Below are 57,052 nucleotides of genomic sequence, written 5' to 3'. Positions count from 1 at the left end.
GGGTGCGGACGGCGCCCGCGTCCACCCCCACCGTCTCGACGTCCGCGCTCACACCGCACCGCCCGTCGGCAGGGGCAGCGCCAGCACATCGCTGTGCTGGACCACCACCCGCAACTCGCCCGCGGCGCACGCCTCCAGCCGGGAGCGCAGATACGACTCGGCCCGCGCCGCGAGTTCGGGCCGCTGCTCGACCGCCGCGCCGACCCAGCCGCGCAGCCACTCCTCGGTGAGCGCGGCGTCGTCGGGGCCGAGGCGCCACGGGCTCGGATGCACCCGTACCGTCGCCCCGTACCGGCCGAACGCCTCGCAGGCCGTCGTGATGGCGTCCGGGCCGAGCAGTTCGCCGCGCCGCTGATGGGCGTTGAACGCCTCGCCGAACTCGGCGTCGAGCGGGTCGGCCGGCGCGAGTTCGATCCGTCCGGCGACGGACAGCGTCAGCAGGGCCGGGACCCCGGCGCCCGCGCAGGCCGCCGCGAGCCGGTCGATCTCTTCGCCGGTGAGCACGTCAAGGAGCGCGGAGGCCGTCACCAGCGACGCCCCGGCCAGGGCGTCCGAGGTCAGCCGGCCGATGTCACCACGCTGCGTGGTGACCGTGACCCGGCTGCCGTCGGCCGCCGCGCGCGGCGCCTCCGCGGTGGCGAAGTGCAGCAGATACGGGTCCCGGTCGTGCAGGATCCAGTGCTGGGCGCCGTCGAGGCGGGGCGCGAGCCAGCGCCCCATGGAACCGGTGCCGCAGCCGAGATCGTGAATCACCAGGTCGCCGGCGCGCCCGGGCCGATTCGCCAGCCATACGCGCAACGGGTCGAGCAGCTCGAGCGCCCGCGCGGAGGCGTCGGCGCCCTCACGCAGCTGGAGCCACTGGGGCGCATAGCGCGGCATGTCGTCGGCACCGACTTCCTCTACTCGCTGACCAGGCACACCCGTCCTCACCTTCCTCCCGGGCGCGCCGGATTCCGGCGTGCCCGCGGGAGTCGTCGCCGTACTCACGCCGCCGTCCGAGGTTCCCGGGGCAGCCGGCCGAGCACACCGGCCAGGCTGCGGGCCGTGGTGGCCCAGCCGTCCAGCGCGGCGCGCCGGCCGCGGGCCGCCGCCTTCAGCCGACGGCGTACGTCGGCCTCGCCGAACCAGCCACGCAACTCCGCCGCGAGGGCCACCGGATCCTCCGGTGGTACGAGGATGCCGGGCACCCCGCCGTCGGGCGCGCGCCCGACGGCTTCGGGCAGGCCACCGACGTCGGTCGCCAGCACCGGAATGCCGCGCGCGAGCGCCTCGGTGACGGCCATGCCGTACGTCTCCGCGTACGAGGTCAGAACCATCAGGTCGGCGGCGGCGTAACTCGCGTCCAGTTCGGCGCCTGCCTGAGGGCCGGCCAGGTGCAGCCGGTCGCCGAGGCCGTGCTTCTCGATCAGGGCGCGCAACTGGGCGACGTACGCGGGATCCTGGGCGAGGCCGCCGACGCAGACGCAGCTCCAGGGGAGGTCGGTGACGGTCGCGAGGGCCTCGACCAGCCGGTGCTGTCCCTTGCGCGGGGTGACCGCGGCGACGCACAGCAGGCGTGAGACGCCGTCGGTGCCGGAGGCGAGCGGCGCTATGTCGGCGCCGGGCGCGGCGACATGGACGCGGTCGGGGGCGAGCCCGTGGTGGGCGACGAGCCGGCGCACGGCCCAGTCGCTGGTGGCCACCACGGCGGACACGGCGCGCAGGGTCGTACGTTCCCTGGTGTCCAACTCCGCGGCCGTGGCGGGCGGGAGACCGGTCTCGTCGCCGAGCGGCAGGTGCACCAGCACGACGAGGCGGAGGCGTTCGGCCTCGGGGACGATGATCTCGGGGACGCCACACGCGACGAGTCCGTCGAGGAGGACGACCGTGCCGTCCGGCAGCTCACGCAGCGTACGGCCGAGTTCGGTGCGGGCGGCGGATCCGGGGTGCGGCCACGTACCGGCGACGGCGTGCCGGTGGACTTGCCAGCCGAAGCCGGGCAGGTCCAGGCAGAGCCGTCGGTCGTAGGCGTTGCCGCCGCTCGGGGCGGCCGGGTCGTCGACGCCGCCCGGCATGACGAAGTGCACGGAGCGCAGGGACATGGGGATGATCTCGGCGTTCTTGAGGGCCGTGTGCTGCACGGGCACGTAGTTCAGGGATGCCCGGTCCCTGTTCAGGGACGGCTGGTCGAGGGTCGTGTCGGTCACAGGGCACGCTCGTAACTCGCCCAGGCGATGTGCGATTCGTGCAGGGTGACGGTGATGCCCGCGAGGCCGTGGGCGCCCTCGCCCAGTGCTCCGGCGTGCACCCGGTCGGCGAGCCGGTCGGCGATGACCTTGGCCAGGAACTCCGTCGAGGTGTTGGTGTCCTTGAAGTCCGGTTCGCTGTCGAGGTTGCGGTAGTTCAACTCGCTCACGACGGCGCCGAGTTCCTGCGTGGCCAGTCCGATGTCGACGACGATGTTGTCGTCGTCCAGCTCGGCGCGGCGGAAGGTGGCGTCCACCAGGAACGTCGCCCCGTGCAGGCGCTGCGCGGGGCCGAAGACCTCGCCCCGGAAGCTGTGGGCGATCATCAGGTGATCGCGGACGGTGATGCTGAACAACGGACGACCCTCCAGGTGCGGTGCGTCTGATCCCCTGCCGGGATCACGTCGTGTAGTACGGCTGTCCCGGTCCCCTTGTTCAGCCGCCTGTTGCCCTTTCTTCGAAGTCTTTGGAGGTCAGGCAGGTTGTTCCGGGCTCAAACGTCGTAGACGACGCGGTGGCACAGGCCGGGCATCGATCCGGAGGCGAGCTTCGCCATCACGTGGGGCAGTTCGTCGAATGCGCACTCGCCGGTGATCAGGGCGTCGAAGGCGGGTTCGGCGAGCAGTTCCAGGGCGAGCGCGAGCCGGTCGGCGTACGTCCTGCCGGTCCGGGCGCGCGGGGAAACGGAACCCACCTGGCTGCTGCGTACGGCCAGCCGACGCGAGTGGAAGGCCTCCCCCAGCGACAGGCTGACGCGCCGGTCGCCGTACCAGCTGAGTTCGAGCACGGTCCCCTCCTGGGCGAGGAGTTCCAGCGACCGGGTCAGCCCCGCCTCGGTGGCGCTGGCGTGCACCACGAGGTCGCGCTCACCGTCGGCGTCCTCGGGCAGCGCGAAGTCGACGCCGAGGGCCCGCGCGATGTCGGCGCGTGCCGGGTCCGCGTCGACGAGCTGGACGCGCACGCCGGGGAAGCACGCGAGGAGCGCGGCGACGGAGCAGCCGACCATGCCGCCGCCCACCACGGCGATCCGGTCGCCGATCAGCGGCGCGGCGTCCCACAGGGCGTTCACCGCGGTCTCGACCGTCCCGGCGAGCACGGCACGCGAGGCGGGGACGGCGTCCGGCACGACGGTCACGGCGCTCACCGGGACGACGTACCGCGTCTGATGCGGATACAGGCAGAAGACGGTTCGGCCAAGCAGCGACGCCGGACCTTCCTCCACTCGGCCGACGCTCAGATAGCCGTATTTCACCGGTGCGGGGAAGTCCCCGTCCTGGAACGGTGCACGCATCGAAGCATGCTGACTCTCCGGTACGCCGCCACGGAAGACGAGGGTCTCGGTGCCTCGGCTCACCCCGGAGAAGAGCGTGCGCACCAGCACCTCCCCCTCCGCGGGCGCCGGCAGGGCGACGTCCCGGATCTCGCCGTGGCCCGGCGAGGCGAGCCAGAAGGCGCGAGCTGTGGGTTCCATGAGCGTCCCCCTGAACGATTCAGCAGATCTTCACGTACGGAGCGGTGACAAGCCGCGCACTGTACGCGGCGTTGATCGACTCTGTCATACGGCCGGAGGATGTGCGGTGGCCCTGAACAACACGTACGACGCGAGGCTCCCTCAGCAGGAGACCATCGTGGGAGCCGGTGTGCAGCTCCTGCTGCTGGCCCTGCTGGGCTCGGCGATCGGGATGGGGCCCGCGGGCTGGCTTACCGGTCTGGCCTTCGCGATCGCCACCTGGGCGGTGCTGACCCGTGCGCTGCGCCGCTCGCGGCCCCGCTCCTTCGGCCCGGCCAACCGCGTCACCCTGGGCCGGGCGATCCTGGTCGGCGGGGTCACCGCCCTGGTCGCGGACTCCTTCCAGAGTTCGCCGCCGGTCAGTCTCCTGGTCGGTCTGACGGCGGTCGCGCTGATCCTCGACGGTGTCGACGGCAAGGTCGCCCGGCGCACCGGAACGTCCTCCGCGCTGGGCGCCCGCTTCGACATGGAGGTCGACGCGTTCCTGATCCTGGTGCTGAGCGTGTACGTCGCGATGTCGCTCGGTCCGTGGGTGCTGCTGATCGGCACCATGCGGTATGCGTTCGTGGCGGCGGCCCGGGTGCTGCCGTGGCTGAACGCCGCGCTGCCGCCGAGCATGGCGCGCAAGACGGTGGCGGCCATGCAGGGCATCGTGCTGCTCGTCGCGGGCGCCGGGATTCTGCCGCGCGGGGCGACGGCCGGGGCGGTGCTCCTGGCGCTCGCGCTGCTCGTGTGGTCCTTCGGCCGCGACATCGTGTGGCTGTGGCGCCGGGACGGCGGCAAGCCTGCCCAGCGTCCTGCCGGGCCGGTCAGCCGGTCGCCGCGGCCGGTTCCGGCGCGTTCTGAAGGTTGATCACCTGCCAGAGCAGATCTCCTGGGCTCTCAGTAAGTGATCTCGACGTCGCTGACGGTGTGGTGGTCCGTGACGCACGTCGACGACATGGGCACCGGTCCGCGGGGCAGCCTTGGGAGCGGCCATGTCGCCGTAGCGGACTGGTCGGACAGGACGATGCCGGTGCCGCCGGTGCCCGTCTCGTAGCCGTCGACCTCTGGGCGGCGGTGGTGGCCGACCGGGGCGAAAGCTCCGGCGACTGCACGCCGCACGCCTAGGACAGGAGCGAACGGACCTCGTTCGCGAGCACGCGGCCCGTGTCGACGGAGTCGGAGACCAGGCGGGTGCGGGTGAGCGCGAAGGCGAGGCCGCGCTCGCGGTCGGCGAAGGCGATGCTGCCGCCGCTGCCGTGGTGGCCGAAGGCCGTGCGCTCACCGGCCATCTCGGGCAGGCCGAGGAAGTAGCCGAGTCCCTTGGCGTGTCGGGCGAGCAGCATCTGGTCCTTGCCCTCGACGGCCACGGCGGTGGCGAGTTCCAGGCGTTCCGGACTGATCAGCCGTACGCCCTCGACCTGGCCCAGCAGCGCGGCGTACATGCGCGCGGCGGCTCGAGCGGTCGTCGTGCCGCCCGCGGGCAGGTCCGCGAGGAGGTACTCCCTGCGGTTGGCCAGTTCGGCGGTCGTCCACACGGCGCGGTGAGGTGCCACGAGGCGGACGAAGGGCACGGACGGCGGCAGGCTCGCCAGCCATGCCTCCCAGCCGCCCTCCACGAGCGGTGCCGTACGCGGCAGTTCGCTCTGCGGCAGGCCGAAGTAGAGCTCGTCGGACACGCCGAGCGGCTCCGTGACGTACGTACGCAACGCCTCGCCCGGAGTCAGACCGGTGATCCGGCGGACGGTCTCACCGAGGATCCAGCCGAAAGTCCAGCCGTGGTAGCCGCTCGCCGAGCCGGGTTCCCACAGCGGCTCCTGCGCCGCGACCATCGCGCACATGGTGTCCCAGTCGCACAGGTCGGCCGGTGTGATGCCGGGGGGCAGCTGCGGTACGCCGACCGTGTGGGTAAGCGCGTGGCGTACCGTCGCGCGTTCCTTGCCCTGAGCGGCGAACTCGGGCCAGTAGTGGGCGATCGGGGTGTCGTAGTCGATCAGCCCGCGCTCGGCGAGCACATGGACGAGGGTCGCGGTGAAGCCCTTGCCGAGGGAAAAGCTGTGGATCAGCGTGTCGGGACCCAGCGGGCGCCCGTCGGCCACGCCCGCCCAGGCATCGACGACCAACTCGCCGCCCCGGTGGACCGCCACCTGGAGGCCGCTCTCCACACCCGACGCCACCAGCCGTTCGAGGATCGCGCCGATCCGCCCCCGCGCCCGAGCACCCACGCTGTCCGTCACCTGCGCATCATGACACCGGCCCGCTCCCGAAACCGTAACCTGCGGCGACCGCGCTCGAACATCAACTGGCTAGACTACGCACCCTCGTACACGCGATCGCGCCACCTGCGAGCAAGGCCGTTCCCGAAGGGTTTCGACGCTTGATAGCCATCGAAGATGTCAGCAAGCGATACGCCGACGGCACGGTGGCCGTCGATCGCCTGTCCCTCCAGATACCGAACCACTCCATCACCGTGCTCGTCGGACCTTCGGGCTGCGGCAAGACCACCACACTGCGCATGATCAACCGCATGGTCAAACCGAGCAGCGGCACGATCCGCGTCGACGGCGAGGACATCCTGCGCCGGCCGGTCAACGCCCTGCGCCGTTCCATGGGTTACGTCATCCAGAACGCCGGGCTCTTCCAGCATCGCACGATCCTCGACAACATCGCCACGGTGCCGCGGCTGCTCGGCTGGTCCAAGCAGCGCGCCCGGGCCCGCGCGGCCGAACTCATGGAACGGGTCGGTCTGGACCCGGGCATGGCCCGCCGCTACCCGTACCAGCTCTCCGGCGGCCAGCAGCAACGAGTCGGCGTCGCCCGCGCGCTGGCTTCCGACCCGCCGATCCTGCTCATGGACGAGCCGTTCTCCGCGGTCGACCCGGTCGTCCGCCGGGGCCTGCAGGAGGAGTTGCTCCGTATCCAGGGCGAACTCGGCAAGGCGATCGTGTTCGTCACCCATGACATGGACGAGGCCATCACGATCGGTGACCGCGTCGCCGTGCTGCGCACCGGTGGCAAGCTCGCCCAATTCGCCGCCCCGGACGAACTGTTGTCGTCGCCCGCCGACGAGTTCGTCGAGCAGTTCCTCGGCGCCGACCGGGGCATCCGCGGTCTGTCGTTCCTGTCCACGCGCGAGCTGGAGGTCGACCGCTCCCGGGTCTTCCCCGTCGGCACCGACTGGAAGGAGGTCGCCGGACGCGTCGGCACGCCGTCGCCGGTGCTGGTGACCGACGCCGGTGGCAGGCCGCTGGGCTGGGCCGACCTCGCCACGTGGGATGGTGACGTCAAGGCCCTCGAGCCGTACGGGCAGAGCTTCGAGGTGGGCCGTGACTCGCTGCGCGTCGCGTTGGACCGGGCCGTGCTGTCGCCGACCGGTCAGGCGGTCGCGGTGGACCGCGCCGGGCAGGTGCTGGGGGTCGCCGGGCAGGAGACGGTCGCCGCGGCGATCCGCGCGGCACGACAGCGACGGGCGGCGGACGCCCCGCAGGACGCGTCCGAGCTGAAGGCCGCCCGGTGAACGGCTTCTTCGACATACCGAGCGACCTCCAGCACAGCTATCCCGGCCTGATCGCCCTCCACATGCAGGAGGCACTGGTCCCGGTGCTGGTCGGTCTCCTGCTGGCGCTGCCGATCGGCCTGTTGTGCGTCCACAACGACTGGCTCTACCCGCCGGTTCTCTGGACCTCCACGGTGCTGTACGCCATCCCGTCGATCGCCTTCTTCGTGGTGCTCATCGACTACACCGGGCTGACCCAGCTGACCGTGATGATCCCGCTGTGCCTGTACAGCCTGGTCGTCCTCGTGCCGGCGGTCGTCGACGGCATCCGCTCGGTCCCCGAGGAGACGAACGCCGCCGCCGCGGCGATGGGCATCGGCCCCGTACGCCGTTACTTCCAGGTGCAACTGCCCATCGCCGTACCCGCGATCATGGCCGGACTGCGGGTGGCGACCGCCTCCAGCATCAGCCTGGCGAGCGTCGGCTCACTCATCGGCAACCAAGGGGCGCTCGGCAACCTGCTGACCACCGCGATGCTCTACCATCGCCCCCACCTCGCCGTGACCTCGGTCGTCACCACCGCCGTTCTCGCGATCGCGGTCGACGCCCTGCTCGTCCTGCTGCGGCGGCTGCTCACCCCCTGGCAGCCGCCCTCCGCCCGCAAAGCCCGGCGCCTCGCGTCGACGATCCCGGACGCCGCCCGCACAGTGGAGGGCGTCTCGTGAACGTACTCAACTTCATGCAGTCCTTCTTCAGCGACGGATCCCACTGGCACGGCTACGACGGCATCCCGCAGCGCGTCTGGGAACACATCCAGTACACCGCCGGGGCGCTCGCGATCGCCGCCGCCATCGGCCTGCCCATCGGCCTGGTCACCGGGCACACCGGCCGCGGCGGCAACACGCTGGCGTTCGTGTCCTCCGGGGCCCGGGCGCTGCCGACCTTCGGGCTGCTGGTGCTGATGTTCGTCTGGCTGGGCCTCGGCATCGTGCCCGTGATGATCCCCCTGGTGGTGCTGGCGATCCCCCCGATCCTCATCACCACGTACGAAGCGGTCCGCAACGTGGACCCCTCCCCCGTCGACGCCGCCCGCGGGATGGGCATGTCGGAGGGGAAGATCCTGCTCCAGGTCGAGGTGCCGGCCGCGCTGCCACTGATCCTCAGCGGTGTGCGATCGGCGGCGATCCAGATCGTTTCGACGGCGACGATCGCGGCCTATGTGGCCCTGGGCGGAGTCGGCCGGTACATCCTCGACGGCCTCTACCAGCGCAACTACGAGAAGGTGGCCGGCGGGGCCGCCCTCACGGCCCTCCTGGCGCTGCTCGTCCTCGTCCTCTTCTGGGCCGTGGGCCGAGTGGCGGTGTCCCCGGGCGTGCGCCGCAGGCGCCGGGCGGCGTAAGGCTGTAGGCGCGTTCGCGGCGTACGACAGCGGGGGCGGCCTCCGGGCCGTCCCCGCTTCACCGTTGCGCGGTGGCCAGCGCGTGCTCCAGGACGACGAGCAGCGCGTCCCGTACGGAGCCGCGTTCGCGCGCGTCGAAGACCGTGACGGGCACATGATCGGCGACGTCGAGGGCCCACCGTACGTCGTCCAGATCGTGCTCGACCCTGCCGTCGAAGGCGTTGACGGCCACCGCGAAGGGGATCTCGCGGTGCTCGAAGTAGTCGACGGCCGCGTAGCAGTCGTCGAGCCGGCGGGTGTCGACGATGACGAGCCCGCCGAGCGCTCCCTCGACGAGGTCGTCCCACATGAACCCGAACCGCTCCTGCCCCGGGGTCCCGAACAGGTAGAGCTTCAGGGTCGGGTCGAGGGTGACGCAGCCGAAGTCCATGGCGACGGTCGTCGTCGTCTTCTCCGGCGTGTGGGTGAGATCGTCGACGCCCGCGGCGACCGAGGTGATGGACGCCTCGGTGGTCAGCGGCTCAATTTCGGAGATGGCGCCGACCGTGGTGGTCTTGCCCACGCCGAAGCCACCGGCGATCACCATCTTCACCGGCAGCGGCGGCGCGGGGCGCCCGGTGTCAGCCCTCACGGATCGCTCCCCGGGAGTCGGGGACAGCTCGGAGACCATCGATAACCCTTCGCAATACGGTGACATCGCGGTTGGAGTGGGCCTGCGGTGCGTACAGGGCCAGTTGACCGTCGGCGCGCAGATCGTCGGCGAGCACCCGGATCACATTCAAGTGCATCCGCAGTTTCGCCGCGATCTCCGCCAGCGACTGCGGTTCGCGGCAGACCGTGATGATGTCGCGGTGCTGGTCGAAGACGAAGGCGTCCAGCGCGGCCAGGCCCAGATCGGTCGCGACGACCTGCGTCTCGATCGGGATCGGCGGTACCAGACTGTCGCCGCCGGCGATCCGCCCCGCGGTCAGCAGGAACGGCCGGACGACCGAGGCGGGGGGCTCCGCTCCCCACCCGGCGTCACCGGTCGCCGACGGCTCGCCAGTCGTCATCACGTTCTCGCGATGCCCACGGTGTTCTTCAGCTCCATGACCAGTTGCGGGCTCAGCACCGCACCGGCCCGGTTGGCGAAGAGGGTCATCTCGTAGGCGATGTTGCCGAGCTTTGCCTCCTTGGAGGCGACCACACCGAGCACAGCGCCGGCGCCCAGCGCCGACACCAGGACGTGCCCTTCCGCCAGGTCGATGATGACCTTGTTCAGGCTGCCGAGGCCGTAGTTGCCGGAGGCGCCCATGGCAAGGCTGGTGATACCGGAGACGATCGCCGCGAGGCGCTCCGAGTCGGCCTGTCCACGCAGTTGGGACACCGCGATGAGCAGTCCGTCGGAGGAGACACCGATCACGTCGACGACCCCGGCCGTCTCGGTGGCGAATCGATTGAGCAGCCAATTGAAGTCGGCAGCCGCGGCCTTCACGTCCGTCACCGGTTCCACGGCTTCGGACTCCGGCTCGCCTGTCCACATGGTCACGTGCTCATGCCTTCCGGGGATATGGGTCTGCTGTTTTCTGTGCGGGTCTCGGTCGGGGCGTTTCTGTGCTGGTCTCGGTCGGGGCGCCGGTCCGGCCCCCCGGTCGGGTCGCCCCGCCGGCCCAGCCCTCGGTCGCGCTCTCGCGCTGGGCCCGCAGGACGGCGGCCTCGAACTCGTCGATCTCGGATCGCGCCGCCTCCGCGTCCGTGGGCAGCCAGGCGGGCGGCCGCGGGTTGGTGACGCTCTTCTTGGGCAGTCGGCTCGACGCGGTGGTGGCCGACAGGGTGGCACCGCGCACCCGGCGCCGCAGGGGGCCGGCCTGGCGGGCGCTGGGCGGGGGCGGCGCGCTGGAGCCGACGCCGGCACGGGTGCTCGTGCCGGCGCTGGTGCCGGTGCCCGTGCCCGTGCTCTTGTCGGTCCCGGTGCGGGTGCCCGTGTCGGTGCGGATGCCCGTGTCGGTGCGGATGCCCGTGTCGGTGCGGGTGCCCGTGTCGGTGCGGGTGCCGGTGCCCGTGCCGGCGCTCTTATCGGTGCTCTTGTCGGTGCCGGGCCGTACTCCGAACTCGTGGGCGGTGCCCGGAGGCGCACCGCGCACGGCCGTCCGGCGCGTACCAACGCCCGTGTCCGGCCGGGAGGTTCGGGGAGTGTCGCCCTGCCGGGGCGGTGCCGCGCCGGTCCCGCTCCCCGGGTGGTTGAGGGCGGCCTCGCCAACCGTGTCCGCCCCCGGTTCAGGGCGCCGTGCGTGGCTGGAGGGCTCCGCGGCCCGGGAGCGCGCGGGAACCCTGCGGGGCAGGCCCGAGGGGCCGGGCGGCGACTCCACCCTCGCGGGACGCGGCTCGCTCGCGCCGGAGCGGCGGGCGGGCGGCAGGATGTGCGGAGCGCGGGCCGCGGTCTGTGCTGGGTCGGTGAGCAGCAGGTGAGAGGCGGGGACCGCGACGGTGGCCGTGACGCCGCCGCCCGGGGTACGGGTCAGGACGACTTCGATGCCCCAGCGCCGGGAGAGTCCGCCGACCACGAACAGGCCCAGGACCTCCGTGGGCGCCAGGTCGAGCCGTTCACGGCGGACCAGGCGGGCGTTCTCCTCCGCGAGCCGTTCGGGGCTCATCCCGAGCCCGTGGTCGATGATCTCGACGAGGGCGCCGGCGGATCCGTGCCGGGGGCGAAGGACCACTTCGACGCCGCTGGTCGCCGGGGAGAACATCACCGCGTTCTCCAGCAGTTCGGCGAGCATCAGGGTCAGATCGCCGACGATGTCGGGGACGACGGTGACATCGCCCTCGGCGTGCGGGGTGACACGCTGGAAGCCCTCGATCTGGCCGAGCGCGGCACGCACGATGTTGCTCAGCCGCATGGGTTCCGTGTTGAGGCCCGTCTCGCTGATTCCGGCGAGCAGCATCAGACTGTCGGCGTTGCGCTGCAGACGTACCGCGATGTGGTCGATGCGGTAGAGCCGGTCCAGTACCTCAGGTCGGTTTCGCCGCGCTCCACCGAGTCGATCAGGGCGAGTTGACGTGCCGTCAGATTGCTGACGTGGCGGCCGACGTTGCCGAACATCTCGGCGATGTTGCGGCGGCTGACGACCTGGCGCTCCAGCAGGGCGGTCGCGGTGACCTGAACCTGGTTGAAGGCCTCGGCGAGTTCACCGATCTCGTCACGCACCGGCACGGGTACGGCTTCGAGGCGCGGCGGGCTCGCGTCGCCGGCGTCGTCGTCCGCGACCCGGGCCAGCTCGGTCTCGGCGGCGGTGGCCACGTGCTGGGCCGCCGCGGTCAGGGTCCGCACGGTCCGCACCACGGAGCGGCGCATCAGCACGGAGAACAGGAACCAGGCCCCGAAGGCGAGCAGGGTACCGGCGATGAGCCAAGCCGCCTGCCACCAGGCGCTGTTCGAGGCGGCCTGGGTGTCGGCGGCGATCTCACCGATCAGCTCCTGGGTGATCTTCAGCCGGTTCTGGGCCTGGCGCTCGTAGGTGGGATCGGCTTTCAGCGCGTCGTCGAGAGCGGCCCGCAGCTGGGCCGGGTTCTCGGCGACCAGGGCGCTGGGATCGATCCGCAGCGCGGCCCAGTGCTGGGCGATGACGCTCTGGTACGGGCTGTGTTCGATCTGGGCGAGGTCGGCACCCTGTTCCTGGTCGGCGAACCGGGTGAACCGCTCGGCCTGGTAGGTGTACTGCTCGTAGTCGCCGACGCCGCCGGTGAACTCGATGAGCGCGTTGGGGTCCCGGGTGCGGGCGGCGAAGACGCTGGTCTCGAAGGAGGCGTGAGCGGTGTCGGCACGCAGCAGCGCGTCGAGCAGATTGCCCGCGGACGTCGTGGACGCGCTGGCCGACTGGCCGAGACCGAGGCCGTCGATGAGGCCCTCGATCACCGATCCGTAGGCGGGGTCGATGTTGTCGGCGGGGATGGGGCCCTGTTCGACGGTCTTACGGAGGCTGTCGAGGCCCTCGAGTTCCTTGAGCGCTTGGGCCTCGGCGTCGGGCAGCCGGTCCCCGTACGCGGAGCGGACGGCCTGCGTCTGGGCGCTGACCTTCTGCTGCGCCTGGAGGTAGGCGGAGGTGTCCGGCGGGCTGTCGCCGGAGCGGGCGGCCTCGTAGCGCAGGGAGACGAGAAGTGCCTGCCGGTGCTCGGTCTGGACACCGTCGATGAGTTTGGTCACCTGCGCGCTGTCCCGCACCAGTTGGGCGGTGTCGGCGGCGGACCGGGCGCGGTCGATCTGGCCTACGACGACATAGGAGAGTATCGCGGAGACGACCGCGAGCGGGACGATCACGAGGACGTTGAGTTTCCGGCGGAAAGGCCAACGGTCCAGCAGGGTGGGGGTCCGGCCTATTCGGGGATCCGTCGACGGCTGCCCAGAGGCGGCTTTTCTGTGCGGGGGCACTCAACCTCCTTGACTTCACTCCCCGTGGAAGCCCATGGCCAGGGCTGCGTGGGTCAGCGGTCGCGACAGCGCGCTCAGGCCGTCAAGTGGAATCAGGCCCTCGACGCGGCCCACAGTAGCGGCTGCCGTAAGAGTACGGCCATGATCAACCAAAAAGTGACATGTGGAGACGCGGGGCCGGCTCGCATGGTGATCGCATCGCGGGTACGGCGTGAAGCCGTGCGGTCCCGTCGGTGAACTGGTGGTCCCTGTAGGGGAACTGGTGGTCTCTGCAGGGGAACTGGTGGTCCGCGTCGGTGATCTATTCGTGTCTTGACGGTCCGCGAGGGGGCTCGCTTGGATCGTCTGGACTGTCGCCACCCGCGCCTTCCGGCCACCACCGCCCCACCCATGCCAAGTCTGGATGACCAACGTGACCATAGCCAGAAGTACCCGAATCTCCGCAACGTACGCTGTTTCCCTGCTGGTTGTGGCCACGGCCGCACTGACGGGCTGCGGTTCCTCCGACGGCTCCGACAAGAGCGACCCGTTGACGGGCGGCTCCGCCAAGGGCGGTACGGTCGTTGTCGGTTCCAACAACTTCCCCGAAAGCATCCTGCTCGCCGATATCTACGGTGAAGCTCTCAAGTCCAAGGGTGTCAAGGTCAGTTACAAGCTGAACATCGGCAGCCGTGAGACCACCTACGGTCTGATCAAGAACGGCACGATCTCGGTCCTGCCCGAGTACAACGGGGCCCTGCTCGCCTATCTCAACGCCAAGGCGGCGCCGAAGACCGTCGAGGAGACCAGTAAGGCCATCACGGCCGAACTCGACGCGAAACTCACCCTGTTGAAGCCGTCCGCGGCCCAGGACAAGGACGCTGTCGCCGTCAACGAGGCCACGGCCAAGAAGTACAACCTGACGGCCACATCGACGATCGCCGACCTCGCCGCCGTGGCGAAGGACCTGGTCATCGGCGGCTCGCCCGAATTCCAGACCCGGCAGCAGGGCCTTAAGGGCCTCAAGTCCGTATACGGCCTCGATTTCAAGTCCTTCAAGGCGCTCGACGCGGGTGGTCCGTTGACGGTCGCGGCCCTCAAGGGCAACAACATCCAGGCCGCGGACATTTTCACGACGGACCCCGGAATCAGCAAGAACAAGTTCGTAGTCCTGCAGGACCCCAAGAACCTCTTCGGGTTCGAGAACGTTACTCCGCTGGCATACAAGAGCGCTCTTTCGTCGGCAGGGGTTTCCGTTCTCAATGACGTGTCGGCGAAGCTCGACACCGAAGCCCTGGTCAAGCTCAACAGCCAGGTACAGGACGACAACAAGGACCCGCTGGACGTGGCCAAGGCATGGCTGGCCTCCGCCGGCCTGAGCTGACGGCCGCGTGACGGCCGGGGCGGGCAGCCGCTCCGGCCGACGAGGGCTCTTGAAAGCCCGTACGGCTGAGCGCGGCGGCTCTGCTGGGCGAGTTCGCCGAACTCACCGAGCAGAGCTGATCCGCAGACGTCAGCTCCGCGCGCCCGGCGCGACGGCCTCCGGCTCGCTGCGGGACGTATCACCAAAGGCGCGGGGCCCGGCGGAGATACGCCCGGCACCGCGCGCCGGGACGAGGAGCGCGGCCAGTGCGGCGGCGAGGCAGAGCAGCGCGAGCAGGCTGAAGCCGTGCGTGTAACCGAACGCGTACGGCAGGCCCGAGGGCTGGAGCCGGCCGGTGACCAGGACGCTGGTCACCGCGGCGCCGATGGACCCGCCGATGGTGCGGATGTTGGCGTTCATGCCGGTGGCGGCGCCGGTCTGCTCGGCCGGGACACTGCCGACGATCAGGTTGGCCATGGAGGCGAAGGCCAGCCCGATACCAAGGCCGAAAACGCCCGCCGCGAAGGCGACTTGCCACTGCCGGTCGTGCCACAGGGCGAGGAATCCGCAGGCGACCGCACCGAGCGCGGCACCGGTGGTGAGCAGCTTCTTCGCACCCAGTACCGGCTCCAGACGGCCGCTGAGCACACCGGAGCAGAACATCGCGATCAGCATCGGCAGCATGAGCAGTCCGGCCGCCGTCACGCTCGCGCCGAAGCCGTATCCCGCGGAGCTGGGCGTTTGGACGAAGCCGGGCAGGAAGGACCAGATCGCGTACATGCCCGCGCCGAACAGCAGCGCGGCGGCGTTCGTGGTCCACACGGCGGGCAGCCGCATGATGCGCAGGTCGATCAGCGGACTGCGCGAGCGCGCCTCGGCGAACAGCCACAGCGCGAAGAGCAGCACGGCGGCGGCGAACAGGCCGACGGCCTTGCCCGATCCCCAGCCCCAGCGGCTCGCCTGGCTGAGCGGCAGCAGCAGGGCGACCAGCCAGCCCGACAGCAGGACGGCGCCGAGCCAGTTGACGCGTCCCTCGGCGCGGCGGGGCGACTCGGGGACGTAGCGCAGGGCGATCAGTGTGGCTCCCGATCGTCCCCCGACGCGAGCGGCACTGTCAGACCTGGTCCGCATACTGGTTTCCGGTGGCTGAGATCTGACTCGGGGGGACGATCATGCGCAGGGTGTACAGCGGCGAACTACCGGTGAGTTATCGGCAGTTCTACGTGGAGAGCCGGCCCGGCGAGTTCGGCGCGGACCCGTCGGATGCCTGCGCCGGGCAGAGCAACGGCCTGTGCGGCGCCGCTGTGCCCGGCTACCTCTTCCTCACGACGGGCCTGCACACCGGGACCGTGGGCCTCACCGTCGAGGTGCACGACTCGCCACCACCGCTCGGCGAGAGCTGGGAGGAAGTGGTGGAGGTGTCGTTCCGGCCGGAGTCCCCCTCGACCGTCCTCCTGCCCTGGGGCGACGGCCCGTTGTGCGCCCTCGAACTGCCGGTGGCCGACTACCGGGTGCGCTACTGCGGACGCGGCATGGACCAGGCGGAGGAGGAGGAACTCGCCGTTCTGGCGGGCGAGGGCATCGTCGATCACTACCTGCTGCAGTTCTGGCCCGCCGTCACCGGCGCGGACCAGGTGATCAGGCAGACGTCGCGGAGCGCGGACTACTGGCACCGGCACGCCCGCACCCTTCCGCCGCCTCCGTCGCCGCAGGAGAGGGCCGAGGCCGAGCGTCGCCGAAGGTGAGGAGCAGGAGAGAGCCGACCAGCCCGCACGCGAACGTGCGGAGGCCCAGTACTGGGGTGGTCGCCTGCCCAGTGAGCGGCTCCGCCGGGTCGGCGGCAATGTGATGGGGCTGGTCGAGCTGGACCGCGACCTTCTCGACGCGGTCGACACGGCGGGTCCGGTGACCCAGCGCGCCCTCGCCCGCTGGGCCGCGCGCCGAGCTCTGTCCGAAGCGGGTCTCAGCGACGTCGACTGGATCGTGCCCGCGCTCGATGCCCTGGACCACCAACAGGACCTGCCGGCATCGTTCGACGACGCCCAGCGCACCTGGGACCCCTTCTTCGCCGACGACCGCATCCCCCAGACCCTCGTGGACTCGTTCGACGCGAGCCGCGGCGACTTTCTGCGGCAGGCCATGGCGATACCTGCCCTGTTCGGCGCGGCGGAGACCGACCCACTGCAGGCCGCGGTCGACGCGCTCTTCGCGGCGGCAGCCACGTGCGGCAGCGCGTACCCGAGCCTGTTCGCGGAGGCCGGTCGACAGTTCCCGATGCTGTGACCTCGGCTTGGACAACTTCGCGTCGATGCCCAAGGCCTGGGCCCGGCCGCCCCAGTAGTCGTCGAAGCGGTCGAGGGTGGCCGCGGTGGCGCCACTGGTCCCGGTGAGTACGAAGGGACCTGCGTATGCGACGAGCGCGCGGAGTCGGGCCCGGGCGAGGGGCTACTCGGCTCCCTGTTCGGCGGGCTGGGCCAGTCCCGCCGTCCACTTCTCCTCGATCCGCCCGAACTTCCACACCAGCAGGGCCACGGCCCAGGTGGCGAAGAACAGGCCGACGATGACGTAGCCGATGACATTGAGGTCGAGGCCGGAGATCCAGTCCCAGAAAGCGCCGTGCAGTCCGGCCTTCTCGGCCACCAGGCCCAGCAGTTCGACGGTGCCGATGATCAGGGCGACGGCGACCGACAGGCCGGTGATGGTGAGGTTGTAGTAGACCTTGCGGACGGGCTTGGAGAAGGCCCATCCATAGGCGAAGTTCATGAACGAGCCGTCGATGGTGTCCAGCAGCGACATGCCCGCCCCGAACAGGACGGGCAGGCACAGGATCGCGTACCAGGGAAGGCCGGACGCCGCACCGGAACCAGCCAGCACCAACAGCGCGATCTCCGTCGCCGTGTCGAAGCCGAGGCCGAAGAGCAGACCCAGCGGATACATCTGCCACGGCTTGGTGATCGACTTCATCAGACGGCCGAGGAGACGGTTCATGAACCCGCGGTTGTTCAGCTGCTCCTCCAGCGCGGCCTCGTCGAAGTGCCCGGAGCGCATCTGGCGGAAGACCTTCCAGATGCCCACCATGATCAGCAGATTGATGATCGCGATGACGTAGAGGAACGTCCCCGAGACGGTGGTGCCGATCCAGCCGGTGACGCTGTGCAGCTCCGAGTCACCGTTCTCCACCGGGCCGGCCAGCGCCTTGACGCCCAGCGAGAGCAGGAAGGCGAGCGCGAAGACGATGCTGGAGTGACCGAGCGAGAACCAGAAACCGACGGACAGCGGGCGCTGCCCCTCGTTCATCAGTTTCCGCGTCGTGTTGTCGATGGCGGCGATGTGGTCGGCGTCGAAAGCGTGCCGCATGCCCAGGGTGTAGGCGGTGATGCCGATGCCGATCCCGAAGGTCTTGGAGCCCAGGCTGTAGTGCTCGGGGGCGACGACCGCCACGAGTGTGAACCAGCCGATGACATGCAGCGCCAGAATGAACGCCGCCATCCCGCCGAGGTTCATCCATTCCCGGCGCGTCATCGACGTGCGGAAACGCTGCCAGCGGGTGGCGCTCGGCGGGGCCGTGGTGGGCGGGGCGGCGGGGACGGCGGCCATCGGGGAGGAGGTCTCTCTTTCGGGCTTTCGGGGCGGGACTGCGTCGTCCAGTTTTATGCGAGAGGCTCGTACCTGCAATCAATATGCAGCAAAGGCCCCGCCAGAACTTGACCATCCTCGCGGGGAAAGCGGGTCCGCTGCCCGGCCTCTGTGGCACCAGCACAATCACCGCATACACGCCCCACAGTGAGAAAATGAGCGCACATGTCTTCGTTGGAGAGGTTCGTTGAACGACGCGCCTCCCATCGTTTGGAGAGGTTCGTTGAACGATGCGCCTCTCTTCGTTGGAGAGGTTCCTTGGACAGGGAGGATGCCGGTGGGCCTTGACGCTGTCGCCGACGAGCTGTACGGGCTGCGGCCGGAGCAGTTCACCGCCGCACGCAGCCGGCACGCCGCGGCAGCCCGCACGGCCGGCGACCGGGGACTCGCCGAGCAGATCACCGCTCTGCGCCGCCCCAGCCTCTCCGCCTGGGCAAGCAACCTGCTGGTGCACGAGCAGCCCGACGAGGTCCACCCTCTGCTCGACCTGGGCACGGCCCTGCGACAGGCCCACAGCGAGCTGGACGGTGAGCAGCTGCGCGAGCTCGTCCACCAGCAACGGATGCTGATCCGTGCGCTGTCCCGGCAAGCCGCGCAGCTTGCCGCAGACGCCGGGCACCCCCTCGGGCAGGACGCCCAGCGCGAGGTCCAGGAAACCCTGCAGGCGGTGCTCGCCGACCCCGATGCCGCCGAGCGGTGGGCCGCGGGCCGGCTCGTCAAGCCGCTCACCCCGGCCGTCGGCTTCCCCGCCGGCATCCCGAAGGCGCCGCCGCGCCGCGGCAGCCCGTCAGCCTCTCCCGCGAAGCCGCCGCCTTCCCGGCGACGAGAGGAGTCAGCGGCGCAGGAACGGCGGCGCGAGGAGTCCGCAGCGGACAAACGGCAGCGCGAGCAATCCGCAGCGGAGAAACGGCAGCGCGAGCAGCTTGCCGAAGCTCGCCAGGCCGCCGAGGAGGCCGACCGCGAGCTGCGGACGCACGAAGCGGAGACAGAGGCGGCCGGGCGTCAGGCGCAGGAGGCCAAGGAGCGGCTGGCCACACTGCGGGAGCGTGTCACCGCACTTGCCGACGAGCTCAGTCACGCACAGGACGAGTTCGGGCAGGCCCGAGGCGACGAGCGCGCGGCGCGCGAGCGCATGCGGAAGGCGGACCGCCGGCTGCGCGATGCGCGAAGCCGCGCCGATGCGGCGACCGCGAGCATGGAACGCCTGGCCGCCGACCAGGAATCGTGAACACTCCTGAAGCAACGTCGACTCCTACGAGCGCCAGGGCATCACCCTCGCCGACCTGACGGATGACCAGAAGGCCCTGGGCACTGCCCTGTTGAGGTCGGCTCTCAGCGCGGACGGCCTGGAGACGACCGAGGAGATCCGCAAGATCAACCAGACGGCCGACGAGGCGATCAACAACACCAAGTCGTGCAACGAGGACGCCTACCACTGCACGGCTGATGGGCACCCCGCCGGCCACCGAGCCCTGGGCTTCCAGTTCGACGGCCACCACCTGGTCATGCGCCACCACCGCTGAGGGGTGCGGCCCTGGTACGCGCAACCGCAACGACACGGCGATCCGGAAAGCGTCGACCGAGCGCGCGAGTAAAGAGAAGGTATGGTCTAGTCCAAAGACCAATCTGGTCTAGTCCAAGTCATTGACGTGATCGCGACAGCGCCCGGAAGCTGGGGCCACTCCCCACTCCCCTGGAGGCACGCAGTGAGACGTCTTCGCGCAGCTCTGGGCGCGGCCGCCGCCGTCGGACTGACCGCAGTCGGCACCACCGCGCTGGTCGCGGGCAACGCCTCGGGCGCGACCACCGCGCTCAGCAACCGCTGGTACGCCGCCGCTCCCTATCTGATGCCACTGGACAACGACCCACCGGACCCGGCCGCCATCATGGACGCGACCGGCCTCAAGGCGTTCCAGCTCGCTTTCGTCCTCGCCCCCAACGGCGGTGGATGTTCCCCCACTTGGGGCGGCACGGCCGCGGTCTCCTCGGACACCACCGTGCAGTCGGTCATCAACAACATCCGAGCGAAGGGCGGCGACGTCTCCGTCTCGATCGGCGGCTACGGCGGCACCAAGCTCGGGCAGACGTGTTCGGACGCGGCCGCCACCGCGGCGGCGTACCAGCAGGTCATCACCAAGTACGGCCTGCACGCGATCGACTTCGACCTGGAGGAGCCGGAGTACGAGAACACGGCGGCGATCAAGAACGAGATCGGCGCCGCCAAGATCCTTCAGCAGAACAATCCGGGCCTCTACGTCTCCGTCACCACGGCCGGTACGGCGGACGGCACCGGCTGGTTCGGCAAGCAGATGCTGCTGGAGGCGAAGTCGCAGGGGTTCACGCCGAACAACTTCTCCATCATGCCGTTCGACGGCGGCTTCAACGGTGCTGCCTCGCAGACCAGCGCGCTCACCAACTTCAACACGATCCTCCAGTCCACCTTCGGCTGGGACCAGGCGACCGCCTACGCTCACGAAGGCTTCTCCGGCATGAACGGACGCAGCGACACCGGCGAGATGTTCTCGCAGGCCGACTTCCAGACGGTGCTGGACTACGCCACCAGCCACAACATGGACCGTTTCACCTTCTGGTCCCTCAACCGCGACCGTCAGTGCACTCCCGCCGACAACGGCGGCCGTACGTCGGGGACATGCTCCAGCGTGACGCAGAGCTCCTGGGACTTCGCGAAGTACTCAGTGAAGTTCGCCGGAGCCACGCCGCCCACCAGCACACCCACTCCGACCCCCACGCCCACACCGACCCCGCCGAGCACCGCGTGCAAGACGGCCTGGAGTTCGGCTGCGGTCTACACCGCCGGCAACGAGGTCTCGTACAACAAGCACAACTGGAAGGCCAAGTGGTGGACCCAGAACGAGACGCCCGGCGCCTCCGAGTGGGGGCCGTGGCAGGACGAGGGCGCCTGCTGACGTCGTGTCACGACAACACGGATGGTGCCGCCCGAAGCATGAGCGGCGCCATCCGGGTCAGAAAGTAAGCGCCAACCGGGACGCCTACCTCGGGCATGTCACAGCGATGTCATGACGTGCTTGATGCGGGTGTAGTCCTCGAGGCCGTACGCCGAAAGATCCTTGCCGTAGCCGGACTTCTTGTAGCCGCCGTGCGGCATCTCGGCGACCAGGATCATGTGGGTGTTGATCCATACGCAGCCGAAGTCAAGGCGCTTCGACATGCGCATCGCGCGTGCGTGGTCCTTCGTCCAGACGGAGGAGGCGAGAGCGTAGTCGACGCCGTTGGCCCACTCCACGGCCTGCGCCTCGTCGGTGAAGGACTGGACGGTGATGACGGGGCCGAAGACCTCGTTCTGGATGATCTCGTCGTCCTGCTGGAGCCCGGAGACGACGGTGGGGGCGTAGAAGTAGCCCTGGTCGCCGACGCGGTGACCGCCTGCCTCGACCTTGGCGTGCGAGGGGAGCCGGTCGACGAAACCACTCACCTGGGCGAGCTGATGGACGTTGTTGAGCGGACCGAAGAGCACGCCCTCCTCGTCGATACCACCGGTCTTGATGTCGGCGGCGGCCTTGGCCAGCGCGGCGACGAACTCATCGTGGACGGACTCGTGCACCAGCACCCGGGTGGCGGCCGTACAGTCCTGTCCGGCGTTGAAGAATCCCGCCGTTGTGATGCCCTCGACGGCCTGCGCGATGTCCGCGTCGTCGAAGACGAGCACGGGCGCCTTGCCGCCGAGCTCCAGGTGGACGCGCTTGACATCCTTGGCGGCGCTCTCGGCGACCTGGATGCCGGCACGCACGGAACCGGTGATGGCGGCCATGGCCGGCACCGGGTGCTCGACCATGAGCTGCCCGGTGTCCCGGTCGCCGCACACGACGTTGAGCACACCGGCGGGCAGATCCAGCTCCTTGAGTACGCCACCGACGATCCCGGCGAGCAGCACCGTGGACGCGGGCGTGGTGTCCGAGGGCTTGAGGACCACGGTGTTGCCTGCCGCGATCGCGGGCGCGAACTTCCACACCGCCGTCATCATCGGGTAGTTCCAGGGTGCGACCTGGGCGCACACACCGATCGGCTCCCGCCTGATGATGGAGGTCAGGCCCTCGGCGTACTCCCCCGCTGCCTTGCCCTCCAGCAGGCGCGCGGCACCCGCGAAGAAGCGCAACTGGTCGACCATGGGAACGATCTCTTCGGTCCTGGTCATGGCGCGGGGCTTGCCGGTGTCGCGGCACTCCGCCTCGACCAGCTCCTCAGCGCGGTCCTCGACAGCGTCCGCGATCTTCAGGAGCAGCTTCTGCCGGACACTGGGGATGGAGTCGCACCACACAGGAAAGGCCGCTGCTGCGGCTGCCATCGCCGCGTCGACGTCTGCCGCCCCCGAGAGCGGTGAACTCGCGTACACCTCACCGGTGGTGGGGTCGACGACCGGCAGCGTGCGACCGTCCTTCGCGTCGACGAATTCCCCGTCGATGTAATTGCGCAGCGTGCGGATTTCGCTCACGACGTTCTGTACTCCTCGTGACGTGTGGGAATCGTAGGGATGCGGGAAATCCGCTGTCGGGCCGACTGGACAATGGCGATGACGCAGCGCCCAAGGGGTGAGGGCGGCCGTGAGACTGCGTTCCGGTTGTGCCGGATATGGGGGGGCAGGCCCGGACGGCGCGGAATTGGCGACTTCCGCGTCGGCGGGCCACGCCGGAGGGACAGCAACTGAGGAACGGATGACCTGACCAGGCCTGGTCGTCGTCCCAGGCCAGTGACGCTATCTGCCACCCGACCAGCCCAGAAGTGGTGGATTCATCCACAGCCACGGGGGCCTTATGGATGATCTGCACACTCACCAAGGCCGTGTCGTCGGGCAGGACGACGGGATGTCCGCCTGCGGCACGAGCGGTGCATCCACGAGAAATCAATCATTGACGCGCCGAGGACATGTACTTACTGTTGCGCCACGCGGTCGCCGGGCTGACGCAGACCGCGTGTACCGGATCGTTCCCTTTTCCGCGGATCGCCTGATCGTGATGGCGGATGCGAACGAGTTCCGAATTCATGGCCGTTGGCGACGGCTATGGGCTCCGCGGGTCGCACTCCGGCCTGTCCGCTCATGACACGGATCGCAGTTGACGGACCCCCTCTTTCCCCCTTTGGTGCTGACCCCTGCAGCGCCCCGCATTGATCGCGTACCACACCTGTCATGGGTGTGCGCCGACACGGGGCCGTCGTGTTCCAAGAAAGGCATGGCCACAATGAACGAGCAGTCACACAGAAGCATGAGCCGGCGGTCGATCCTGCGGGCGGCCGGAGGCTCCGCGCTGGCGGCACCCTTCGCGGGGGGTCTGCTCACCGCGTGCAGCACCAAGTCGACCCCGTCGGCCAAGCCGAACACCACGGTGACCGTCACCTCGTACGGCGGCTCGTACAACGACCAGCTGACGAAGACCCTGCTCAAGCCCTTCGAGAAGAAGTCGGGTGTGCGCCCGTCGCTGCTGGCCAACACCAGCCTCGCCGGGCTCAAGACCCAGGTGCAGTCCGGCGATGTCCAGTGGGATCTGGTGGAGTTGACCGCGCCGGAATACCTCCAGGCCGTCGACGAGGGGCTGTTGGAGAAGCTGGACTACGGCGTCATCAACGACAAGGGGCTGCCGTCCTACGCGAAGGCCGACTACGGCATCAAGTATCTGAGCTTCCTTTTCGTGATGGCCTGGGACCAAAAGCACATCTCCGATGCGCAGGCACCGAAGAATTGGGAGCAGTTCCTGGACCAGGGGCGCTACAAGGGCAAGCGTTCCGTCTACTCGCAGTTGTCCGACAGTTCGGTCCTGGAGGCGGCACGACTCGCCGCGGGCGTGCCGTTCGACAAGATCTACCCACTCGACGTGGATGCCGCCCTGACGTACCTGGCCCAGCACCCCGGGCGCGACAGGCTGATCTACCACGCGGCCAATCAGGAGCCGATCCAGCAGCTGACCTCGGGTGAGGTCGCGCTGTCGACCAGCTTCAACAACCGGATCAGCGCCGCCCGCAAGGACGGGGCGAGGCTGAACTTCACCGCCAGGAACAGTGTCGTCGCGGGCGACTACTTCGTGGTCCCCAAGGGCGCCAGGAACAAGGAGGCGGCCTTCCGGCTCCTGGACTTCATGAGCAACGACGCCGCGGCAGGCGCCGACTTCATCCAGACCACCAACCTCACCCTGGCCAACACCCCGGCTCTGGCCGAGCTGCCTTCCTCGGTGGCCGATTCCCTGCCCACCAGCCCCAAGCTGGCGGGCTCCATCCTGGTACGCGACGACGCCTGGTGGGCGAAGAACCTCAAGGCGACCGAGCAGCGCTTCAAGCTGTGGCAGGCGGGCAGCTGATGACGTCCACCGTCACGTCCGCCGCGGCTTCCGCATCCGCTTCGGTCGGTACCGATGCGCCGCGGCGGCGCCGGCGCCCGCGCGGCACATGGTTGCTGCTGCTGGCGCCCGCACTCGCCTTCGACGCCGTACTCTTCCTGACCCCTCTCGGCAAACTCGTCGCGGCGAGCACCGAGGGCGACGCCTACCAGCGCGTGCTGAAGGACCCGTTGGTGTCGCGGTCGCTGCTCAACACCTTCGAGATCAGCGCCCTGTCGACGCTCGCCACGGTCGTGCTCGGCTATCTGCTGGCCCTGGTGATCTGGCGGCGCGGGCCGCTGGCGCGGGTCATCCTCTTCGCTCTGGTGCTCCTGCCCTTCTGGACGGGCGTCCTGGTGAAGAACTTCGCCTGGGCGGTCCTGCTGCAGGACAACGGCCTGGTGAACAGCGCGCTGCAAGGGCTCGGTATCACCGATGCCCCGCTGAGCCTGCTCCACAACCGCTTCGCAGTCGTGCTCGGCATGGTGCACTACCTGCTGCCCTACGCCGTCTTCCCGATCTTCGCGGCCCTGGCAGCGATCGACGACCGGCTCGAACTGGCGGCCCGGTCGCTCGGGGCGGGCGAGGCGTCGGTCTTCCGGCGGATCATCCTGCCCCTGACCGTTCCGGGGGTGTCCGCCGCGGGTCTGCTGGTGTTCATCATCAGTACGGGATTCTTCATCACGCCCGTCGTGCTCGGCGGCCCCGGCGACATGATGATCGCCAATCAGATCGATTTCTACGCAAGGCAGTTGACCGACTTCGCCGGTGCGTCGGCGCTCGCGCTGCTGCTGACCGTCATCGTCAGCGTGCTCGTCGCGATCTACCAGCGGATCCTTCGTGCGGGAGGCGAATATGAGGCCCACTAGACCTCGGCATGTGTCCTCCCTGATCGCCTCGGTGCCGGTCTTCGTCTTCCTGGTGGTGCCGACGCTGATCGTTGTGCCCGTGGCGTTCACCGGCAGCCGCTACATCGCGTTCCCGCCCCGGCAGTTGTCCACCGAGGCGGTCACCGGATTCTTCAGCGACCAGGCGTGGATGTCGGCACTGTCCGCGAGCCTGCAGGCGGCCGGTATGGCGGTGGTGATCGCGGTGCTGCTCGGCGGGACGGCCGCGGTGGCGCTGCACGGGCGTACGTTCCCCGGGAAGGCGGCGGTCACGGGCGTCCTGCTCGCGCCGATGATCGTGCCCGCGGTGGTGCTGGCTCTGGCGTTCTACCAGTTCTTCATCTCCCTCGGCATGGTGGGGACGGTCCTGCCGATCGGCCTGGCCCATGCCGTGATCGCCGTACCGTACGCCTTCCTCACCGTGCGGGCCAGCCTCGCCGGGCTGAACCCGGCGCTGGTCCACTCGGCGAGCAGCCTGGGCGCGGGAGCGTTCTCCGTCATGCGGTTCGTCTATCTCCCGGTCATCCGGCCGGGGCTCATCGCGGGAGCCCTGTTCGCCTTCTCGGTGTCCATCGACGAGACGGTCATAGCGCTGTTCCTGCAGTCCCCGAACGCGACGACGCTGCCGGTGAAGATGTTCACCGACATCCAGTACAACCTCACCCCCAAGATCGCGGTCTCCTCGGCGATGCTCGTCACCGTCGCCACGCTCGGTCTGCTCGTACAGGTCTGCTTCACCATCCGCCGCCGCTCCGTCGCGCGGCTGCTCCCCTTCACCGCCCCCGAACAGACAGGGTGAACCATGACGACCACGAGCACACAGCAGGCATCCGCCTCAACTCCCCACGAGGAGCGGCGTGGTGCCATCGAGCTGCGGGGCGTTCGCAAGATGTACGGGAACGTCGCCGCCGTCGACGATCTCGATCTGTCGGTCGCTCCCGGCGAGTTCGTCACCCTGCTCGGGCCGAGCGGTTCGGGCAAGACCACGACGATGATGATGGTCGCCGGCTTCGAGGAACTCACCTCCGGCACGGTGCTGATCGACGGCGAACCGGTGGACCGGCTGCCTCCCAAGGACCGCAACCTCGGCGTCGTCTTCCAGAGTTACGCCCTGTTCCCCCACATGAGCGCCGCCGAGAACGTCGAGTTCCCGCTCCGTATGCGGGGGGTCCAGCGCGGCGAGCGGCGGGGCCGCGCGGAGGAGGCACTCGCCCGCGTCGGTCTGGCCGGGCTCGGCGACCGTCGTCCGCGTCAGATGTCCGGCGGTCAGCAGCAGCGCGTCGCGCTCGCCCGCGCCCTCGTCTTCAACCCCGCGGCCCTTCTCCTGGACGAGCCGATGGCTGCCCTGGACAAGCGCCTGCGCGAGCAGATGCAGGACGAGGTCAAGACACTGCAGCAGTCGCTCGGCATCTCCGTCCTGTTCGTCACCCATGACCAGGACGAGGCCATGTCCATGTCCGACAGGATCGTGGTCATGCGCGACGGCAGGATCGTGCAGGAGGGTGCCCCCGAGGACGTGTACGCGCATCCGCGGACCGACTGGGTGGCCAACTTCCTCGGCGACACCAACTTGCTGCCCTGCACGGTACTGGAGCGCAAGGACGGCGAGGCCGTCGTCGATCTCGGCGCCTGGGGAGTGGGCCGGGTACGCGACCGCGGGGCCAAGGGCGAGGCGTACGCGGTCTCCATCCGCCCCGAGCATCTGCGGTTCGTCGACGCCGACCGCACCGAGAACCGCGGCTCCGGCCGAGTTCTGTCGTCCACCAGCCTCGGTGCCACGATCCGCCACCGACTGCACGTGGGCGGCCAGGAGGTGGTCATGCGCGAACTCGGCACAGGCTCGCGCCCAACCGGCGCCGTGGACACCGATCTGACGGTCGGTTGGTCCCCGGAGGAGGCTCAGCTGCTCGTCCTGGAGACCTGAGGACTGCTTGGACGGGCCTCCCCTGGAAGCAGGCGCCGGTCCCGCCACGATGGCCGCATGGCGGGGAGGGAACTCTCAGCATGGGCCGCCGGGAGACGCGTCGTGGAGGGCCTGAGTGGCCTGCTGACGCTCCTGTGCCGGACCGAATCCGGAGGCAGGGCGGAGGTCTGTCGCCGGCTCGGGCTGCGCGATACGTACGATCACGAGAACACGGATGGTGCCTGCCGAAACTCGGCCGGCACCATTCGATCACCAAGCATGTCTCCGAGGACCCACACACGCCTTGCCCACGTCCGTGCACCGCAGACGGGCAGGGCGACCGCCTCGGGGTGGTCGGGCGGCTGACGCAGCAGCCGGGCGGTGAGAGCCGGGCTCTGGAGAGAGGTTCAGCCGCAAGCTGGTCGGTAGGTCTTCGCCCGGGAGGTCGCACTGGCCGACGACTCACCGGCCATTGGCCTGTCGGCACCAGGGCAGCCGTGGTCACCCCCGCGAGCCTTTGAGGCCGCCGCACACTGTGCGCATATCGCCCCTCCGGAGCCGCCGGTCCGCCGGTCCGCCGTCAAGCAGAGGGCCGGATGTCGACATGGTCCTCGGCGTGGGCGACGAAGTCGTCGACCAGCCGATGAAAGAGCCCGGCGAGCTGCCGCAGGTCCTCCGACGGCGGGAGCCGCCGGTCCGCCGTCAAGCAGAGGGCCGGATGTCGACATGATCCTCGGCGTGGGCGACGAAGTCGTCGACCAGCCGATGAAAGAGCCCGGCGAGCTGCCGCAGGTCCTCCGACGGCCAGTCGGCCAGAGCCACCTCCATGCCCCGGCGGCTCACCTCCCGTACACGGTCGACCGCGGCCAGGCCGGCGTCGGTGAGCTGAACGCGCTGCGCCCGGCGGTCGTCCGGATCCGGGACGCGGATCACATGGCCTGCCTTCTCCAGCTGCGCCAGCTGCCGGGTGACATGGGAAGCCTCCACCGACAGGCGGACCGCGAGAACACCGGGGCGCATCGGCTCGCTCTCGGCGATGTTCCGCAGGATCGCGACGGCGGCCCGGTCCAGTGAGAGGCCCGCCAGGGCCATCAGCCGCTCGTGCTGTCGGGCCCGCCCGGCCAGATACGCGACGCGGGTGAGGACTCGCTCGATCTCGATGACGTCCGCCGAGGCGTGCGCCGTTGCAGGTGACGTGGGGGGCATGAACCCACAGTAACAGTTTGCCTAACTTAAGCAATGTGGTGCAGTCGCCGCCGACGTCGAGAAAGTTGCTTGACTTAAGTAACTCCTCTATGTTTGCCTAACTCAAGCAAACCGGGGCCCGAACTGGGCCCCCTCCCACGGCATCCCAACCGTGGACACACGGACCGGGGCCAACTGAGCGGTATGGCCCCGACGCGCCGAACCCGTGGGGACGGGGAACGGCGCTGTCCCGGGCCCGGCGGCCGGAACACTCCCCCGTCCGCCGCCGGGTTCGAGGACACCACCGCGCCCCCGCCCCGTAAGCCCCGTATCTCCGAAGCCGGTCGTCGGCCCACCGCCGACGGAGACCGCCGACCGCTGCACGCAGCTCCCGCATTCCAAAGGAAACCCTCATGAAGTCGCTGCTCGCCTCCAAGCCCGCCCTCTGGTTCCTGTTCCTGTTCAACCTCACCGTCGCCCTGGCGGCGCCCTTCGTCATAGACGGCTCCCAGGGCATCGCGACCTCCCTCGGCATGGCCGTCGTCTCCCTCGGCGCCGGCATGAGCCTTCTGCGCGGCCGCAGAGAGCGACAGCAGTACCGAGCCTGACGGGTCCTCTCCCGGCGCGGGCGGACAACTCCGGCGCGACTGAGCCATCACACCTCCAATACCTCCAATACCTCCAGAAGGAAAACCTCCCCATGGCAACGATGAAGTCCGTACAGACCGGCATGGTCGGCAAGGTCGACGTCGTCGACATCGGGCGCCCGGTGCCCGGCCCCAAGGACGCACTCATCCGGATTCGCGCCTGCGGCATCTGCGGCACCGACACGCACTTCCTCTACCTCGGCGGCATCCCGTTCGGCCCGGGCGGCTCGATGATCCCCCTGCCGCTCGGCCACGAAACCGCCGGGGAGATCGTCGAGGTGGGCGCGGAGGTCGCGGACCTGAACGTCGGCGACCGGGTGGTCGTCAACCCGCAGGACGCGCCCACCGGGATCATCGGCTGCGGTGGCAGGTTCGGCGGGATGAGTGAGTATCTGCTCGTCGAGAACGCCGTCGTGGGCAAGAGTGTCGCGGTCTTCCCCCACACCGTGCCCTTCGACGTCGCCGCGCTCAACGAGCCGATGGCCGTCGCCCGGCACTGCGTCAACCGGTCCGAGGCCAAACCGGCCGACAAGGTCGTGGTGTTCGGGGCGGGGCCAATCGGCCTGGGCGCCACCATCTGGCTGAAGCTGCGCGGCGTCGAGCACGTGGTCGTCGCCGACGTCATCCCCGAGCGGCTGGAGACGGCGCTGGCCGTCGGCGCGGACGCCGTCATCAACTCCGCGCAGGAGGACGTCACCGCCCGGCTCGCGGAGTTGCACGGCCAGGCCGCCAACGCCCTTGGCCAGCCCCGCGCCGGAACCGACATCTACATCGATGCCGCCGGTGCCGCCGGCGTCTTCAACGCCACCATCGCCTCCGCCAAGTGGGGCGCCAAGCTGGTCATGGTCGCCGTACAGAAGAAGGGCGCCGACATCGACCTCGGGGGCATGCTCCGCAGCGAGCTCACCCTCATCGCCTCCCAGGGCTACCCCACCGAGATCTTCGAAGTCACGGCCGAAATCGCCGAGCACCACGAGCGGTTCGCGAAGCTGATCAGTCATCGCGTCCCCTTCGCCGATGTCACGCAGGCCTTCGAGCTCACGCTGACGCCGGGAGCGGCCGAGAAGGTCGTCGTCACCTTCGACGACCAGCCGTAGGAACCCCTCCGCCGCGCGCGCACCCCTGCGCGCGGGGCGGCCTGCTGGCTCTCGAGGCAGGAGCGGCCCCTGGTCACTGTCGTCCGCAGCACATGACTGGTTGTTCGACCGGATCCGGCACGGCCGCCCACCCCACGGTCCGTCAAGGGTCTGTTCAGTCGGCCCGCCGTCGCGGCCACATCACCGGACAGGAACCCACGCCATGACCGACAGCCTGCAGCGGCGGCTGGACAGCCATCCCCACATCGTTGACATGTCACTGGCGGCACTGCTCTTCGCCTGTTCCGTCCCCGGCAGCATGATCGCGCTCCCCGACTCCGACTTGGGAGTCCCGTGGTGGCCCGGCGTGCTGCTGGCGGGCATCTCGTGCACCGCTCTGCTGTGGCGGCGCGGCCGTCCCCACACCACGGCGGTACTGACCACGGTCTGTGCCCTGATCGTGGCCGTGCTCGGCTGCATCCTCACCGTCCTGCTGCCGGCACCGCTCATGCTCGCGCTGTACTCACTGGCCGTCCGCACCGGCCGGAGAACCGCGAACACCTTCACCTTCTGGGGAATCGCCCTGCTGATGACCACCGCACTCGTCGTCGGACCCACCGATGAACCTCTGGTCCTCAAGTTGCTCGGCCCCGCGTTCTGGCTGCTGCTGCCCACCTCCCTCGGCACCGTGACCCGGTTTCGCGCGGTCTGCCTGGAGGCCGTGCAAGCCCGCGCCGAACACGCGGAACGAACGCGCGAGAAGGAAGCCCGGCACCGCGTCACCGAGGAGCGCATGCGCATCGCCCGGGACCTGCACGACGTCGTCGCCCACCACCTCGTCCTGGCCCACATCCAGGCCGGGACCCTCGTCCGCCTGATGCGAACCCGGCCGGACGAGGCCGAGAGGATCGTCGCCGACCTCATCGGGAGCACCTCCTCGGCGCTGCGCGAACTCAAGGCCACCGTCGGGCTGCTGCGCCACGCGGACGACGTGGACAATCCTCTGGCGGCCACCGAATCCACCACCCCCGGGCTCGGGCAGCTCTCCGACCTGACCGCGTCGTTCCGGCACGCCGGGCTCACCGTCACGGTCATCACCGAGGGAGAGCCGCGCCCGCTCTCCACCGGGGCGGACCTCACGGCGTACCGCATCGTGCAGGAAGCCCTCACCAACGTCACCAAGCACGCGGTCACCCCCTCGGCCGAGGTGCGGCTCACCTACTCCCCCGACCGGCTGGGCATCACCGTCACCAACGACACGGGTAGGGCATCACCGTCTTCTCCCACTCCGAACAGCGGCTACGGCCTCATCGGCATGCGCGAGCGGGCCCACTCCGCGGGCGGCCGCCTCCGCGTGGGCCACCGCCCGCAGGGCGGCTTCGAAGTCGAGATCGAGCTGCCGCTGCATCCGCACGCTCCCGAAGAAGTCCCGGCTCCATGACCCTTCCCGCGGCTGACCGGCCAGGCGAGACAGCCGACGAAACATGAACTTGCTTTAGTTAAGCAATCCACTTATGCTTGCGTAAGTTAAGCAATCTAGCTCGTACCGACGGAGGCCCTGCCATGTCCGACGCCCTTCCCCGATCCGCCGAGGCCGGAGGTTCCGCACCTCCGCGGTCGGCCGCCGTGGTGGCGGTGCTGGCATTCGCCGGGATCGTCGTCTCGCTGATGCAGACCCTGGTGATCCCGATCGTCCCGGAGCTTCCGAAGTACCTCCACGCCTCCGCGTCGAACACCGCCTGGGCGGTCACCGCGACCCTGCTCGCCGCAGCCGTCGCCACTCCCGTGGTCGGGCGCCTGGGCGACATGTTCGGCAAGCGCCGCATGCTCATGGTCAGCACCGTGCTACTGGTGTCCGGCTCGGTCGTCTGCGCGCTGAGCGAGTCACTCGTCCCGATGGTCATCGGCCGCACCCTGCAGGGTCTGGCGGCGGCCGTCGTCCCGCTCGGCATCAGCATCATGCGCGACGTCCTGCCCGCCGAGAAGCTCGCCGGCTCCACCGCGCTGATGAGCGCCTCGCTGGGTGTCGGCGGCGCACTCGGTCTGCCGTCGGCCGCGTTCATCGCCGACAACTACAGCTGGCACGTCCTGTTCTGGACGTCCGCCGCTCTCGGCGTCGTCGCCCTCGCGCTGGTGATGACGATCGTGCCCGAGTCGAAGGTCCGCGCCGGCGGCCGCTTCGACCTCATCGGCTCGCTCGGCCTGTCGGCCGCGCTGGTGTCCCTGCTGCTGGCCATCTCCAAGGGCGCCGACTGGGGCTGGACCAGCGCCACCACCCTCGGCCTGTTCACCGCCGCGATCGCGATCTTCTTGATATGGGGCTGGTATGAGCTGCGGACCGGCAAGCCGCTGGTCGACCTGCGCACCCTCGCCCGTCGCCAGGTCCTCTTCACCAACCTCGCCTCCGTCGCCTTCGGCTTCTCGATGTTCGCCATGTCGCTCGTGCTGCCGCAGCTGCTCCAGCTGCCGTCGCAGACCGGCTACGGCCTGGGCAAGTCGATGATGACCGTCGGTCTGGTCCTCGCCCCGCAGGGCCTGGTCATGATGGGCATGGCGCCGATCTCCGCCGCCATCACCAAGACCAAGGGCCCGAAGATCACCCTGATGCTGGGCGCGGTCATCGTGGCCGCCGGATACGGCCTGAACATCCTGCTGATGTCCGAGGTCTGGCACCTCATCCTGGTCTCCTGCATCATCGGCGCCGGCGTCGGCTTCGCCTACGGCGCCATGCCCGCCCTGATCATGGGCGCCGTGCCCGCCTCCGAGACGGCCGCGGCGAACAGCCTCAACACCCTGATGCGCTCCATGGGTACGTCGTTCGCCAGCGCCCTCGCCGGCGTGATCCTCGCCCAGATGACCACCAACTTCGGTAGCACCGCCCTGCCTTCCGAGAATGGCTTCAAGATCGTCATGGCCATCGGTGCCGGTGCGGCCGTCCTCGCCTTCTTCCTCGCCTCCTTCCTCCCGCGCCGGCGCACCGCCGCCACGGCCGCACCGACGGCCGGGGACACGGCCGAGCCCGCGGCGGTCGCCGCGACGTCGTAACGACACCGCCTGCTCGGGGCCCGCTGATCGTGAACAGGCGATCGGCGGGCCCAAGCCGGTCATCACACGTGCGCGACGGTTCCGATGGGTCCCGCCGACGATCCCCGGGTCGCCGTCGACCCGTACGGAAGGGTGCACGGCATCAGGGGCCTGAGGGTCGCGGACACCTCGATCCTGCCCGCGGCTCCGCTGCGCGGCCCCGCGGCAACCGCCGCCCTGATCGGCGAACTCATTGCGGGCGCCATGCGGCGTGACGTGTCGTGAGGCGACTCACGCCGAACCGACTGCCTGCCTGGCCATCCGACCTCGGCGAGGCGGTCAAGGAGGCCATCTCCGGGCCGGGCGGTCACGTGATCGACATGCGACCCGGGACAATCATTGCCATGACCGAGGGCATGGACGACGCCGAGAGCCGCCTGACCAGGATCGAGCGGCTGCTGGAGAGCGGCGAGCGCGGTGTGGCACCCGCGTGGCGCCGGGCGACGCGCGGGGAGCCGCGCTGGGCGGTGACCGCCGTGATCCTGGTGGCCGTCACCCTCCAGCTGATGCTGCCGCACCGGCTCACGCTCCAGCCGTACTGGGCGCTGCCGGTGCTGGAAGTGGTGCTGCTGGCCGGCCTGATCGCCGCGAACCCCCGGCGGGTCGAGCCCCGGACCCGGTGGCTGCGGTGGCTGGGCCTGGCCCTGATCGGCGTGATCAGCCTGGCCAACGGCTGGGCGGCGGTTCGGCTGGTGGCGGGCCTGGTGAACGGCACCGAGGGGAACGAGGCCGGACCGCTGCTGCTCGGCGGCGGCGGCATCTGGCTGACGAACGTCATCGTGTTCGCCCTGTGGTACTGGGAGTGGGACCGCGGCGGACCGATGGCGCGGGTCCGCGGTCACCACCAGTTCGCCGACTTCCTCTTCGTACAGATGCAGAGCCCGGAGACCGCGCCGCCGGACTGGGAGCCGGCGTTCCTGGACTACCTGTACCTGTCGTTCACCAACTCCACCGCCTTCAGCCCGACGGACGTGATGCCGCTGTCGCGCTGGGCCAAGATGCTGATGATGCTGCAGTCCTCGGTCTCCCTGGTGACGGTGGTCCTGGTGGTGGCCCGGGCCGTGAACACCCTGGGCTGACGGCGCAGCACTCACTCCGGGCCGCCCTGGAGGCAGGCGCCGGCCAAGCGGGGCATCCGGGAGACCCTGAACAACGAGTCCGAACTCTTCCTCGCCTGCCGGGACTCGATGCAGCAGACCCGCCGGCCTCGGCGGCGTCCGCACCGCACGCTGAGCCAACCACCCCTGTCCGCATGATTTCCCCCCAGTACTGCATTCTGTATACTGTCGCCATCAAATGGCCCGGCTCGGAGGCGACATGGAAGATCTGGATCCCGAGGTGGTGCTGGGGATGGCTGCCCAGGCACCCGACGGCATAGTGATCATCGACAGTGAAGGCCTGATCCGCTATTGGAACCGGGGCGCGGAGCGCATCTTCGGGTTCTCGGCGGCCGAGGCGGCCGGTCGCAACCTGGACATCATCATCCCGGAAAAACACCGGCGGCGTCATTGGGACGGCTTTCGGACGGCCATGGACCGCGGGGCCACCAAGTACGGGGAAGCGGACCTCCTGACGGTTCCCGCGCTGGCGGCGGACGGCAGCACCTTGTCCATCGAGTTCAGCGTGGTGCTGCTGTCCGCTCCAGACGGCGGCGCGCACGTCGGAGCGGTCATCCGGGATGTCACCGCGCGACGGGCACGGGAGCGGGAGATGATGCGGCGGCGGGCCGAAGCCACCGCAGACCGTACAACGGTCTGAGGTGCCCTGAGCGGGGAAGCGGTCGCGGCCTTCGGGGCCGCGGCCGCTTCTGACGTACAGGGGAACTGTCTGACGCCCCCGCGCATGCCGGTGCCCCACGCACGAGGAACGTACGCGGGGCACCCTGGCGGTTCGGGTCAGGCGACGACCTGGCCATCGTGCAGCTTGCGGATGTCGTCCGCGTCGTAGCCGAGGTCCGCGAGCACCTCGTCGGTGTGCTCACCGAGGAGCGGCGCACCCTTGATGTCGGGCTTGAAGCCGGAGAACTTGATCGGGCTGCCCACGGTCAGGTAGGTGCCCCGCTCCTTCTGCTCGACCTCGACGATCGTGCCGCTCTTGCGCATGTCGGGGTCCGCCGCGAGTTCCTTCATGCTGAGCACGGGCGCGCAGGGCACCTCGAAGGTGCGCAGGATGTCGACCGCCTCGTACTTGGTCTTGTCGGCCAGCCACTTCTCGATCTCGTCGAAGATGTCGAAGATGTGCGACTGGCGCGCCAGGGCGGTGTTGTACTCCGGGTCCTCGGCCCACTCGGGGTGGCCGACGACCTCGGCGGTGCGCGCCCAGTTCTGCTCCTGGATGGTGAAGTAGATGTAGGCGTTGGGGTCGGTCTCCCAGCCCTTGCACTTCAGGATCCAGCCCGGCTGGCCGCCGCCGCCGGCGTTGCCGCCGCGCGGCACCGCGTCGCCGAACTCGCCGTTCGGGTACTGGGGGTACTCCTCCAGGTAGCCGATCTTCTCCAGGCGCTGCTGGTCGCGGAGCTTGACGCGGGTCAGGTTGAGGACGGCGTCCTGCATGGACACCGACACCTTCTGGCCGAGTCCGGTCGCGTTGCGCTGGATGATCGCGGTCAGCAGGCCGATCAGCAGGTGCATCCCGCTGTTGCTGTCGCCGAGGGCCGAGCCGCTGATGGTGGGCGGGCCGTCCCAGAAGCCGGTGGTGGACGCGGCGCCGCCGGCGGCCTGGGCGACGTTCTCGTAGACCTTGAGGTCGTTCCACTTGGAGTCGTCGTTGAAGCCCTTGACCGAACCGAAGATCAGCCGCGGGTTCAGCTCGTGGATGTAGTCCCAGCCGAGGCCCATGCGGTCCATCGCGCCCGGCGCGAAGTTCTCCACCAGGATGTCCGCCTCGCGGATCAGCTTCTCCATGACCTCCTTGCCCTCGGGGGACTTGGTGTTGATGGCCAGCGAGCGCTTGTTGCTGTTCAGCATCGTGAAGTAGAGGGCGTCCAGATCGGGGATGTCGCGCAGCTGACGGCGAGTCACATCGCCGCCGTTGATGCGCTCGACCTTGATGACGTCGGCGCCGAACCAGGCGAGCATCTGGGTGCATGCGGGACCGGCCTGGACCCCGGTGAAGTCGATCACCTTGATTCCGGCGAGCGGCTGTTCACTCATCGTGGTTTCCTTTTCCTGAATGATCTCGGTACGAGGGTGGGCTGAACTGGGCGTACTGGGGGTCGAGATGGCTGCTCACTTCTTCGCCGGCGTGATGTTGCCGACGGTGATGCCCTTCGGGTTGAGGTGCGCGATGTGGCCGCTCTCGGTGCCGGCCGAGGGGTCGATGACGCAGTCGATGAGCGCCGGGCCGCCCGAGGCCAGCGCCTCGGTGAGAGCGGCGGTGACCTCGGCGGGCGTGGTCGCGCGGTAGCCCTTGCCGCCGAACGCCTCGATCATCAGGTCGTGGCGGGCCGCGAGCATCAGGGTCGTCGGGGACGGTGCGTCGTCGAGCGGGTTGACGTCGTCGCCGCGGTAGACACCGCCGTTGTTCATGATGACGGTGACGACGGGCAGCTTGTAGCGGCAGATCGTCTCCAGCTCCATGCCGCTGAACCCGAAGGCGCTGTCGCCCTCCACGGCCACGACGGGCGCGCCGCTCTCGACGGCGGCGGCGATCGCGTACCCCATGCCGATGCCCATGACGCCCCACGTGCCGCTGTCGAGGCGGTGACGCGGTACGTGCATGTCGATGACGTTGCGCGCGATGTCCAGCGCGTTGGCGCCCTCGTTGACGAGGTAGGTCTCCTGGCGCTCGTGGATGACATCGCGTACCGCCTTCAGGGCACCCATGAACTGCATGGGGTGCGGGTCGGCCTCAAGGCGCTTCGCCATCTTGGCGACATTCGTCGCCGAGCGCGCTGCCAGCTCCTCCCGCCAGACGGTGGGGGCCGCGATCTGGCCGGGTTTGGTCCGCTCGGCGAGCGCGTCGAGCACCGACTCGATGTCTCCGACGAGCGGGGCGGCGATGGGCTGGTTGCTGTCCATCTCCTTGGGCTCGATGTCCACTTGGATGAACTTCGCGTCGGGGTTCCAGCTCGGTGCCTCGCCGTGGTTGAGCAGCCAGTTCAGGCGGGCGCCGACGAGCATCACGACGTCGGCCTTCTTCAGCGCCAGCGAACGGGCGGTGGCCGCCGACTGCGGGTGGTCGTCGGGCAGCAGGCCCTTCGCCATCGACATCGGTACGTACGGAATGCCGGTGGACTCGATGAACTCACGGATCTTGGCGTCCGCCTGCGCGTACGCGGCGCCCTTGCCGAGCACCACCAGCGGCCGCTCGGCGCCGGCCAGGAGCTCGATCGCGCGGTCCACCGCCTCGGGGGCGGGCAGCTGGCGCGGCGCGGGGTCGACGAGACGGCTCAGCGTCTTGGCACCCTCCTGCGCGTCCATGATCGAGCCGAGCACCGCGGCCGGGATGTCGAGGTAGACACCGCCGGGACGGCCCGAGATGGCGGTGCGCAGCGCGCGGGCGATGCCACGGCCGATGTCCTCCACCCGGCTCACCCGGTATGCGGCCTTGACGAACGGCTGCGCGGCGGCGAGCTGGTCCATCTCCTCGTAGTCGCCCTGTTTGAGGTCGACGAGATGCCGCTCGCTGGAACCGGAGATCTGCACCATCGGGAAACAGTTCGTGGTGGCGTTCGCCAGCGCGACCAGCCCGTTGAGGAACCCCGGAGCGGATACGGTCAGGGCTACGCCCGGCTTCTTCGTGAGATAGCCGGCCGCAGCCGCCGCGTGTCCCGCGTTGCTCTCGTGACGGAAGCCGATGTAGCGGATGCCCTGCGCCTGTGCGAGGCGGGCCAGGTCGGTGATCGGGATGCCGACCACTCCGTAGATGGTGTCGACGTCGTTCAACTTGAGCGCGTCGACGACCAGGTGGTACCCGTCGGTGAGCTCGGTCGGAACGTCGGCTGCTGCCGCGGTCTCCATTGTCGAGGGGGCGGTCATGGTCCGAGGTCCTCCTTGGGCAGGTCATGCCAGTGCGGCTACTCCTCTCACCTTCGGCAGCACGCGCGCTCGCGTCCAAGACCCATCGGCGACCAGCTGATAAACAGCATCTATTGACGGCAGGTGGACGCCCTGACGTGCCTCGCAACTCCCTTGATAGACACCTGCTATCGGCCGTTCACCAGTGGGTATTGGACGCACCCCCCGCGTCACCGCAGGCTCGCAGAGGACTGCTTCATCAGACTTGGCGCGAGGAGGTGGAGTCATGGCCGTTCCGGCCGCAGCATCCGTGCGCGACGCGAACCGGTACCGGCCTCCGGCGGTCACGGGCCTCGTCGATCTCCTCGACCGGTCCGTGCGTGAGCGTCCCCGCGCCGGCGCACTCGTCGTCGGCGGGGAGCGGATCCATCTGTCCTACCGCGCCCTGGCCGCCCTGGTCGACGACGTGGCCACCCGACTCGGCGGCACGGGGCTGCACCGCGGCGACGCGGTGGGCCTCGTCTGCGCCAACACCGCCGAGTTCGTCGTCGCACTGCTGGCCGCGGCTCGGGCCGGTCTCGTGGTCGCTCCGATCGACCCCGCGCTGCCCGAGTCGCAGCTGTCCGCGCGGCTCGATGCGCTGGGCGCGCAGGCGATCCTGGTGGGTCCGCCCGCGGCCGGTGCCCCGCCGGTCCCCCAGGTCCGTGTCCCGGCGTGGACCCTGCGCGTGGAGGCCTCCCGGGCCGGCACGGCGACGGCCACACTCGACACCGGTGCGCGCGTGGTGCGGCACGTCCGCGGTGCGGCGTACGAGCTCTCGGGCCTTGACGCCCTGGTCCTGTTCACCGCGGGAACCACCGACCGGGCCAAGATGGTCCCGCTGACCCACGCGAACGTCGCCGCCTCCGTCCAGGGCATCTGCGCCACGTACGAATTGGGCCCGGGCGACGCGACGGTCGCGGTGATGCCGTTCTTCCACGGTCACGGGCTGTTCGCGGCGCTTCTGGCGTCCCTGGCCAGCGGCGGATGCGTCCTGCTGCCCGAGAGGGGACGGTTTACGGCGCACACGTTCTGGGACGACATGCGGGCCGCGGGCGCCACATGGTTCACCGCCGTCCCGACCATCCACGAGATACTCCTGCACCGGTCGGCGGTCGAGTACCCGGGCCCGCGGGTCCCGCCCTTGAAGTTCGTACGCAGCTGCAGCGCTCCCCTCAACTCGGCCACCCAGCGGGCGCTGGAGCGCACACTCGGTGCGCCGCTGCTGTCGGCGTACGGGATGACCGAGTCCACGCACCAGGCGACCAGTGAACCGCTGCCGCAGCAGGGGGCCCTGAAGCACGGGTCGGTCGGCCGGTCGACCGGGGTGGACCTTCGTGTCGTCGACCAGAACGGGCTGACGTGCCCGGTCGGCATCGAGGGCGAGGTGTGGGTGCACGGCCCCACCGTCGCCCGCGGCTATCTCGCCAACCCGGGCGAGACGGCGCACAGTTTCGCCGACGGCTGGTTCCGCACCGGCGACCTGGGCTCACTGGACAAGGACGGCTACCTGTTCCTGACCGGGCGCATCAAGAACCTCATCAACCGCGGGGGCGAGAAGATCTCCCCCGAGCACGTCGAGGACATCCTCGCCGGATGTCCCGGCGTCGTCGAGGCGGCGGTGTTCGCCCTGCCCGACGCGACGTACGGGCAACGGGTGGGGGCCGCCGTGGTGATCCACGAGGGCGACGTCATCGGGGCCGAGCAGATCCTCGAGTACGCCCGTGACCGGCTGGCCGCCTTCGAAGTGCCCGACCGGCTCGACATCGTCGGCGCGCTGCCCCACACGGCCAAGGGAGGGCTCGACCGGAAGACGGTGGAGGCGCGGTACGCGCGGTGACGCGCGGACGAGTCCCGCGTCTCACTCACGCGGCGCTCGCCCGCCGACGCCCCCGCGGCGCTCGCCCGCCGACACCCCCGCGGTGCTCGCCCGTCCACACCTCACACGGCACTCGCCCGTCCACACGTCCGCGGCGCTCGCCCGCCGACACCCCCGCGGCGCTCGCCCGTCCACACCTCACACGGCACTCGCCCGTCCACACGTCCGCGGCGCTCGCCCGCCGACACCCCCGCGGCGCTCGCCCGTCCACACCCCCGCGGTGCTCGGTCGTCGTCACCTCACGCGGTGCTCGGTCGGCAGTGGCTCGTCGAAGAAGTCGTCCAGTGACAGGCCGGTCGCCGCGTTGACGAAGGCCCGGGCGGCGATCGAACCGGGCGTTGCCGCGTGGATGGCCACCGAGACCTGGGCCCTGGCGTCCGGGTCGACCAGACGCACGGCTCTCGTCCTGCCGATGACCGGCATCGCGCGCAGCCACGAGTGCGGCACGATGCTCGCCCATTCGCCGCCCCCCACGTGCGCGTAGAGGGAGGCGATCGAGTCCGTTTCCACCTGCGGGGTCACCACGACCCCCTTGTCCGCGAACACACTGTCGATGAGCTCGCGAATCCGGTGGTCGGGCGTCAGCAGCGCGAGCGGTAGCTGGGCCGCCTCCGTCCACGTCATGGTGTTGGTCTGGGTCATCAGCTGGTCGCCCGAGACCAGCAGCATGTACCTCTCCTCGTACAGCGGCATCACCTGCAGGTTCTCCCGGTCGCCCGGGGCGAAGTGGGCGATCGCGGCGTCCAGTTCGAACTCGCGCAGCTGACGCAGGAGCTCCTTCGTGGACAGTCGGGAGCGGACCTGCACCTTGGCCAAGGGGTGCGCCGAGCAGAACGCGGCGACGGGCAGCGCCAGGGTCGTCGAGGCCGTGGGCTCCGTTCCCAGCCGCAGCGTCCCGGTGATGCCCGACTGAACGGCCGCCACCTCGGCCTTGAACGCGTCCTGCTCGGCGAGAATCCGCTTGGCCCATACGACGAGCCGCTCGCCCTCCGGGGTGAGGCCCTGGTAGTTGTGCCCCCGGTTGATCAGCGTGACGTTCAGCTCCCGCTCGAGCTTGGCGATCGCAGCGGACAGCGCGGGCTGTGACACGTAGCAGGCTTCCGCGGCCCGGGCGAAGTGCCTCTCTCTGGCCACCGCCACGAAGTACTCCAGCTGGCGGAACAGCATGAACGACTCCTCTCCGCCCGGGCCGTGCCGGCACGTGCTGCCGAAGACGGACAAGCCGGATGCCCTGGTCGGCCCAGCTTACCGAGGGCAGCGGCTGCGATCTTCGTGCCGGCGTCCATGAGCCGGCACGGTGACCTGCGACAGTGCTGCGACGCCTACCGCGCCGCGCCCGAGCCCGCGGTGCTCTGTCGCGCCAACAGATCGGTGGCGGCGTGCACCGCGCGCAGCGTGGGCGCGTCGGCGCCTGAGATGTCGGCCATCTCCACGACGGCCGTCACGATGGCGTCGAGTTCCAGCTGCTTGCCGGCCTCGAGATCCTGCAGCATCGATGTCTTGTGGTGTCCCACCCCCTCCGCGCCTCTCAGCCGCTTCTCGATCGAGATGTCCGGATTGCTGCCGACCCTGGTCGCGATGTCGAGGGTCTCCTCCATGAGTTGGGTGACCAGCCGCCGCGTGGGCGGATGCCGGCAGATGTCGACCATCGTCGCGCGGGTGAGCGCACTGATCGGATTGAACGCGACATTGCCCATCAACTTGATCCAGATGTCGTCGCGCAGATTCGGCTCCACCGGGCACTTCAGCCCGCCCGCGATCATGGCCTGGCTCAGAGCCGTACACCGGTCGGAGATTCCGCCCGCGGGCTCCCCGATGGAGAACCTCGTGCCTTCGATGTGCCGGATGACACCGGGGGCCTCGATGACCGTGGCGGGATAGACCACACAGCCGATCGCCCGTTCCGGTGGCAGGACCTTGCTGGTGGCGCCGCCGGGGTCGACCGCCTCGATCTGCCGACCCTCGTAGGGACCGGCCAGCTTGTGGAAGTACCACCAGGGAATCCCGTTCTGCCCGGCGACCACCGCTGTCCGCTCACCGAGCAGCGGGGCGACCAGCGAGCCGCTGGACGGGTAGGAGTGCGCCTTCAGCCCCAGGAACACGTAGTCCACAGGGCCGATCTCGGCCGGGTCGTCCGTGGCGTGGGGGCGGGCCACGAAGTCACCCCGCGGGCTGTTGACCCGCACCCCGTGAGCACGTATCGCCCGCAGATGCTCACCTCGGGCGACCAGGTGGACGTCTGCGCCACCACGGTGCAGTGCCGCTCCGACATAGGCGCCGATCGCACCGGCTCCCAGGACTGCAATTTTCACGGTGACTCCTCTCGAGGGACGTAATGAATACTGTATGCAGTATCCTCGCTGCTGGGAACACCCTCGTCATGCCTGGCCGCATCAGGGCCCACCCTGCCCACGCTGGCCGGCGCTGTTGGCCGGCTACAAGGCGGTGCTGCGGCCGCCGAGCGATCCACCCGCTTCTTCCCGATGCTCAGCACGGGCGCCAACGCGGTGAAGCCGGCAAACCCCCTGGTCCTCGGCGTGGGTGTGGCCGGGCCTCAGGCGCTCGCCACCGCGAAGCGGCGGGCGCCCGCAGCACGGGTTTCGACGTCAGGCCCGAGGTCGCCGAGCGGATGCGGTCGCTCGGCGCCAAGTCGCTGGACCTGGGCATCCAGGCCTCCAGAGAGGGCGGCTGCGCCCGCGCCCCTCACTGAAGAGGAACAGGCCGGGCAGCAGTCACGGCTGGAAGCGCGGCGAGTTGGTCAGCGCCGTCGAGACACTCGAGAAAATCCGTCAGCGCCGCCGAGGTACTCGAGAAAAATCTCCGCCCGCTTCACGTTCACCCCCGAGCCCTCCTCCGTACGCGCTCCGCCCCGGCCGAGCGCCGGCTCGTCGACGGCGGCCTCGCCCGGGTCGGGCGTGATCACCTCGGTCACCGCCCGTGCTGCGCGGCCTGCGACCGCACCCGGCTCACCGCCGACGGCCGGCTCCGCACCTGCCTCTTCGCGCGCGAGGAGTCCGACCAGCGCACGGCACTGCGCTCAGGCGCGTCCGACCAGCGCATGGTCAACGGTGGCGGGCCGCGATGGGGGGCAAGAAGGCGGGCTCCTGCCTGGACGACCCGTCCTTCGTCCCCCCGAGCGCCCCATGTGCGTGATCGGCGGGTGGCGCGACTGCAAGGGGGTGTGTCGCTCAGAAGAGATGGGCGAGGCCGGTCGGAGCAGGGAGCGCATCCCACCGACCGGCCTCGCCACGTGCCACGGACGACCCGGCGCGGAACTGCCGCTGAACCGAGCCCGGATCCCGTCGCCCGCGCACGCCTTATGTGGGCACCCCGACAGGTGCCTCGCGGTGCAGGACCGCTCAGCCGGTCACATCGGCGCGGGCCGGCGTCAGTTGGCCGCCGTTCTTGTGCTCGGCGCCCCGTTCCCCGCTCTCACGGCCGGGCTGTCGCAGCAGCATCGTGATCGCCGCCGAGAGGAAGGCGATGCCTCCGGCCAGGGTGTAACCGCCCGTGTAGCCCCAGGCGCTGATCACCGAGGCGGCCAGCCCGCCGCCGCCCACGCCGCCGACCAGCTTGGCGCTGTAGACGAGGCCGTAGTTCTGCGCGTTGTTGTTCTCCCCGAAGTAGTCCGGTACGAGCGCCGCGAACAGGGGGTAGAAGGCGCCGCCGCCGAATCCGTTGAGGAAGGCGAAGAAGAGGAAGAGGGGTTCGTTGTGGGCCTGCCCGGACCACAGGACGCCGAACTGCGCGACGCCCGCCACCAGCAGCACCAGGGTCAGCGTCTGCCGCCGCCCGAGGGTGTCGGACAGCCAGCCCACGGCCGCTCGGCCGACGCCGTTGACCACGGCGAGCACACCTGCCGAGGACGCGGCCACCAGCGGCCCGAAGCCCAGGCTCTTGGCGAACGGCACCTGGAAGTTGATCCCGAAGAGCGACACCCCGCCGATGCACACCAGGGCGAACCACATCAGCGGCAGCTGCCCGGTCCGGATCGCCTCCATCGGGGTGAACTGGCGCTTCGCCGGCGGGTTCTTCGCCAGCCGCTTGGCGACCCGCGCCGAGTCCTCGGCCGTACCCCGGTTCAGCGGGTCCACGTCGTGCGGCCACCAGCTCTTCGGCGGGTCCTTGAAGAACATGCCGCAGACGGCCACGGTGCCCACCATGAACAGCGCGATCAGGTCGAGCACCAGCTTGAAGTTGCCGGGGTGGAACCAGTAGCTGAAGACGAAGATGAACGGAAGGGTTCCGTACGCGAAACCGCCGTTGACGAAGCCGGTGCGGGCGCCCTTGTTGTCCGGATACCACTTGCCGACCATGTTGATACAGGTCGCGTACACCAGGCCCGAGCCGGTTCCGCCCAGCACCGAATAGCCGATGATCACGAGGGCTGGGTTCCCGAAGTGGGCGAGGGATGCCATGCCCAGGCCGGAGAGAAGCGCGCCGGTGAGCATGGCGCTCCTGGCCGACACGATTCCCTTCTCTCGCAGCCGGCCGGCGGGAAAGGCCACCCCCGCCTGGAAGACCGCCCAGATACTGGCGATCCAGAACGCCTCCGTGAGTGTCCAGCCGTGCACGCTTTCCAGCGTCGACTCGGCGGAGCTGTAGCCGTACTCGAAGACACTGACACCCATCATCGCGAACCACGGGAGCCAGACCATCCAGGCACGAGGCCTTCCCAGGATGGACCGATCGCTCTCTCCAATGCGGTACACGCGGCCGTTCACGTCGGTGACTTCCCGGTAGGGAACGGAAGGCACCTGGGGTATTGCTGACATGTATGTCTTCCCTTGCGTGAAAAGAGTGTGGCGTGCGCTCCCTGTGCCTTGCTCTTCATGCGGTGGGGGGGTGGTGCGGGTCCAGGGCGGCAACCCGGACGTGACAGCACGTAGGCGGTGAGGCGGGCCCCACTCTCCAGCTCTGGAGATTGCATACGGTATGGGGGGACGGTATGTAGCAGCGAAACTGGATGTCCAGAGGATGTCAGGAAGATTGACTAGTGCATTACCCGCCGACGTACGCATGAGGAAGTGCCTCCTGCTCCGGCCACCGAGACGTGACAAGCCTCGGCGGCGCAGTGCAGAAGGCACTTCCGTGTTTCCGCTCGTGATCCGGACCGGAGCCCGGGCAAAGCCGCAGGTCAGCGCAGGAGCTTCACGGCGGCGACCACCAAGGGGTCAAGGCCGTCCGCTCCGGCGTCCACGTACTCGTACAGCCGGGTACGCATGCGCGGGTCCCAGAACCTGCCGATATGTCCCGCGACCGCCTCGGCGGCCTGCCCACCTGGCAGGTGTCCGAGGTTGGCGGCGATGTCGTTCGCCATCCGGCGTTCCGGTGGCACGGCGCCTGCCATCTCAGTCCACCACCGTGACCAGGTCGTCCTGCGCCGGCTCCGCTGCGCTGTGCTGGAGCGGGCGTGCGAGCCCGACCTGCACGGCGGTCACCTTGTACTCCGGGCAATTGGTCGCCCAGTCGGAGTTCTCCGTGGTCACCACGTTGGCACCGGTCACGGGGTGGTGGAACGTGGTGTATACGACCCCGGTCGGCATCCGGTCGGAGATCTCCGCACGCAGCGTCGTCTGCCCGACGCGGCTGGCCAGCGTCACCATGTCGCCGTCGGTGATGCCGCGTACCTCGGCGTCGTGCGGATGCAGCTCCAGGATGTCCTCGGGATGCCAGGCGACGTTGCCGGTACGGCGGGTCTGCGCCCCGACGTTGTACTGACTGAGGATCCGCCCCGTGGTCAGGACCAGCGGGAAGCGCCGGGTGCTGCGCTCGTTCGTCGGCACGAAGGAGGTGACCACGAACTTGCCCTTGCCCCGGACGAACTCGTCCACGTGCATGATCGGCGTTCCTTCCGGAGCCGACTCGTTGCACGGCCATTGGACGCTGCCGAGCTTGTCCAGCACGTCGAAGGACACACCGGTGAAGGTCGGCGTGACCGAAGCGATCTCGTCCATGATCTGGCTCGGGTGGTCATAGGACATCGGATAGCCCATGGCGGTGGCGATCTCGCTGACTATCTGCCACTCGTGCTTGCCCGTCTTCGGCTTCATCACCGCGCGCACCCGGTTGATCCTGCGTTCGGCGTTCGTGAACGTGCCGTCCTTCTCCAGGAAGGAGGCGCCGGGCAGGAAGACGTGCGCGAACTTGGCCGTCTCATTGAGGAACAGATCCTGCACGACCACCAGTTCCATGGCCTCGAGCGCGGCGGTGACGTGCTTGAGGTTCGGGTCGGACTGGGCGATGTCCTCGCCGTGGACGAACAGCCCGCGGAAGCTCCCGTCGATCGCCGCGTCGAACATGTTCGGGATCCGGAGTCCGGGCTCGGCGAGGATCGTGCCGCCCCAGAGGTTCTCGAACACGGTGCGCACGGCGTCGTCGGAGACGTGCCGGTAGCCGGGCAGCTCGTGCGGGAACGAACCCATGTCGCAGGAGCCCTGCACGTTGTTCTGACCGCGCAGCGGGTTCACGCCGACGCCGTCACGGCCGATGTTGCCGCACGCCATCGCCAGGTTGGCCATACCCATGACCATGGTCGAGCCCTGGCTGTGCTCCGTGACGCCGAGGCCGTAGTAGATGGCCCCGTTGGGTGCCTCCGCGTACAGCCTGGCGGCGGCCCGCAGCTCATCGGCCGGCACCCCGGTGATCGGCTCGACCGCCTCCGGGCTGTTCTCCGGGCGCGCGATGAACTCCGCCCACTCGTCGAACCCCTCGCACCGCTGGTCCACGAAGGACCGGTCGACCAGGCCCTCGGTGACCACCACGTGCGCCATGGCGTTGACCACGGCGACGTTGGTGCTCGGCCTGAGCTGGAGGTGGTGCTGCGCCTCGATGTGCGGCGAGCGCACCAGGTCGATGCGGCGCGGGTCGACCACGATGAGCTTCGCGCCCTCGCGCAGCCGGCGCTTCATCCGCGACGCGAACACCGGGTGCCCGTCCGTCGGGTTCGCCCCGATGACCATGATCACATCGGCCTCGGCCACCGAGCGGAAGTCCTGGGTGCCGGCGGACTCACCGAAGGTCTGCTTGAGCCCGTATCCCGTCGGGGAGTGGCAGACCCGGGCGCAGGTGTCGACGTTGTTGTTGCCGAAGGCCGCGCGCACCATCTTCTGTACGACGTAGACCTCTTCGTTCGTGCACCGCGAGGAGGTGATGGCGCCGACCGAACTCGAACCGTACAGGCCCTGGAGCTCGCGCATCCTCCGGGCGACCGTGCCGATCGCCTCGTCCCACTCGACCTCGCGCCACGGATCGGTGATCTTCTCGCGGACCATGGGCTTGAGCACGCGGTCGGGGTGCGTCGCGTAGCCGAAGGCGAAGCGGCCCTTCACACAGGAGTGGCCCTCGTTCGCCCCGCCGTCCTTGTACGGCACCATCCGCACCAGCTCGTCGCCGCGCAGCTCGGCCTTGAACGAGCAGCCGACCCCGCAGTACGCGCAGGTGGTGATCACCGAGCGGGTCGGCATGCCGAGTTCGACCACCGACTTCTCCTGCAGCGTCGAGGTCGGGCAGGCCTGCACGCAGGATCCGCAGGAGACGCACTCGGATTCCATGAAGGTCTCGCCGGCGCCCGGCGAGACCTTGGAGTCGAAGCCGCGCCCCTCGATGGTCAGCGCGAACGTGCCCTGCACCTCGTCGCAGGCCCGTACGCAGCGGGAGCAGGCGATGCACTTGGAGGGGTCGAAGTCGAAGTACGGGTTGGACGTGTCCTTCGCGGCGTCGAGGTGGTTCTCGCCCTCGTAGCCGTAGCGGACCTGCCGCAGCCCCACCACGCCGGCCATGTCCTGCAGCTCGCAGTCGCCGTTGGCCGGGCAGGTGAGGCAGTCCAGCGGATGGTCGGAGATGTAGAGCTCCATGACGCCCTGGCGGAGCTTCTCCACCTTCGGCGTCTGCGTGCTCACTCGCATCCCGTCCGCCACCGGTGTGGTGCAGGACGCCGGGGTGCCCCGCCGGCCGTCGATCTCCACCACGCACAGCCGACAGGAGCCGAACGCCTCCAGGCTGTCGGTGGCACACAGTTTGGGTATCTCGACCCCGGCCAGCGCGGCGGCGCGCATCACCGACGTGCCCTCCGGGACGGTCACCGGCAGTCCGTCCACCTCCACCGACACCGTCGCCGGCCCGGGCCTTTCCGGGGTGCCGAAGTCGGGTTCCTTGAGGAGTGTCATGCCGTGCCCTCCGTCCTCATGCCAGTCGCTTGTACGGGTTGGATCTCCAGGCTTCGACGGCCGCCGAGGAAGTCGTCGGGGAAATGGGTGAGGGCGCTGCGTACGGGCATGGGGGTGAGCCCGCCCATCGCGCACAGCGATCCCTCGGTCATCAGGTCGCACAGGTCCTCGAGCAGGGCGAGATTCTCGTCCCGGTGCGTGCCGGCCACGATCTTGTCGATCACCTCGACGCCCCGCACGGAACCGACCCGGCACGGTGTGCACTTGCCGCAGGACTCCTCCGCGCAGAACTCCATCGCGAAGCGGGCCTGGGCGGCCAGGTCGACGGTGTCGTCGAACACCACGATCCCGCCGTGGCCGACCATCGCTCCGGCCGCCGCGAAGGCCTCGTAGTCCATCGGCAGGTCGAACATCGACGTCGGCAGATAGGCGCCGAGCGGCCCGCCGACCTGCACCGTGCGTACCGGACGCCCGGAGAACGTCCCGCCGCCGTAGTCCTCGACCAGTTCGCGCAGCGTGACACCGAACGCCGTCTCCACGATGCCGCCCTGCGCGATGTTTCCGCCGAGCTGGAAGACCTGGGTGCCGCGCGACCGGTCGACGCCGAGCTCTTGGTACGCCTTCGCCCCGTCGGCGAGGACGACGGGCACGGTCGCCAGCGTGAGGACGTTGTTCACCACGGTCGGTTTGCCGAACAGGCCCTCGATCGCCGGGATCGGCGGCTTCGCGCGTACCATGCCGCGCTTGCCCTCCAGGCTCTCCAGCATGGAGGTTTCCTCGCCGCAGATGTACGCGCCGGCGCCGACGCGGACATGCAGGTCGAAGTCGAGCGTGGAGCCGAGGATGCCCTTGCCGAGCCAGCCGTGCTCGCGTGCGAGCCCGATCGCCGCGCGCATCGTGGCCACCGCGTCCGGGTACTCCGAGCGGATGTAGAGGTAGCCCTCGCTCGCGCCGACCGCGTGCGCGGCGATCGTCATGCCCTCGATGAGCAGGAACGGGTCGCCCTCCATGACCATGCGGTCGGCGAAGGTCCCGCTGTCGCCCTCGTCGGCGTTGCAACAGACGAACTTCAGCTCGTCGGTGCAGTCGAGCACGGTCTTCCACTTGATACCGGCCGGGAATCCCGCCCCGCCGCGGCCACGCAGTCCGGACTCGGTAACCTCCGTGACCACGTCGGCGGGCTCTCGCTCCAGCGCCGCGCGCAGCCCGGCCAGACCGCCGTGCGCCACATAGTCCTCGGTGGACAGGGGGTCGGTCACGCCGACTCTGGCGAAGGTGACGCGCGTCTGGCGGGCCAGCCAGGGCAGTTCGTCCACGACGCCGAGCCGCTGCGGATGGTCCGCGCCGTCGAGCATGCCCGCGGCGAGGAGACCCTCCACGTCCTCGGGGGCCACCGGCCCGTAACCGACGCGGCCCCGCGGGGTCACGACCTCGACCATCGGCTCCAGCCACAGCATGCCGCGCGATCCATTGCGTACGACGTCGATGGCGAAGTCGCCGCGAGCGGCAGCATGTTGCAGGGCGTCCGCGACCTCGTCCGCGCCGACGGACCTGGCCGCCGAGTCGCGGGGGACGTAGACCGTCGCCGCGGAGTGCGAAGAGTTGTTCATGATGAGACCGTCCCGTTGAGGATCGAACCCAGCCGGGCCGGGCCCACGCGTCCGTACAGCCGACCGTTCGCCTCCACCGACGGCCCCAGAGCGCAGTTGCCGAGGCAGAAGACCTGTTCGACGGTGACCGAACCGTCCGCCGTCGTCTCGCCCAGGGTCAGTCCGGCCTCGCGGGCGTAGCCCACCAGGCTGTCTGCCCCCAGGGCCTGGCATGCCTCGGCACGGCAGATGCGCACCGTGGTGCGTCCCGCGGGCTCGCGGCGGAAGTCGTGGTAGAAGGTCACCACTCCGTGGACGTCCGCCCGGGAGAGGTTCAGCTCGTCGGCGAGTACCGGAATCGCCTCTTGCGGCACATGGCCCAACTCGGCCTGGACGGCGTGCAGCACAGGCAGCAATGAACCGCGCTGATCCCGGTGACCGGCCACCACCCTCCGGACCACGTTCTCGACCGTCACGTCACTCCCGCTGGTCGTCATGATCGCTCCGCCTTCCGTCACGCGGGTCCCCGGCGATGGTTGCAGGAGACTGAGACAATACCTCATACAGGCTTCTGTATACAGAACTGCATCGGAGAACCTGGGCCGGGCCCATCCTGGGTGTGAGCGCAGGACAACGGGACCCCTGGCCGAGCAGCGGCCATACCCGACAGCGCCCGCCATCTTGCATACCAAAACCTGTATGCTGGGGCTGCCGTCGGCACCTGTCTCGGCGGCCACCACTTGGCAGAGCCGTCGGCCCCGCGGGCCCGGTGGCAGAACGGGGCAACCATGCGCGAGGCACTCACGGCCGCAGCGTCCCGGCGCGTCACTCGCCCGGCACCACTGCGCCAGGCCGTGTACGACGCCCTCACCGAACTGATCGTCAGCGGCTCCCTCAAGCCCGGCCAGCACCTGGTCGAGGCCGAACTCGCCGAGCACCTCGGCGTCAGCCGACAGCCGGTCCGCGAAGCCCTGCAACGACTGCAGACCGCCGGCTGGGTGGACCTGCGCCCCGCTCAGGGCGCCTTCGTCCACTCCCCCACCGAAGAAGAGGCCGCCCAACTGCTCGGCGTCCGCTCGGTACTGGAAACCTACTCGGCCCAGCTCGCCGCCCAGCACGCGAAGCCCGAAGACATTGAACGCCTCTGGGAGTTGCAGCAGGAAGGCGTAGACGCACTCGCCGCGGGCGACGTCGAACGCCTGGTCGCCGCCAACACCACCCTGCACGCCTTCATCACCTCGGTGGCCGACAATGCCGTACTGGCCGAACTGATCTCACAGGTGGGCCAGAAGGTTCGCTGGTACTACACGCCCATCGCCCAGCCCCGCGGCAAGGAAGCCTGGAACGAGCACGCCCAGCTCATCAAGGCCATCGCCAAGGGCGACGCGGACCGCGCCGGCGAGGTCATGCGCAAGCACACCGAACGCACCACCGACTTCTACCGCAAGCAGATCGCCGCCGGGGCGAACCAGGGCTGACCGAACGGAGCGCCCCCAGGCCGACGTCAAGACGGCGCGAGGGAATCGGTCGGACGCCGAGCAGACCGGAGGGCCACGTCGGCGGCCGCGGGGTGGCGGGTGTCGGTGCCCACGGCGGCCTGCAGTTCGAGCAGCCACGGCAGGACGGTGCGCAGCACGATGTCGAGCCCGCCGCCGTCCCCTCCGAGCATCGCGTCGGCGGGAACCAGCACCGGGTCGGCGAACACCGTCGACGTCGCACTGCCATATGGCCCTCCGCCGCCGGGGCGGGCCGGGACGAACAGGTCCGGGGCGTGCGCCGGAACCACCCAGAGCGTCAGGCCGTCCAGTGTGGTGAGCGGCCGCGAGGACCACACGTAACTGTCGGCTTCTCCAGCCGCCACCACCTGATGTTTACGGGCGCGCAGGGCGACCACGTCACCGGAGCGGGCGGCAGTGGAGCACGACGCCCGAAGCTGAGCCTCCACGCCCTGCTCGCCGGGGCCGTCCTCCGCCAGTGCGAGGCTGCTGAGGTGACGTCCCGCGGCGATCTCGCCGCGTATCCAGGGGCTGCCGTACGACTCGATGACGGCAACCGCCGCATAGTGCGACTGGAGCACGGCCGCGGTCGCCGGGCAGACACGCGCGGTCTGCGCCACCACGTCGGCGGCATCCGGCAGACCCATTCCGCCGCCACCGAACTTCGCGGAGGCGGTGAGGCCCAGCAGCCCGGCGCGGCCGAGGGCCGTCACGGCGCCACGGGGGAACTTGCCCTCCTTGCCGGTCACTTCGGCGGAGGGAGCGATGACACTGGTCAGGATTTCGGAGAGAGCGGGGCGGTACGACACGGGGTGACCCCCTCGGGAGCGCTTTCTGGTCCGCTGTCAGCGGGATGATTGCATACAGTATTCTGCATCCTCTTCGAGCGCGCCAGAGGTGGGGGGAGGCAATTTCCGCAACTTGGCAACGCAGGTCATACGCCACAGTGGCTATTGCATACTAAACTCAGTATCCCGAAGGTTGGTTTGGCGTCAGCAGTCCAATGAGGGAGACGGCCCCATGCCCGAGACACCCACCGTGGCAGCCCGCGGCCCGATCATCCGGCCCGCCCCGCTGCGCCAGGCCGTCTATGACGCCCTGACCGAAATGATCATCAACGGCTCCCTCAAACCCGGCCAGCACCTCGTCGAGGCCGAACTCGCCGAGAACCTCGGCGTCAGCCGCCAGCCCATACGCGAAGCCCTCCAGCGGCTCCACACCGCCGGCTGGGTCGACCTGCGCCCAGCCCAGGGCGCCTTCGTCCACTCCCCCACCGCGGAGGAATGCGCCCAGCTCCTGAGCGTCCGGGCCGTCCTCGAAACCCACTCCGCACGCGGCGCCGCCCAGCACGCGACCCCTCACGATGTCGCCCGGCTGTGGCAGCTGCAGCACACCGGCCTCACCGCCCTCGCGGCCGGCGACGCGCGCGCCATCGTCGAGGCCAACGCCGCCCTCCATGGCCACATCACTCACCTCTCCCGCAACACGGTCCTCGCCGAACTCATCCCCCAGGTCGACCGGCGTGTGCGCTGGTACTACATGCCCATCGCCAGACCCCGCGGCAGGGACGCCTGGAGCGAGCACGCCCAGCTCATCGACGCCATCGCCGACGGCGACCCCGACCGCGCGGAAGAGCTCATGTGCCGGCACACCACGAACACCACCGACTTCTACTGCAAGCAGATCGCCGCGATGGCCGGCCCAAGCGTCTGACGACGGGGCGGGGCGCTCAGGACCGCGGGTCGATCTCCCGCAGCAGCCCCGTCGACACGTCGAAGACGAAGCCCCGGACGTCGTCGGTGTGCGGCAGGAACGGCGAGGTACGCACCCGCTGCATCGACTGCCGTACGTCCTGGTCGACGTCCCGGAAGGCCTCCACCGCCCACGCCGGCCGCTGCCCGACCTCCATCTCCAGCTCGTGCCGAAAGTCCTCGGTCAGGGTCTGCAGACCGCAGCCGGTGTGGTGGATGAGTATGACGCTGCGGGTGCCGAGAGCACGCTGACTGATCGTCAGGGAGCGGATCGTGTCGTCGGTGACCACGCCGCCGGCGTTGCGGACGGTGTGGCAGTCGCCCAGCTCCAGGCCGAGCGCGGCGTGCAGGTCGAGGCGGGCGTCCATGCAGGCCACGACGGCGACGCGCAGGACCGGACGGGCGCCCATGCCCGGGTCGACGAATCCGGCGGCGTAGGCGCGGTTGGCCTCCACCAGCCGGTCGATGACGGTCCCGCCGCCGGGAACACCGCGGGTGGGCTGGACGAAACGGGGTGCTGGTGTCGACATGCTGGGCTACCTCACTCCGGTCGAGTTCGAATCGCCTGGTCGCTCCGATATGCATACAGTATGGAGTGGTCAGTATCCTGGTTCTCGCTCGGCACATTGTCCAGAGTCCGTGCAGGGCTTTCCCCTGCCTCAGGCCACGGCGACGGCAGGCTCCAACCGGACTACGACGCCCTTCGAGGTAGGTGTGTTGCTGATGTCGGCCACGCTGTCCAACGGCACCAGGACGTTGGTCTCGGGGTAGTAGGCCGCGGCGGAACCGGGAGTGGTGGGGTAGGCGACCACCCGGAACTTCTCCGCGCGGCGTTCCACACCGTCCCGCCACACGCTCACCAGGTCCACCTCGCTGCGGTCGGTGAGCCCGAGTGCCTCCAGATCGACGGGGTTCACGAGCACCACCCGGCGGGCGTTGTGGATCCCTCGATAGCGATCGTTCATGGCGTACGGGACGGTGTTCCACTGGTCGTGGGAGCGCAGGGTCTGCAACAGCAGATGGCCCGCGGGTGCACGCAGCATCTCGAAGTCGTTGCAGGTGAAGACGGCCTTGCCGCTCAGGGTGGGGAACACCCCCTCGTTCACCGGGTTGGGCAGCCGGAAGCCGCCCGGCCGGGCCACCCGGGCGTTGAAGTCCTCGAAGCCCGGGACGACCCGGGAGATCCGGTCCCGGATCGTGCCGTAGTCCGCCTCGAACTTCTCCCAGGGGATGGACGGGTTCTCGCCCAGGGTCCGCCGGGCCAGTCGCGAGATGATCGCCACTTCGCTGAGCAGGTGCGGTGAGGCCGGATCCAGGCGGCCACGAGAGGCGTGCACCTCGCTCATGGAGTCCTCGACGGTGATGAACTGCTCTCCAGTCGCCTGGATGTCCCGGTCGCTGCGGCCCAAGGTGGGCAGGATGAGCGCGGTCTCACCGCAGACGGTGTGGGAGCGGTTGAGTTTGGTGGAGATGTGCGCGGTGAGCCGGCACCGCCGCATCGCCCGTTCGGTGACCTCGCTGTCGGGCGTGGCCCGGACGAAGTTTCCCGCGACTCCGACGAAGACCTTGGCTTCGCCGTCGCGCATGGCCCGGATGGCGTTCACCGAGTCCAGGCCGTGCTCGGTGGGGGCGGTGAAGGCGAACTCGCGCTCCAGGGCGTCCAGGAACCCCTGCGGCATCCGTTCCCAGATGCCCATAGACCTGTCGCCCTGCACATTGCTGTGGCCGCGCACCGGGCAGACGCCCGCCCCGGGCCTGCCGATGTTGCCGCGCAGCATGAGGAAGTTGACGACCTCACGGATGGTGGGGACGGCGTGCTTCTGCTGCGTCAGCCCCATCGCCCAGCAGACGATGATCTTCTCGCTCTGCCGGACCCGCTCGCCCACGGCCTCGATCGCTTCGCGGGTCAGCCCGGTGGCGTCGAGAATGTCGTCCCAGGAGGCCTTGCGGGCCTGCTCGACGAATGCGTCGAACCCCGTCGTGTACGCGTCGATGAATCCGTGGTCCAGCACCGTTCCCGGCCTGGCGTCCTCGGCCTCGATCAACAGCAGGTTCAACGCCTGGAAGAGCGCGAGGTCGCCACCGGGGCGGATCTGCAGGAACTGGTCGGCGATGGGGGTGCCGCGCCCGACGATTCCGCGGGCCTTCTGCGGATGCTTGAACCGGATCAGCCCGGCCTCGGGCAGCGGGTTCACGGCGACGACGTGTCCGCCGTTGCGCTTTGTCTCCTCCAGGGCGGAGAGCATCCGCGGATGATTGGTCCCCGGGTTCTGGCCCACCACGAAGATGAGGTCGCAGTCGTGGATGTCGTCCAGGCTCACGCTGCCCTTGCCGATGCCCAGGGTCTCCTGCAGCGCGAAGCCGCTGGACTCGTGGCACATGTTGCTGCAGTCGGGCAGGTTGTTCGTACCGAAGGCCCGGGCGAAGAGCTGGAGAAGGAAGGCGGCCTCGTTGTTGAGCCGGCCCGAGGTGTAGAAGAGGGCTTCGTCGGGTGAGTCGAGCCGACCCAGTTCCTCGGCGAGCAGACCGAGCGCTTCATCCCAGCCGATCGGCTGGTAGTGGTCCGAACCGGGCCGCTTGACCATGGGTTCGGTCAGTCTGCCCTGCTGGTTGAGCCAGTAGTCGGACTTCTGCCCCAGTTCCGAGATCCGGTGTGTCCGGAAGAAGTCGGCGGTGACCCGGCGCGAGGTCGCCTCGTCGTTGATGTGCTTCGCGCCGTTCTCGCAGTACTCGTTCTTCGCCCGATGACCTGGCGCGGGTTCCGGCCAAGCGCAGCCAGGGCAGTCGAATCCCTTGACCTGGTTGATGTTCAGCAGGGTCAACGCCGTCCGCCGGACCGATGTCTGGCCGAGCGAGTACTGCATCGCGTGCGTCACCGCGGGCAGTCCGGTCGCCCAGGTCTTGGGCGGGGTGACCTCCAGACCGTCTTCCGCCGGGTCTTCGATGAAGCTCATGATCTGGCCTGTGCCTTTCTGCCGCTCCCGCGCGTACGACGGATCCGGCGCCGTGGCCGCTCGCAGATCAGCTTCGGACAGGCCGTGAGAGGTAGTCAAAGACAGAACAACTTCCAGGTGATAAACGCCGCCTATCAAGCGGGGCGCGGAACGGAAGCCGTACGGGCGCGGCGGTTGACGCCACGCCCGCGAGGGACCGGAGGTGCGGCACTCGCCGCCGTCGGTCAGATCACTCCTTGCGCCTTGAGCATCGGCAACTCATCGTGGGAGATACCGAGCTCGCCGAGGAAGATCTCTTCGTTGTGTTCGCCGAGCAGCGGGGATCGCTCGATCTCGACAAGGGAATCCGACAGTTTCAGCGGATTGCCGACCGTGACGTATGACCCCCGCTCGGGGTGCTCGACCTCGACGACGATCTCGTTGGCGGCGAGGGAGGTGTCCTCGATGATCTCCTTGGTGGAGAGGATGGGCCCGCAGGGGACGTTGTGGGCGTTGAGCTTCTCCAGCACCTGCCACTTGGGGAGGGTGGACGTCCATTCCTCGATGAGCTGGAACATCTTGGTCAGCTTGGGGAGGCGGGCTTCGGGGGTGGCCCAGTCCGGGTCGTCGGCGAGCTCGGGCCGGCCGATGAGCTCGCTGATCGGTTTCCAGCCGACGGGCTGGACGATCACGTACACGTAGTCGTTCGGACCGCCCGGAGCGCACCTGACCGCCCAGCCGGGCTGCCCGCCGCCGGACGCGTTCCCGGACCGGGGAACCTCGTCACCGAAGTCCTCATTCGGGAACTCCGCGAGCGAGCCGTGTGCGAGCCGCTGCTGATCGCGCAGCTTCACCCGGCAGAGGTTGAGCACGGCATGCTGCATAGCGACATTCACCCGCTGGCCGCGGCCGGTGTGGGTGCGTTGGAACAGGGCGGCGAGGATGCCGGCGACGGCGTGCATGCCGGTGCCGGAGTCGCCGATCTGCGCCCCGGTGGCCAGCGGTGGCCCGTCCTGGAAGCCGGTGGTCGACATGGACCCGCCCATGGCCTGCGCGACGACCTCGTACGCCTTGAAGTTGGTGTACGGGCCATCCCCGAACCCCTTGATGGAGGC

50 protein-coding genes and 4 pseudogenes are annotated in these 57,052 nt (G+C 69.4%); 25 read left to right on the top strand and 29 right to left on the bottom strand.

Annotated features, from left to right (window positions below; translation table 11 throughout):
• Positions 1-48: 48 nt before the first annotated feature.
• From AB0D27_RS03390 to AB0D27_RS03375, 4 genes are all read right to left on the bottom strand, one after another.
• Positions 49-879 carry a methyltransferase domain-containing protein gene (locus AB0D27_RS03390; RefSeq protein WP_362501880.1) on the bottom strand — a complete coding sequence of 277 codons (831 nt, stop codon included), beginning with the start codon at positions 877-879 and terminating at the stop codon, positions 49-51.
• A 104-nt stretch (positions 880-983) separates the two neighbouring features.
• Positions 984-2,186: a glycosyltransferase family 4 protein gene (locus AB0D27_RS03385; protein ID WP_362501521.1), complete on the bottom strand. Its 1,203-nt coding sequence runs from the start codon at positions 2,184-2,186 to the stop codon at positions 984-986.
• Positions 2,183-2,581 (bottom strand): 6-carboxytetrahydropterin synthase, encoded by a 399-nt coding sequence (locus AB0D27_RS03380; RefSeq protein ID WP_362501519.1) that lies wholly within the window; start codon positions 2,579-2,581, stop codon positions 2,183-2,185. Before AB0D27_RS03380 ends, AB0D27_RS03385 begins: the two co-directional genes overlap by 4 nt.
• A 137-nt stretch (positions 2,582-2,718) precedes the next feature.
• Positions 2,719-3,696 (bottom strand): zinc-binding alcohol dehydrogenase, encoded by a 978-nt coding sequence (locus AB0D27_RS03375; RefSeq protein WP_362501517.1) that lies wholly within the window; start codon positions 3,694-3,696, stop codon positions 2,719-2,721.
• A 106-nt stretch (positions 3,697-3,802) separates the two neighbouring features.
• Here AB0D27_RS03375 and AB0D27_RS03370 point away from each other — a divergent pair, with 106 nt between their 5' ends.
• Entirely contained in the window at positions 3,803-4,588 is a 786-nt protein-coding gene (locus AB0D27_RS03370) for a CDP-alcohol phosphatidyltransferase family protein (RefSeq protein WP_362501515.1), read from the top strand.
• Positions 4,589-4,617: 29 nt separating this feature from the next.
• Here the strand turns inward: AB0D27_RS03370 and AB0D27_RS03365 are convergent, their stop codons facing one another.
• Positions 4,618-4,839 (bottom strand): hypothetical protein, encoded by a 222-nt coding sequence (locus AB0D27_RS03365; RefSeq protein ID WP_362501513.1) that lies wholly within the window; start codon positions 4,837-4,839, stop codon positions 4,618-4,620.
• A gap of 2 nt (positions 4,840-4,841) precedes the next feature.
• Complete coding sequence (locus AB0D27_RS03360) at positions 4,842-5,954, bottom strand: serine hydrolase domain-containing protein (RefSeq protein WP_362501511.1); 1,113 nt, start codon at positions 5,952-5,954, stop codon at positions 4,842-4,844.
• Positions 5,955-6,094: 140 nt separating this feature from the next.
• Here AB0D27_RS03360 and AB0D27_RS03355 point away from each other — a divergent pair, with 140 nt between their 5' ends.
• From AB0D27_RS03355 to AB0D27_RS03345, 3 genes are read left to right on the top strand one after another with little or no spacing between them, the layout of a single operon-like run.
• A complete protein-coding gene (locus AB0D27_RS03355) occupies positions 6,095-7,234 on the top strand; it encodes an ABC transporter ATP-binding protein (RefSeq protein WP_362501509.1) in 1,140 nt (379 codons plus the stop codon).
• The gene (locus AB0D27_RS03350) at positions 7,231-7,938 is read left to right on the top strand and encodes an ABC transporter permease subunit (protein ID WP_362501507.1); all 708 of its coding nucleotides are present in this window, start codon (positions 7,231-7,233) and stop codon (positions 7,936-7,938) included. Before AB0D27_RS03355 ends, AB0D27_RS03350 begins: the two co-directional genes overlap by 4 nt.
• Complete coding sequence (locus AB0D27_RS03345) at positions 7,935-8,612, top strand: ABC transporter permease (RefSeq protein ID WP_362501505.1); 678 nt, start codon at positions 7,935-7,937, stop codon at positions 8,610-8,612. The genes AB0D27_RS03350 and AB0D27_RS03345 overlap by 4 nt, the downstream gene beginning before the upstream one ends.
• 58 nt (positions 8,613-8,670) lie before the next feature.
• Here AB0D27_RS03345 and AB0D27_RS03340 read toward each other — a convergent pair whose 3' ends face one another.
• Genes AB0D27_RS03340 through AB0D27_RS03320 form a run of 5 tightly spaced genes read right to left on the bottom strand, consistent with a single transcriptional unit; the run spans position 8,671 to position 13,020 of the window.
• The gene (locus AB0D27_RS03340) at positions 8,671-9,198 is read right to left on the bottom strand and encodes an ATP/GTP-binding protein (protein WP_362501878.1); all 528 of its coding nucleotides are present in this window, start codon (positions 9,196-9,198) and stop codon (positions 8,671-8,673) included.
• A gap of 34 nt (positions 9,199-9,232) precedes the next feature.
• Positions 9,233-9,664 carry a DUF742 domain-containing protein gene (locus tag AB0D27_RS03335; RefSeq protein WP_362501503.1) on the bottom strand — a complete coding sequence of 144 codons (432 nt, stop codon included), beginning with the start codon at positions 9,662-9,664 and terminating at the stop codon, positions 9,233-9,235.
• Positions 9,664-10,134 carry a roadblock/LC7 domain-containing protein gene (locus AB0D27_RS03330; RefSeq protein WP_362501876.1) on the bottom strand — a complete coding sequence of 157 codons (471 nt, stop codon included), beginning with the start codon at positions 10,132-10,134 and terminating at the stop codon, positions 9,664-9,666. Before AB0D27_RS03330 ends, AB0D27_RS03335 begins: the two co-directional genes overlap by 1 nt.
• 10 nt (positions 10,135-10,144) lie before the next feature.
• Complete coding sequence (locus tag AB0D27_RS03325) at positions 10,145-11,536, bottom strand: ATP-binding protein (RefSeq protein ID WP_362501501.1); 1,392 nt, start codon at positions 11,534-11,536, stop codon at positions 10,145-10,147.
• Positions 11,536-13,020: a HAMP domain-containing protein gene (locus tag AB0D27_RS03320; RefSeq protein ID WP_362501499.1), complete on the bottom strand. Its 1,485-nt coding sequence runs from the start codon at positions 13,018-13,020 to the stop codon at positions 11,536-11,538. The genes AB0D27_RS03325 and AB0D27_RS03320 overlap by 1 nt, the downstream gene beginning before the upstream one ends.
• Positions 13,021-13,423: 403 nt before the next feature.
• On the opposite strand from AB0D27_RS03320, the gene AB0D27_RS03315 reads away from it, so the two are divergent.
• Positions 13,424-14,383 (top strand): ABC transporter substrate-binding protein, encoded by a 960-nt coding sequence (locus tag AB0D27_RS03315; protein WP_362501497.1) that lies wholly within the window; start codon positions 13,424-13,426, stop codon positions 14,381-14,383.
• Between the two features lie 129 nt (positions 14,384-14,512).
• Here AB0D27_RS03315 and AB0D27_RS03310 read toward each other — a convergent pair.
• Positions 14,513-15,442: pseudogene (locus tag AB0D27_RS03310) on the bottom strand (MFS transporter); the annotation flags it as partial.
• Positions 15,443-15,534: 92 nt separating this feature from the next.
• On the opposite strand from AB0D27_RS03310, the gene AB0D27_RS03305 reads away from it, so the two are divergent.
• Positions 15,535-16,107: a hypothetical protein gene (locus AB0D27_RS03305; protein ID WP_362501495.1), complete on the top strand. Its 573-nt coding sequence runs from the start codon at positions 15,535-15,537 to the stop codon at positions 16,105-16,107.
• A gap of 103 nt (positions 16,108-16,210) precedes the next feature.
• Positions 16,211-16,645 (top strand): hypothetical protein, encoded by a 435-nt coding sequence (locus AB0D27_RS03300; RefSeq protein ID WP_362501493.1) that lies wholly within the window; start codon positions 16,211-16,213, stop codon positions 16,643-16,645.
• A gap of 162 nt (positions 16,646-16,807) precedes the next feature.
• On the opposite strand, the gene AB0D27_RS03295 is transcribed toward AB0D27_RS03300, so the two are convergent.
• Positions 16,808-17,884, bottom strand: a complete 1,077-nt coding sequence (locus AB0D27_RS03295) for a HoxN/HupN/NixA family nickel/cobalt transporter (RefSeq protein ID WP_362501874.1) — start codon at positions 17,882-17,884, stop codon at positions 16,808-16,810.
• A gap of 391 nt (positions 17,885-18,275) precedes the next feature.
• On the opposite strand from AB0D27_RS03295, the gene AB0D27_RS03290 reads away from it, so the two are divergent.
• The 3 genes and pseudogenes from AB0D27_RS03290 (at position 18,276) to AB0D27_RS03280 (ending at position 20,925) form a co-directional block, all read left to right on the top strand.
• Positions 18,276-19,226, top strand: coding sequence for a hypothetical protein (locus AB0D27_RS03290; RefSeq protein ID WP_362501491.1), 951 nt, complete (start codon positions 18,276-18,278; stop codon positions 19,224-19,226).
• A gap of 25 nt (positions 19,227-19,251) precedes the next feature.
• Positions 19,252-19,521: pseudogene (locus tag AB0D27_RS03285) on the top strand (DUF3500 domain-containing protein); the annotation flags it as partial.
• A gap of 183 nt (positions 19,522-19,704) precedes the next feature.
• A complete protein-coding gene (locus AB0D27_RS03280; RefSeq protein ID WP_362501489.1) occupies positions 19,705-20,925 on the top strand; it encodes a carbohydrate-binding protein in 1,221 nt (406 codons plus the stop codon).
• Positions 20,926-21,023: 98 nt separating this feature from the next.
• Here the strand turns inward: AB0D27_RS03280 and AB0D27_RS03275 are convergent, their stop codons facing one another.
• Complete coding sequence (locus AB0D27_RS03275) at positions 21,024-22,469, bottom strand: gamma-aminobutyraldehyde dehydrogenase (RefSeq protein ID WP_362501487.1); 1,446 nt, start codon at positions 22,467-22,469, stop codon at positions 21,024-21,026.
• Between the two features lie 769 nt (positions 22,470-23,238).
• Between AB0D27_RS03275 and AB0D27_RS03270 the strand changes: the two genes are divergently transcribed.
• From AB0D27_RS03270 to AB0D27_RS03255, 4 genes are read left to right on the top strand one after another with little or no spacing between them, the layout of a single operon-like run.
• Complete coding sequence (locus tag AB0D27_RS03270; protein ID WP_362501485.1) at positions 23,239-24,324, top strand: extracellular solute-binding protein; 1,086 nt, start codon at positions 23,239-23,241, stop codon at positions 24,322-24,324.
• Positions 24,324-25,211: an ABC transporter permease gene (locus AB0D27_RS03265; RefSeq protein ID WP_362501483.1), complete on the top strand. Its 888-nt coding sequence runs from the start codon at positions 24,324-24,326 to the stop codon at positions 25,209-25,211. Before AB0D27_RS03270 ends, AB0D27_RS03265 begins: the two co-directional genes overlap by 1 nt.
• 10 nt (positions 25,212-25,221) lie before the next feature.
• Positions 25,222-26,028: an ABC transporter permease gene (locus AB0D27_RS03260; protein WP_362501481.1), complete on the top strand. Its 807-nt coding sequence runs from the start codon at positions 25,222-25,224 to the stop codon at positions 26,026-26,028.
• Between the two features lie 3 nt (positions 26,029-26,031).
• The gene (locus AB0D27_RS03255; RefSeq protein WP_362501479.1) at positions 26,032-27,153 is read left to right on the top strand and encodes an ABC transporter ATP-binding protein; all 1,122 of its coding nucleotides are present in this window, start codon (positions 26,032-26,034) and stop codon (positions 27,151-27,153) included.
• A gap of 559 nt (positions 27,154-27,712) precedes the next feature.
• On the opposite strand, the gene AB0D27_RS03250 is transcribed toward AB0D27_RS03255, so the two are convergent.
• The gene (locus AB0D27_RS03250; RefSeq protein ID WP_362501477.1) at positions 27,713-27,838 is read right to left on the bottom strand and encodes a hypothetical protein; all 126 of its coding nucleotides are present in this window, start codon (positions 27,836-27,838) and stop codon (positions 27,713-27,715) included.
• On the bottom strand, positions 27,835-28,338 hold the full coding sequence (locus tag AB0D27_RS03245; RefSeq protein WP_362501475.1) for a MarR family transcriptional regulator: 504 nt from the start codon (positions 28,336-28,338) through the stop codon (positions 27,835-27,837). The genes AB0D27_RS03250 and AB0D27_RS03245 overlap by 4 nt, the downstream gene beginning before the upstream one ends.
• A 392-nt stretch (positions 28,339-28,730) precedes the next feature.
• On the opposite strand from AB0D27_RS03245, the gene AB0D27_RS03240 reads away from it, so the two are divergent.
• The 7 genes and pseudogenes from AB0D27_RS03240 to AB0D27_RS03210 all read left to right on the top strand — a co-directional run bounded on the left by AB0D27_RS03240 (position 28,731) and on the right by AB0D27_RS03210 (position 34,882).
• Positions 28,731-28,925: a hypothetical protein gene (locus AB0D27_RS03240; RefSeq protein ID WP_362501473.1), complete on the top strand. Its 195-nt coding sequence runs from the start codon at positions 28,731-28,733 to the stop codon at positions 28,923-28,925.
• Positions 28,926-29,017: 92 nt separating this feature from the next.
• Complete coding sequence (locus AB0D27_RS03235) at positions 29,018-30,061, top strand: zinc-binding dehydrogenase (protein ID WP_362501471.1); 1,044 nt, start codon at positions 29,018-29,020, stop codon at positions 30,059-30,061.
• 202 nt (positions 30,062-30,263) lie between these two features.
• The gene (locus AB0D27_RS03230; protein ID WP_362501469.1) at positions 30,264-31,481 is read left to right on the top strand and encodes a sensor histidine kinase; all 1,218 of its coding nucleotides are present in this window, start codon (positions 30,264-30,266) and stop codon (positions 31,479-31,481) included.
• Positions 31,482-31,603: 122 nt separating this feature from the next.
• On the top strand, positions 31,604-33,085 hold the full coding sequence (locus AB0D27_RS03225) for an MFS transporter (RefSeq protein ID WP_362501467.1): 1,482 nt from the start codon (positions 31,604-31,606) through the stop codon (positions 33,083-33,085).
• A gap of 54 nt (positions 33,086-33,139) precedes the next feature.
• A pseudogene (locus tag AB0D27_RS03220) lies at positions 33,140-33,349 on the top strand (GMC oxidoreductase); the annotation flags it as partial.
• Positions 33,350-33,468: 119 nt separating this feature from the next.
• Entirely contained in the window at positions 33,469-34,203 is a 735-nt protein-coding gene (locus tag AB0D27_RS03215; RefSeq protein ID WP_362501465.1) for a hypothetical protein, read from the top strand.
• Between the two features lie 238 nt (positions 34,204-34,441).
• The gene (locus AB0D27_RS03210) at positions 34,442-34,882 is read left to right on the top strand and encodes a PAS domain S-box protein (protein ID WP_362501463.1); all 441 of its coding nucleotides are present in this window, start codon (positions 34,442-34,444) and stop codon (positions 34,880-34,882) included.
• Positions 34,883-35,019: 137 nt separating this feature from the next.
• On the opposite strand, the gene frc is transcribed toward AB0D27_RS03210, so the two are convergent.
• Positions 35,020-36,276 carry a formyl-CoA transferase gene (gene frc / locus AB0D27_RS03205; RefSeq protein ID WP_362501461.1) on the bottom strand — a complete coding sequence of 419 codons (1,257 nt, stop codon included), beginning with the start codon at positions 36,274-36,276 and terminating at the stop codon, positions 35,020-35,022.
• A 75-nt stretch (positions 36,277-36,351) separates the two neighbouring features.
• Complete coding sequence (oxc, locus tag AB0D27_RS03200; protein ID WP_362501459.1) at positions 36,352-38,103, bottom strand: oxalyl-CoA decarboxylase; 1,752 nt, start codon at positions 38,101-38,103, stop codon at positions 36,352-36,354.
• A gap of 265 nt (positions 38,104-38,368) precedes the next feature.
• Between oxc and AB0D27_RS03195 the strand changes: the two genes are divergently transcribed.
• Positions 38,369-39,961, top strand: a complete 1,593-nt coding sequence (locus AB0D27_RS03195; protein WP_362501457.1) for a FadD7 family fatty acid--CoA ligase — start codon at positions 38,369-38,371, stop codon at positions 39,959-39,961.
• A gap of 273 nt (positions 39,962-40,234) precedes the next feature.
• Here the strand turns inward: AB0D27_RS03195 and AB0D27_RS03190 are convergent, their stop codons facing one another.
• Positions 40,235-41,167, bottom strand: coding sequence for a LysR family transcriptional regulator (locus tag AB0D27_RS03190; protein WP_362501455.1), 933 nt, complete (start codon positions 41,165-41,167; stop codon positions 40,235-40,237).
• Positions 41,168-41,322: 155 nt separating this feature from the next.
• A complete protein-coding gene (locus tag AB0D27_RS03185) occupies positions 41,323-42,312 on the bottom strand; it encodes a 2-dehydropantoate 2-reductase (RefSeq protein WP_362501453.1) in 990 nt (329 codons plus the stop codon).
• A 524-nt stretch (positions 42,313-42,836) separates the two neighbouring features.
• Between AB0D27_RS03185 and AB0D27_RS03180 the strand changes: the two are divergent.
• Positions 42,837-43,463, top strand: a pseudogene (locus AB0D27_RS03180) (hypothetical protein); the annotation flags it as partial.
• On the opposite strand, the gene AB0D27_RS03175 reads toward AB0D27_RS03180, so the two are convergent.
• The 5 genes from AB0D27_RS03175 to AB0D27_RS03155 all read right to left on the bottom strand — a co-directional run bounded on the left by AB0D27_RS03175 (position 43,360) and on the right by AB0D27_RS03155 (position 50,254).
• Complete coding sequence (locus tag AB0D27_RS03175) at positions 43,360-44,775, bottom strand: OFA family MFS transporter (RefSeq protein ID WP_362501451.1); 1,416 nt, start codon at positions 44,773-44,775, stop codon at positions 43,360-43,362. The pseudogene AB0D27_RS03180 and the gene AB0D27_RS03175 overlap by 104 nt on opposite strands.
• A gap of 362 nt (positions 44,776-45,137) precedes the next feature.
• Positions 45,138-45,350, bottom strand: a complete 213-nt coding sequence (locus tag AB0D27_RS03170) for a formate dehydrogenase subunit delta (RefSeq protein ID WP_362501449.1) — start codon at positions 45,348-45,350, stop codon at positions 45,138-45,140.
• A gap of 1 nt (position 45,351) precedes the next feature.
• Complete coding sequence (gene fdhF, locus AB0D27_RS03165; protein WP_362501447.1) at positions 45,352-48,168, bottom strand: formate dehydrogenase subunit alpha; 2,817 nt, start codon at positions 48,166-48,168, stop codon at positions 45,352-45,354.
• A complete protein-coding gene (locus tag AB0D27_RS03160; protein ID WP_362501445.1) occupies positions 48,165-49,778 on the bottom strand; it encodes an NADH-quinone oxidoreductase subunit NuoF in 1,614 nt (537 codons plus the stop codon). Before AB0D27_RS03160 ends, fdhF begins: the two co-directional genes overlap by 4 nt.
• Positions 49,775-50,254, bottom strand: coding sequence for an NAD(P)H-dependent oxidoreductase subunit E (locus AB0D27_RS03155; protein ID WP_362501443.1), 480 nt, complete (start codon positions 50,252-50,254; stop codon positions 49,775-49,777). The genes AB0D27_RS03160 and AB0D27_RS03155 overlap by 4 nt, the downstream gene beginning before the upstream one ends.
• A gap of 291 nt (positions 50,255-50,545) precedes the next feature.
• On the opposite strand from AB0D27_RS03155, the gene AB0D27_RS03150 reads away from it, so the two are divergent.
• Positions 50,546-51,235, top strand: coding sequence for a GntR family transcriptional regulator (locus AB0D27_RS03150; RefSeq protein ID WP_362501441.1), 690 nt, complete (start codon positions 50,546-50,548; stop codon positions 51,233-51,235).
• A 26-nt stretch (positions 51,236-51,261) separates the two neighbouring features.
• Here AB0D27_RS03150 and AB0D27_RS03145 read toward each other — a convergent pair whose 3' ends face one another.
• Complete coding sequence (locus AB0D27_RS03145; RefSeq protein ID WP_362501439.1) at positions 51,262-52,062, bottom strand: acyl-CoA dehydrogenase family protein; 801 nt, start codon at positions 52,060-52,062, stop codon at positions 51,262-51,264.
• 211 nt (positions 52,063-52,273) lie between these two features.
• On the opposite strand from AB0D27_RS03145, the gene AB0D27_RS03140 reads away from it, so the two are divergent.
• Complete coding sequence (locus AB0D27_RS03140; RefSeq protein ID WP_362501437.1) at positions 52,274-52,966, top strand: GntR family transcriptional regulator; 693 nt, start codon at positions 52,274-52,276, stop codon at positions 52,964-52,966.
• A 16-nt stretch (positions 52,967-52,982) separates the two neighbouring features.
• Here AB0D27_RS03140 and AB0D27_RS03135 read toward each other — a convergent pair whose 3' ends face one another.
• From AB0D27_RS03135 to AB0D27_RS03125, 3 genes are all read right to left on the bottom strand, one after another.
• The gene (locus tag AB0D27_RS03135) at positions 52,983-53,534 is read right to left on the bottom strand and encodes a carbonic anhydrase (RefSeq protein WP_362501435.1); all 552 of its coding nucleotides are present in this window, start codon (positions 53,532-53,534) and stop codon (positions 52,983-52,985) included.
• A 129-nt stretch (positions 53,535-53,663) separates the two neighbouring features.
• Positions 53,664-55,958 carry an FdhF/YdeP family oxidoreductase gene (locus AB0D27_RS03130; RefSeq protein ID WP_362501433.1) on the bottom strand — a complete coding sequence of 765 codons (2,295 nt, stop codon included), beginning with the start codon at positions 55,956-55,958 and terminating at the stop codon, positions 53,664-53,666.
• A gap of 224 nt (positions 55,959-56,182) precedes the next feature.
• On the bottom strand, positions 56,183-57,052 hold an 870-nt coding region (locus AB0D27_RS03125), incomplete at its 5' end, for a CoA transferase (protein ID WP_362501431.1).

Source organism: Streptomyces sp. NPDC048415 (assembly GCF_040651675.1).
Classification (GTDB): domain Bacteria; phylum Actinomycetota; class Actinomycetes; order Streptomycetales; family Streptomycetaceae; genus Streptomyces.
The sequence above is the reverse complement of the archived record's forward strand: the minus strand, read 5'-3'. Positions and strand labels throughout refer to the sequence as shown.

Coding starts and splice junctions, on each gene's coding strand:
- AB0D27_RS03245 (WP_362501475.1), bottom strand. CDS start 28,338: ATGCCCCCCACGTCACCTGCAACGGCGCACGCCTCGGCGGACGTCATC.
- AB0D27_RS03150 (WP_362501441.1), top strand. CDS start 50,546: ATGCGCGAGGCACTCACGGCCGCAGCGTCCCGGCGCGTCACTCGCCCG.
- AB0D27_RS03300 (WP_362501493.1), top strand. CDS start 16,211: ATGGGGCTGGTCGAGCTGGACCGCGACCTTCTCGACGCGGTCGACACG.
- AB0D27_RS03135 (WP_362501435.1), bottom strand. CDS start 53,534: ATGTCGACACCAGCACCCCGTTTCGTCCAGCCCACCCGCGGTGTTCCC.
- AB0D27_RS03160 (WP_362501445.1), bottom strand. CDS start 49,778: ATGAACAACTCTTCGCACTCCGCGGCGACGGTCTACGTCCCCCGCGAC.
- AB0D27_RS03390 (WP_362501880.1), bottom strand. CDS start 879: ATGCCGCGCTATGCGCCCCAGTGGCTCCAGCTGCGTGAGGGCGCCGAC.
- oxc (WP_362501459.1), bottom strand. CDS start 38,103: ATGACCGCCCCCTCGACAATGGAGACCGCGGCAGCAGCCGACGTTCCG.
- AB0D27_RS03190 (WP_362501455.1), bottom strand. CDS start 41,167: ATGCTGTTCCGCCAGCTGGAGTACTTCGTGGCGGTGGCCAGAGAGAGG.
- AB0D27_RS03235 (WP_362501471.1), top strand. CDS start 29,018: ATGGCAACGATGAAGTCCGTACAGACCGGCATGGTCGGCAAGGTCGAC.
- AB0D27_RS03230 (WP_362501469.1), top strand. CDS start 30,264: ATGACCGACAGCCTGCAGCGGCGGCTGGACAGCCATCCCCACATCGTT.
- AB0D27_RS03270 (WP_362501485.1), top strand. CDS start 23,239: ATGAGCCGGCGGTCGATCCTGCGGGCGGCCGGAGGCTCCGCGCTGGCG.
- AB0D27_RS03240 (WP_362501473.1), top strand. CDS start 28,731: ATGAAGTCGCTGCTCGCCTCCAAGCCCGCCCTCTGGTTCCTGTTCCTG.
- AB0D27_RS03330 (WP_362501876.1), bottom strand. CDS start 10,134: ATGTGGACAGGCGAGCCGGAGTCCGAAGCCGTGGAACCGGTGACGGAC.
- fdhF (WP_362501447.1), bottom strand. CDS start 48,168: ATGACACTCCTCAAGGAACCCGACTTCGGCACCCCGGAAAGGCCCGGG.
- AB0D27_RS03175 (WP_362501451.1), bottom strand. CDS start 44,775: ATGTCAGCAATACCCCAGGTGCCTTCCGTTCCCTACCGGGAAGTCACC.
- AB0D27_RS03255 (WP_362501479.1), top strand. CDS start 26,032: ATGACGACCACGAGCACACAGCAGGCATCCGCCTCAACTCCCCACGAG.
- AB0D27_RS03195 (WP_362501457.1), top strand. CDS start 38,369: ATGGCCGTTCCGGCCGCAGCATCCGTGCGCGACGCGAACCGGTACCGG.
- AB0D27_RS03225 (WP_362501467.1), top strand. CDS start 31,604: ATGTCCGACGCCCTTCCCCGATCCGCCGAGGCCGGAGGTTCCGCACCT.
- AB0D27_RS03375 (WP_362501517.1), bottom strand. CDS start 3,696: ATGGAACCCACAGCTCGCGCCTTCTGGCTCGCCTCGCCGGGCCACGGC.
- AB0D27_RS03335 (WP_362501503.1), bottom strand. CDS start 9,664: ATGACGACTGGCGAGCCGTCGGCGACCGGTGACGCCGGGTGGGGAGCG.
- AB0D27_RS03130 (WP_362501433.1), bottom strand. CDS start 55,958: ATGAGCTTCATCGAAGACCCGGCGGAAGACGGTCTGGAGGTCACCCCG.
- AB0D27_RS03210 (WP_362501463.1), top strand. CDS start 34,442: ATGGAAGATCTGGATCCCGAGGTGGTGCTGGGGATGGCTGCCCAGGCA.
- AB0D27_RS03140 (WP_362501437.1), top strand. CDS start 52,274: ATGCCCGAGACACCCACCGTGGCAGCCCGCGGCCCGATCATCCGGCCC.
- AB0D27_RS03305 (WP_362501495.1), top strand. CDS start 15,535: ATGCGCAGGGTGTACAGCGGCGAACTACCGGTGAGTTATCGGCAGTTC.
- AB0D27_RS03315 (WP_362501497.1), top strand. CDS start 13,424: ATGACCAACGTGACCATAGCCAGAAGTACCCGAATCTCCGCAACGTAC.
- AB0D27_RS03295 (WP_362501874.1), bottom strand. CDS start 17,884: ATGACGCGCCGGGAATGGATGAACCTCGGCGGGATGGCGGCGTTCATT.
- AB0D27_RS03155 (WP_362501443.1), bottom strand. CDS start 50,254: ATGACGACCAGCGGGAGTGACGTGACGGTCGAGAACGTGGTCCGGAGG.
- frc (WP_362501461.1), bottom strand. CDS start 36,276: ATGAGTGAACAGCCGCTCGCCGGAATCAAGGTGATCGACTTCACCGGG.
- AB0D27_RS03325 (WP_362501501.1), bottom strand. CDS start 11,536: ATGCTGCTCGCCGGAATCAGCGAGACGGGCCTCAACACGGAACCCATG.
- AB0D27_RS03340 (WP_362501878.1), bottom strand. CDS start 9,198: ATGGTGATCGCCGGTGGCTTCGGCGTGGGCAAGACCACCACGGTCGGC.
- AB0D27_RS03170 (WP_362501449.1), bottom strand. CDS start 45,350: ATGGCAGGCGCCGTGCCACCGGAACGCCGGATGGCGAACGACATCGCC.
- AB0D27_RS03215 (WP_362501465.1), top strand. CDS start 33,469: ATGACCGAGGGCATGGACGACGCCGAGAGCCGCCTGACCAGGATCGAG.
- AB0D27_RS03265 (WP_362501483.1), top strand. CDS start 24,324: ATGACGTCCACCGTCACGTCCGCCGCGGCTTCCGCATCCGCTTCGGTC.